This is a genomic window from Ruegeria sp. AH12 (genome assembly GCF_056541465.1).
The window spans coordinates 55,517-101,511 of record NZ_JBQFYL010000014.1 but is presented as its reverse complement, the minus strand read 5'-3'; the positions used below and the strand labels follow the sequence as shown (position 1 = coordinate 101,511).

The window sequence follows — 45,995 nt, the reverse complement described above, 5'->3', positions numbered from 1 at the left end:
CCCGGCATATTCAGGATCGATCTCAACGGCGCGCTCCAACAGGTCGCGAACCTTCTTGTGTTTTTTGGCCGTGGGTTCACGCCAGTATTCGGTGGCCAGTAACCTGCACTGATAGGCATCCAGCGTGTGCGTCTGTGCCCTGCGCTGCACTGCACCTGTTCGATGGATCACTCCGTGGGGTTCCGCGATTTCCGTGGCGATCCGGGCGGCGATGTCGTCCTGAATTTCAAACAGGCTGTCCGCGCTCAGGTCGCGGTCATAGGTGTCGGCGGAAACCTGTTGGCCGGTTTCCGCGTCAATCAGCTGGGCGGTCACGCGCAGCTTATTGCCCCAATGACGCACGCTGCCTTCAACCAGATACTGCACATCCAGTTCGCTTCCGACTGCGCGCGGATCGCGGCCGCGCCCGCGAAAGCGAAAGGTGACGTGCCGGGACAGCACGCTCACCTCGCGAAACCGGGCGATGGCCGAGATGATTTCCTCGGTAAACCCGTCGGCCAGATATTCCTGCGAGGGGTCTCCACTCAGGTTGTCAAAGGGCATCACCGCAACCGCAACCCGACCTGTTGCCACGTCGGGTGTTTCGGCATCGGTCCGGCGTTCGGGGTCAAATGCGATCTCAAAAACCGGGGCGTAGGAACCCTTGGGAATATGAATTCGAACTGGGTCTTCGCGCCCTTCCTGCGCGTAGTAAAGATCCAGCCGACTGCGCATTTTATTGGCCTGAACCCGGACAATCGTGTCGATGGTGGGGTCGAAATCCTCGGGTTTGTCGAATACGTCAATGCCGATTGCATAGCCTTTCAGCGTCTCGGACCGGCCGGCCAGCGCTTCGCCGACAATATGCGACAGAAAGCGGTTCAGGCGCGTGGTATCCGCAAAATGCGGACTGACGAGGATGCGCTTCAACTGTTCCTGAATGGCGCGCGGATCTATTGCAGAGCTTACTTCGGCAAGCATGTTTCCCTCCGTTGCTCAACTTTGTCCGATGACGGGCCGCGTCACAAGACAACCCGGCGGTTTAACCGTGACTCACTCGGACGCCGGCCGGGGATTTGCGAGGGTCCGGGTCATGGCGCTCAAACGGGCCCAGCAAACATATGACCCATGAAAGGACTGAACCATGACAACATTTTCTGAATTCGTACAGAAAGCCAAAGACGATTATGCCCGTGTCGAGGACGAGCTGAAATCGTTCGAACAGAAGGTCAAGGACGCAGGCGACGCGACCGACAAGTGGACCCAGGAACAGGTGACAAAGCTGCAATCCGACCTGCAGGAAGCAAAAGACAAGGTCACCGACCTTGCCGACCGCATCCAGAAAGAAGGTGAAGACGCCGTGACGGACGCGCATGATCAGGCGAAGAACCATTGGGAGGCTCTGCACGCAGCAGTTGCCGCCTATCGCGATCACCTCGACAAGTCGGTTGCCTGAGCCCTGATTCCGGAGGTCGAAATGACTGATTCAGTTACTGATACCGCACCGAAACCCACCCTGATGGAAGAGGCCGCCGGTTGGCAGCCGCGACCGGTCTGGCTGATCGTGCTTGGCGTGTCCATACTCTGCGTCGGGTTGTGCGCCATTGCCTTCCCGCTGATGTCCACGCTCGCTGTCGAGGCCTTTATCGGCGTGGCCCTGCTGGTTGGAGGCGTCGTCGCAGCGATTCAGGCATTTGCGGAAAGGGCGTGGAAAGGGTTCTTTTGGCTATTGGCCATCGGTGTTCTGAACGCGATCGCGGGTCTCGTCCTGTTGCTTGATCCGTTCGGCGGCGTTCTGGCACTGACCCTTGCGCTTGGCACGGTTTTTCTGGCCGAAGGCGTGTTGCGGATCGTGATCGCTATTCGGTCGCGTCAGGAACGGCCTATGGCGTTTATGATTGCGTCCGGCGCGCTGGCCATCCTGCTTGGCGGCCTGATCCTGACCGGTGTCGTCAACGGCTCGTCCCTGGTTATGCTGGGGGTTCTTGCCGGCCTGAATCTGGTATTCGCCGGTGTGTCCCTGATGTCATTAGGGTTTTCGCAACGGTCCTCGGTGCATGAGGGCCTACAAACTTAAGCGTGCCCTGGCGGACCCGGAATTGCAGGGGCATCTGATGCTCCTGCCTTCTGTTTTCACCTGGCTACGCCGCTATTTGCCTTGCCCTCCGCCCGGGTGTCTTCAAACAGCCAGACCATGCGGTCCAGAAACCACAGCTTGCCACCCATAACCAGCAGCAACCCCAGAAGCGTCGGCCAGATTTGAAGCTGCCAAAGCCCCCAGACCAAGGGGCCGATACCGACCGCGCTGACTGCGGCCAGAACAAGAGGCATCTGGCGGTGCCTTGCAGGGATCGGCGATTTCGCGCGCGCAAGCCAGATCCGTTCCCCAAGCACACCTTTGGACATCCAGTTATCCGGATTGCCCGTTTTGCGGAAGGCGCGCGGGTTCCACCATGTCCAGAAGACAACAACAACGATCGGAACAAGGCACCACCAGCCCAGCCAAACCCGGCTCCAGACGGCCAGAATGAACAGGGGCGGGATGCTCAGGCGGCTCCAGCCGCTCCACGGGTTGGTGTGCCGATCCCAGACGTCGTCGGACATCGTCATGAGCTGTTCCAGAATGCTGCGATCGGTCATCGAACCCTCTTCCGAAGCTGGATCGCAATTATGGCCGTTTCTGCCCGTGTCGGCCAGAGCGGCAGGCAACGCGCGCCGCCTTGGCCACAGGCTTCAAAGACCCGAGATATCCACATACACCCGGTAATCCGCGATCCTGTCCTCGCGAAAGTTGAACCGTGCAGCAAAGTGCACGTCGTGCGTGCTTTGGTCCTTGCGCGTGTAGTGAACGGTGCCGTCGCAGAACGCGGTATCGCCGCTGGACCAGATGCCGGTGATGGTATGTTGCATACCCTGGATCGTGGCAAAGAAATCCGCGTTCGCGGCTTGCACGGCTGTGCGCCCGTCAATCTGTTCGAAATTGCCAAGCTGGAATTGGACGTCTTCGGTGACATGCTCGACAACGCCGGCTTCGTCGAGCGCGTCAACCGCGGTATAAAGGGATGCGATCCGGGGCGCGTGGGCCGCTGTGGTGGGGGCCGTGATTTGCATGTTTTGGTTTCCTTTTCGGTTTGAAAGTTATCGGTGGGTCTAAGTCTGGTTAGCCTGTGACCGTCGGTGCAGGATCGGCGGGAGTTTCAGGTGGCCGTTGGTGACGGCTAGCCCAAGGAACAGGATTGCGAGGGACCCCAGCAGTCCGAGGCCAAGAGGCTCGCGAAAGACAATTGCCCCGATTGCGATGCCGGAAAGCGTGGCAAAATAGCCGACTTGCGCGAACCCAACGCCATCCGTGCGCCGCTGCACTTCGAAGGTCAGCGCATAGCTGAGCGCGGTGATGGATCCGATGCCGAAGATTGCGCCAAGCAGGGCAGGGGGCACCGAGACGTCGCTGATTGTGGTGCCGCGTCCCAGTAACAGAGCGGAAATCAGCAACAGCTGTGACAGAAGCGTTCCGGTCGCCAGCTCCAACGGATCGCCGCCGGGCGGGTAGGCATAGCTGCGAAAGACGTTGCCGCAAGCCAGAAACAAGGGCCCCAAAAGCGACAGGGCAATCCACGCCGGCTCGACACCCGACAGGTCAAATCCACCCATGGTGGCAAGGCTGACCCCTGCAAGGCCGATCAGAATACCAACCAGGCGGTGCAACAGCAGCATCCTGCGCGCGATCAGTGCCGTTATTGCAAAGGTAAACAGCGGTGACAGCGTGACGAGGGCGGAATAGAACCCAAGGCTCACGTGCTCCAGCACCAGAAACCCGATCACAGCGGGGCCGCTGACACCGAAAACTCCGGCACCGACATAATAGGGGATGTGCCGCGTGTTGAGCGCCACGCGCTTCTTCGGCAGCAAACACAACGCCAACAGCACGATGCTTGCCAGCAAAACCTGCCAGAACAAAGCGGTCAGAGCAGATATTCCCGCTATCGAGACGAATTTGGACAAAGTGAAACTGACCCCCACCAGGACACCGATGGCCATGATCAGCGCGGATACAGGGGATCTTCTAACAATATCAGGCATCACGCGGCTCCCATTTCCGGCATATCGGCTGTGCGCAGAGAAGCCGGGCCGATCGGGATAATTCCGCTGGGGTTGATGTGCCGATGGCTGAGGAAATAATGCTGACGGATATGGGCCATGTCCACAGTGTCGGCCACGCCCGGCAACCCCATGATGTCGACCAGATAGCGGGGCAGGGCGACATAGTCGCTGATGCGTTTGTAGTCGGTCTTGAAGTGGGTCACATAGACCGGGTCAAACCGCAGAAGTGTCGGAAACAGCTTCAGATCAACCTCTGTCAGCACGTCACCAGCCAGAAACCGGCGTTGGCCAAGCGTTTCTTCAATCGCGCCGAGACAGGCAAAGAGCGCCGTTGCGGCCTCGCCATATGCGATTTGGCTGGTTGCAAACCCGGCGCGATAGGCGCCTTCGCGGATCGGTGACTGAATTTGTTGGGCGATCCGGTCGATATCATCGCAAAGATGGGACGGGCGGAGATCGGGTCCTGCGGCATCGGGAAACGCCGTCTGAAGCATGCGCATGATCTCGGCCGATTCGGTGCTGACGATCCGGCCCGTAACCTTGTCCAGTAGCACAGGCACGCTGATCGGACCCGTGTAATCCGGCTTGGCGTGCTGATAGACTTCGTAAAGGAAGCGGGTGCGTTCTACACCGCTTTGATCGTTGAACAGCGTCTGGTCGATGACCCAGCCGTTTTCCGACATGACCGGGTCCATCCATGTGATGCTGAACGCATTGCGTAGGCCTTTCACAGCCAGAACCAGATCAACGCCATGGCACCAGGGGCAGGCTTTGGACAAGTACAGGTGGTACCGGCCGGGCGTGTTCGGATACAGGGCGTCCGGATACGCGCTGATGTGGCTCGTGAGTGGGCTTTGCAGGCGGTGAAAACGACCGTCCGAGGCGAGCGGTCTGTCACGCAGAACTCCGTTGATAAGCATCTTGGGCATGGCAGCCTCAGGCGTTAACAGGACATGCAGATAACTATTAGGCTTTCTATTTGATGATAATCGTGTGAATTTGAAACTTATAGGTGAGAATAATTCGCCCAAAGGATCGCAAAACATGACTGAAATTGGCGCAATCCCCGTCTTTGTTGCCGTGGCGGACCATGGCGGGTTCGCAGCCGCCGCGCGGCATCTGGGTCTTACAAAATCAGCGGTCAGCAAGCGGATCGGTGTACTGGAGGCACATCTGGGAACGCAGCTTTTTCATCGGTCGACGCGGTCCATTTCCCTTACCGAGGCGGGAGAAATCTATCTGGCCCACGCGGAGCAGGCGCTTGGCGCAGCGCAGGACGCCGAAGACGCAGTTGCGGCGTTGCAGGGGCAACCGGTTGGATTACTAAGGCTCAGTACACCCATGTCCTTTGGTCAACTGCATGTTGCGCCTCTGATTGCTGCATTCCTCAGGCAATATCCGGGGATTAGAATTGATCTGACAATGGATGACAAATTTGTCGATCTCGTCGAAGGGGGCATCGACGTGGCCTTACGCGCCGGAACGTTGCCGAACTCGGCTCTGATCGCACGCAAACTCGCCCCGATCCACAGCGTGATCGTCGCCTCGCCGGTCTATCTTGCGAAGTTCGGAACGCCAGAAACACCCGAGGATCTTCTGGCGCATTCCTGCCTTCACTACGCCTATTCGCGCGACCCTTCGGAATGGCGCTTAGCCGGGCCCGCGGGTGACGTGCGCGTTCAGACATCCGGTGTTCTGCGCGTGAACAACAGTGAAGCCCTGTGCACCGTGCTGCTTGACGGTCTTGGTATCGGTCGCCTGCCGACCTTTATTGCAGGAGCCCACTTGACCAGTGGCCGTCTGGTCAGGGTGCTGCCCGAATATCGCCTGCCTGAACAGGCGCTGTACGCAGTCTTCCCCGAACGAAAGCACATGCCAGCGAAAGTTCGCGCGTTTTTGGATTTCGTCGTGGAACGCATCGGGCACGACGCACCTTATTGGGATATGGATGCAGGTCCGCTTTAGGGACAAGGGCCGATGATACTCAAACACTAAACTTGGAACGACCAAGAACACCCAAAGTGCGGGGCAGTCCGGCAATGTCTTCTTCGGGGAATGGCTGTAGTGCAGCGTCGGACACGTTCGTGAACGGCTGGATCGGGCCGTGGCAAGCGGGGCAGGGTCAATTGCTGCGTCTGCTCCAAGGTCAGCGCTTGAGCCCAAAGTTACGCAACTCATTGAAGCCGCAAGGGCTCTGGTTTTCTGACGCTATGTTAGATAAACAAGACCAAGTTCACGAGATGAGTCGTTATGAAAATCGGTGAAATTGTTGAGAAATCTGGTTTGACGGAGCGAATGCTGCGCCATTATGAGAGTCTTGGGATCATTGCACCAACAAAGTCGGCGAAGGGTACGCGACTTTATAGCGATGCCGACTTGTCGGTTGCGCGCTTGATTCATCGGTTGCGACTGCTGGACATCGGTTTGGATAGCCTCTCGGAAATAGCACAAGAGCGCTTGAAACATCAGACAGGTGAAGAGTCTGCATCTTCTGTCGGGGAGTTGTTGGACAACCTTGCCGAATTGCTCTCGGAAAAAGCGCAACAGGCTTTGGAACTCAGGTCTGAAATTGTCGAAGCATCCAAGACCGTCGGTAAGTGTCAAGGTTGCAAGAACGTCCCGGCTCCAGAGACTTGCCCGGATTGCCCGATGAATGATGTGGTCCACCACAATTCGGTGGCCGCGATGGTCTGGAAATAGCTAATAGCGAAACACCTGACCAACAATGCGCCATCGGCATTCAAATTTTGTGTTTTCGTGCAAGCCCCAAGACGCAAGGCGTGGTTCTGGAAACTCGATGCCACACCTGGAGGCCGCCTGGACCGCAGACCATGATGCCATTTCGGTCTCAAAACCTTCTGGTGTAAACCATTTTGTGAGATGGAACTGAGGGATTTCTATGCGTAGACCCGGGAAACTGAATCCCTCATATCCACTGACAACCCAGTTTCGCTCAGTCTCCCAGAATGGGGAAACCGCCTCAAAAACAGGCGCATAGGCCTGATTGACCTGATCGGGCAACTCTGCTTCTCCCCAGGAAAAGATCCCGAAAACCCCGCCGGGCTGCAGGACCCTTTTCACCTCTTGACTATGCTTTTGAATATTAAAGTTGTGCGCAGCCTGCATGGAAAACAAAAGGTCTATACTGCTTGCTGAGAATGGTAACGCTTCCGCAAGGCAACGTTGTACGGGGAAGTATTGCTGCGATCTGGATGGTGGCGCAGCATCGGTGGCGATCACCTGGTTGAACACAGGCTGCAGGTAGGCGGCGAGTTCTGCGGTACCGGCGCCGCATTCCACACACAGGTCACGTTTGAATGGGAGAGCAGCAAGCCACCGCAAGAACTCTGCGGGGCCTCGCTGCATGGTATAATCCATATCTTAGCTGATCGTTGCGAGAAACTTTTGATGCTCGCCCTCATGCATCGCATGGCTTAGTTCAGGTTTGGGAAACTGCCCATTCGTCGCGGCGGCGAAGTAGGCGGCGTAGGCGCGCTGCATCTCGCCCCAAACATCACCAAAAACCTCGCGCTTGGGCGGGATGGGAAAGACCGAGCACCCGATGATATCGCTTGATACATGGAATATCCCGTGCGCATGGGGGCCAGACCCAAGACTGGCTACCGCCACTGGTAAGTTTTCATAGCACCACTTGGTAAGCTCTACAGATGTATGCTCAAAGAGGGCCGCAAAGATACCAGCGTCAATGGAAGCCTTCACCAGTTCGACAATCTTGGCTGCTTCTTCCGCAGTTCGTCCTGCTGGTGAATGGCCAGAGTTCATGACAGCGCGTTCACCCTGAACCCCGAAGTGACCGACAACAGGTATCCCCGCGTCTACGATTGCCCGAATGTGATCTACCGTACCAAGGGATGGTTCGATATGGACGCCATCTGCACCAAGCTTCACGACCTTTGCTGCATTGCGTACCGACTCTTCAATCGAGATACAGGCTGTGGTGTTTGGCATATTGCAGATGATGAACGGGGATGAAGCACCCCTTAGAACGCCTTCAAGCATGTAGAGTTGTTCTTCGAAGTCTACCGTTGCCATGGATGGATGGCCCATAAGCCCCATGGGTCCCGGACTGCCGCAGCACAGAAGGTCCATGCCCAGTTCTTCAGCCATGATCGCACTTGGAGTGTCATGACACTCCATGCCGACGATACGCTCGCCGTTTTGTACTTTCTCTGCTAGGTGCTTCAGTCGTGTTTTTCTGCGCATTGTCTTGGTTCCTCCCACTGCGTCTTCATAGCTGGTGGAGCCATTATCTGACATTAATGTTAGATTTGCAATCCTTGTTGAGACGACAGCTTTGTCAGCATCCTGTGAATTCGCAGACGTCGAGATTTTGCATTTGCAGCGAATGGCAGCAAAGCGGGCTGCACCTGCAGAGTTTCGATGCCGTGCTGAATGACCGGTATGGGCCGCCAATGAAAGCGACCCTGTTGGTTAGATTTCAATCGCTTCTGCGATAGCTAAAGCATCTTCGAGTTCGACCCCAAGATACCGTACCGTGCTGTCCATTTTGGTATGGCCAAGTAGGAGCTGAACTGCCCGCAGGTTACCTGTCTTCTTGTAGATTTGGGTCACCTTGGTTCGCCGCATCGAGTGAGTACCATACGCGCTCGCTTCAAGGCCGATAGAAATTACCCAGTCTCTCACGATACGCGCATATTGTCGGGTGGAAATGTGCAGGCGCTCATGGAAGCGTCCGGGCCATAGATACTCAGACCCGACCATAAGCTCGTCTTCCATCCATTTCTCGACTGAAGCACGCGTGCCTTCAGAAATCTCGAAGCGAACAGGTTTCTGGGTTTTGCTTTGCAGAACCGATGCCCGTTCTTTGATCTGACCAGATGCCATGACGTCGACGACTTTCATCTTTATGAGGTCACAGCCTCTCAGCTTGCTGTCTATTGCCATGTTGAACAGCGCCAGGTCGCGATGGTTCTCGGCCAGTTCGAGTCGGACTCGGATCGCCCAGACGTGTTTGGGCTTGAGCGGGCGTTTCTGGCCGACGATGCGGCCTTTGTTCCATGCAGGGCGTAGTGCTCGAATGGCTGGTAAGTTTGGTGTTTCCATGACTGATCCTCCAATCCGCCATGCCCGCCCACAACGACAACCCAGTGCTGTCCTGCAGAGCATATCATCTAAAACTAGGTGGGCTTCGATGGTACGGATAAACGAAGCTCTACACGGAAAAGGGAGAGCGGACTTTACGATGGAGCCTAGCCTTGGTGTTGCAGCAACATTCAGTTATCCAATAGCTGTATCGCGCTCATGTTGGCAGAGATTGACGCTTGGATACCTTGCGGTGAGTCTTCGATGACGAACGTTTTGTTGGGCGGTTGACCCAAGAGAAACGCTGCCCGTTCGAACATCTCGGGCGAAGGCTTTGGACGGACTTCGTCCGAAATGCTGACGATGTGATCAAATAGCGCTGTTGCTTGCACCGCCGACAATGAAGCATTCACCACGCGACGTTCAGCATTTGTCGCTACGGCCAGCGGGATGCCTAGTCGGCGCAAAGCACCCGCGAACGTTAAAACTGCCGGCATCGGTCTGATCAGCTCCGAAAATCCGTCGAAACGATCAATGCTGGTGGCGATGGCGCGTTCCACGTCAAAGCTGCACGTCACCATTTTCTGGAATTCGTTAAAGAGGGTTTGCCGGTCCAGGCCAGTGCGCGTGGCATACCAGTTCGGTGCCATTACCTGGCCCTGCTCCTGAGCTGCGGATTGCATCGCCTTTAAATGGGCTTGCTTGCTGTCGACCAGCGTTCCGTCGCAATCAAAAATCGCGGCGGTAAAGCCTTCGGCCTCAAAGAGCGTCAGCCAGTCTTCCGACAGACAGCGCCGTGTCTGTCCTTGATGGTGGAACACCGATTGCAAAATCTGATCAGGCAGAGACAAGGCGGGCCTGCTCTTCGATGATCCCGACAGACACGCTGTCCCCTTGCCCAAAGGGACTGGCTTGAACAGGTGTGATAATGAAGAGTGAGCCTACGGGGGTGTCGACCGTGTATTGCATTTCCTTGCCCAGATAGGCGGCATAGCTGATCTGGCCCTCCAGTCCCGGTGTTCCTGGTTCGGTGAGCCTCAGTGCATGTGGCCTAAGGACCATCTGTGCGGTTCCCTTCGGAATGCCGCTGTTTGGGACATTCAACTTTCGACCGTTCAAGATAGCGGTCGCCAGTCCGTCGGTGGACGCCTCCACCTCGCATGGCACAAGGTTTGCATCCCCGATAAAGTCTGCGATGAACGCCGACTTGGGGGCCTCATAAAGGTCACCCGGTGTGCCGATCTGGGCAATCTCGGCGTTGTTCATCACGATGATGTCGTCCGAGACAGCCATAGCTTCTTCCTGATCGTGGGTCACGTAGACGGCCGTCAGGCCAAGGCGTTGCTGGATTTGCCGGATTTCCTCGCGCACATGGCGGCGCAGCTTGGCGTCTAGGTTCGACAGGGGTTCGTCGAGCAACAAGACCTCCGGTTCAAGGACAATGGCCCGTGCCACAGCAACGCGTTGCTGCTGACCACCAGAAAGTTCGCTGGGCAGCCTGTCACCAAACCCTGCAAGGCCCACCAGTTCCAGCCCGTCATCGGCCTTTTGCGCGGCTTCGGCCTTTGGGATTGATTTGACCGTCAGGCCGTAAGCCACATTTTCGCGCACGGTCATATGCGGGAACAAAGCGTAGGATTGGAAGACCATCGAGACTTTGCGGTAGGTCGCCGTCAGGTGTGTGACGTCCTCGCCACCGATGTGAATGCTGCCTTCGGTTGCCATCTCTAACCCTGCGATCAGCCGCAGGGTTGTCGTCTTCCCGCAACCGCTTGGGCCAAGAAGGGTCACGAGTTTGCACGGCGCTATGGAGAGGTTGAGCTTCTTTAGTGCCGTGACCTCTCCATATTTTTTCACCACGCCTTCAAAGCGGACGGAGCCTGATTTCTGTGTCATGATTGTTTCCTTACGCCTGTTGGACGCGGTCAGAGCGGCGCAGGCGGCGCCTTCCGACCAAAAGTTGCAGAATGAGTATGGCGGCCAGCATCGTGATGATCAGGACCGCCGAGTATGCAATCGCGAGACCGAACTCACCGTTTTCAACCCGACCCACGATGAAGGATGTCGCCATGTTGTGCTTGGCGCTGACCAGGAAGATCACCGCGCTGACAGATGTGATCGCCCGCACGAAGCTGTAGGTGAGGGCGGCTAGAATGGCGGGACCCATCAGGGGCAGGATCACCCGGCGAACGGTCGTGAAACTGTTGGCGCCCAAGGTGATCGATGCCTCATCCAGGCTTTTATCGAGCTGGCTCATCGCGGCGATGCCACCACGCACGCCCACGGGCATGTTGCGGAAGACGAATACGATGATCAGGATGATCGATGTGCCGGTCAGCTCAATCGGGGGGAAGTTGAACGCCATGATGTAGCTGACGCCAATCACCGTCCCGGGGATCGCAAAGCTAAGCATGGTTGAGAACTCAAATGCGTCTTTCCCGACGAATTTCTGCCGAACCAGCAAATAGGCGGTCGACAGACCGACCAAAGCTGTCAGTGGGGCCGCCACAGACGAGATCGCAAGGGTAGTGAAGTAGCTATCCCAAGCGACCCCGGTCCAACGACCGGTTGTGAAGTCGATCCCGAAGGCGCGGATGTAGTGATCCAGCGTGAAACTGTGGTTGTAGCCCCAGAGCTTTACGAAGCTGCCAAAGATGATCATCGAATAGACCACCAGCGTCAGCGCGGCCCATGGCAAAGCGGTGCCGTAGCAGACCCATTTCAGGACGGGGTTAAGGCTTGCGTTTTGGCCGCTGTCCGCCTTGCCGGTGATCGTCGCATAAGACTTTTTGCCGAGCCACATGCGCTGCGCCATGAAGGCTGACAGCGTGAGCGTCAGCAGCGCAATCGCGAGGATCGCGGCTTTGGCAGGGTCAGCAACGGCGCCTACAATGGCAAAGTAGATGTCCGTCGACAGAACGTTGTAGCCACTGCCAAGAACCAGCGGATTGCCGAAATCCGCCAAGCTTTCGATGAAGCCCAGCAGGAAGGCATTGGCAAGGCCAGGGCGCATCAATGGCAAGGACACGAAGCGGAAGGTCTGCCAGCGGTCGGCGTCCAGGGTCTGACTGGCTTCCTCCATCGACGGGCTCACGCCTTGGACGACGCCAATCAGCACGAGGAACGCGATGGGGGTGAAGGACAACAGCTGTGCGAAATAGATGCCCCAAAAGCCATAGAGCCAACGGGTCGCCTCCCATCCCAGAAGGTCGGCGAAAAACTCAGTCACCGTTCCGGCCCGTCCGAACAAAAGGATCAGCGCGAGGCCAATGACAAAGGGCGGTGTTATGATGGGCAAGACGGTTAGAACACGAAGCACCTTCTTCGCCCGAAAATCGGTGCGTGTGAAAATCAGCGCGAAAGAGAGGCCAAGGAGCGTTGTTCCAGCCCCCGTCATCACCGCCAGAAACAGGGAGTTGATCCCAACACCACAAGACAGGTCGCTCATAAGACAGCCAAGCCCCCAGATGTCGCTGCTAAAGAACCGCGGGAAAAATTGGGTCAGGGCGTAGCCACCCTCGACCTCGAAGGCGCGGACAAGGATGTGGATGACCGGGAAAAAGACGAAAATCGCGACAAGAGCCACGATGAGACCAATGGTGCTGACAACAAACGCGTCGCCTTGCCCCTTGCCCGATTGAGAGATCGAGATCGTGGCAATGAACAGCAACGACAGCGCACAAACAGCAGCACCTGCACCCATGCCGGGTTGCCCGGCCAAAATGGTCTCAGATGTCAGCAGTGCCTCTAGGATACGCGGCCCTGCGCGGACGATGATCAAACCCTGGACGGCAAGCAGCGCCAATCCAAAGACCGACGTCCCCAGGGTCAGTCGCGCGCGGCGCACGGGGTCCGCGACGCTCAATTGAATGGCCAATGCGGCGAGTAACGCCAGGCCGACTGGGGCCAGCCACCATTGCCCCGCGAGGCTTGCAAACAGCCCGGTCGAGGCCATGCCGTCCGTCATCCACCCAGCGTCAAGAATACCGTCATCGGTCATATGCCAAGGCAGGCACACAAACCCGAACACCCCAAGGGCCAGCCAGAAAAGGACTGTCTTTTTCATCGTATTGTCCATGCAGATTGGGGATGCCCCGCCTTATCAGGCGGAGCATCCATCGTCCGTCCCGCAACGTGCGGGGCCGACTGGGAGGATTATTGCTCGGGGTTTGGGTCGCCCACTTCGGAGTCCCAGCGAGCCAGCAGGCGTTCGCGCGTATCTGACGAGCCGTAGGTCGCGAAGTCGTAGTCGATCAGCTTGATCGAGGCGAGGTCCGGGGATTGCGGTGCCACCGACGCATTGGAGTTTGAAGGTACCTGGAACGATCCGACTTCCGGCGCGCGGGATTGGATGTCTGCCCGCAACGCAAACTCGACCCAGGCCTGAGCACCTTCAAAATTGCGTGCGCCCTCGATGATCGAAACAGCGCCGACCTCATATCCGGTGCCTTCACACGGTGCGACGATCGCAAGGGGGAAGCCTATGGCTGCTTGGTTCACCATGTCGTGCATGAAGCCGATAGAGACACCCGTCTCGCCCCGTGCCGCAGCCTTTGTCGGAGCGGAGCCGGATTTGGTGTAAGAGTTCACGTTGGCCCCAATTGCGGCCAGCCGCTCCATTGCTTCGTCTTCCCCAAAAAGCTGCACGAAAGTTGCCAATTCGGTGTAAGCGGTGCCCGATGAATTCGGGTTCGCGACCTGAATTTCGCCCTCAAACCGTGGGTCGGCCAAATCGGCCCAGCACTCCGGTGGCGCAATGCCTTTATCCGCCAGAATTTCGGTGTTGTAGGCGATGCCCAAAGCACCTGCATAGATGCCCACGGTGCGGCCTTCGGAAATCTCGGCCATGTTCTGGGCCCAGCCCAGCAGCTCACTTGTATCCACGCCAGAGGCTTGCGTCAGCCCTTCCTCGGCCGCGATTAGATGCGGGTCACCGGTGCCACCCCACCAGACGTCGATCTTGGGGTTGCCTGCCTCAGCGCGGATCTGCGCCAGAGTTTCACCGGTCGATTTGCGCACCATCAATACGTCGGTGTCCGGATTTTCTGCTTCAAAGGCGGCGACCATCAGGTCACACCAATCTTGCTCGGCGCTGCACACCACACTTAGCTCATCCGACCAGGCCGTGGCACCAGATGCCATCAGCGCGGCCAGTGAGATCATTCCAAGTTTATTCATGTTTTCCTCCCATAGAGTTTTGCACGCCTCGCGCTCCTCCGCGCTTGGCTGCCAACAAGGGTTAGGATGTAGTTTCGCTCATTGATACGAAGGCTCTATGAACAAAGCTACAGGCAGGACCTCTTCCCGTTAACAATGTTACAGCGCCTGCCCCAAGCTGTAATAATCGAAACAATTAAGCCTGCGACGCATGCCCATCATTAGTGCTAGAAGGGGCCAAGGGAAGGAGACGCTAGGTGTCGCGACTGAAGATCGGTATCGTGGATGATGAGGCGTCAATGCGCGACGCGCTCATGGCTTTGCTGGCCGAAAATCAGTTCGATCCGGTGCCGATGGCAAACATTTCAGAGTACCGAGAGGCCGCGCGCGATGTCTCACTCGATCTGGTTCTGATTGACCTTCAGCTACGCGATGAAAGCGGCCTCGCGTTGGCCATGGATATTCGCAAGACCAGCGACCTGCCCATCGTCATGCTCACAGGCCGCGGCGATGAAACCGACAAGATTGTCGGGCTAGAGGTCGGCGCGGATGATTACCTGCTCAAGCCCTTTAACCCCCGCGAACTGGTGGCCCGAATCCGGGCTGTTCTGCGCCGCTATGGCAAGGCGGACGCTGTTATGACCGTCGGATCAGAGCTATCGCAGCGCGGGTTTGGGCGTCTGAAAGTCGATCAAAAGAGCCGCACTCTTTTCGATGACGCGGATACGGAAATCTCTCTGACAAATGCGGAATACCGGCTTTTGGAATATTTCATGGAACGGCCCAACCAAATCATCACCCGCGTGGAACTGCTGTCTGAACTAGGCAATGACCTGACGAAATATGTCGACCGAACGATTGATGTGCTCATCCTAAGACTGCGTCGCAAGATTGAGGAAAATCCTTCAAAACCGGTGCATCTGCAAACTCGGCGCGGGCAGGGGTATATCTTTGTTGCAGAGGTAACTTGATGCTGCCGCGAAGCGTGCGTGGCCGACTTTGGACAGCGCTTGGCCTGCTGTCTTTGGCGATTGTCTGCATCAGTGTGCTCACATGGGTTGCGTTGCAGCGCGTCGACGACCGTTTGCAAGACTTGCATCAACAGTCTCTCAGCCAGGTGGCGCGGGCGATTGACCTGTCAAAACGGTCCTCGGATTTGGCGACATCGGCGCCCTATCTGCTCAATCAAAGGTCCAATTTTCTGATCCAACAAGAAGGTGCGGCCCTTCTTGATGTGTTGGCAAGCGTGCGCGACGAATGGCCTGAGACGTCCGCATCAGATGATGAGCGAACGGCGCTGATCGCTCTTACCCATGCAATGGAAACTGGCGTACGCGATTTGGTTGAGGCGTCTCAAGCGCTTGACCAAGTGCAAACCCTCGTACGCGCGCGCATCGCAGACCTCAGTACATTGAGAGAAGAGGTCACGCTGCGGATCGAAAATCAACGTTCTGCAACCAATGAGCGCCTGACATGGTGGACGTTGCAAAGCATGAATGCGGATGCCCTGAATGCCGCCTATGCGGGCAATCTCATTGGCGTGGGTGAAGAACAACGCCATTATCAGCGCCAGGGCCAGCTGGTGCGCTCGGCCAATCGAACCAATGAACAGGCACAATATCTGGCGGGCCTCGACGCGCTGGTCTACGGCGATGTTGGTATTTTTGAAATGCGAAAAACCGAGTTGGGGCTTGGTCTGGATGCCCAAAACGCTCTGTTTCGCATTCGCCGAGACGCCAATGGCGTCAACGAATTGGCCTTGAACTTTGCCAAGCGCGCTGAGGGTCTGTTGACCGAAGAACGTTCCTCTTCGTCCAACACGATCCAATTCACCCGGTTTTTTGTTGCCATTGTCAGCCTTGCGGCCCTGGGTCTGGCGCTGCTCTCAGCACTCTATGTGTCGCGTTATGTCGCCTACAACGTCGGGCGTGTGTCGGAAGCCATGGTGCGGCTTGCCAATGGCGATCGCAGCAGTGTTTTGCCACGCAGGCTTGCGGGTAATGACGAGATTGCCGACCTGTTTCGGTCGTTCCGCAGTTTTCGCGCCAATGCCCTTCGTCTTGACCGCTCGAACCGCTTGCTGGACCGACGGAATGCCCTGTTCGAGAAGGTCTTTGCAAATATCACCGACGGGCTGGCGATTACGGATCACACGGGCAAGCTGACAGCCTCTAACCCCGCGTTTAGTCGGATTCTGTCAGTCAGTCACATCAAGGGGTCCCTCGTGGATTGGATTTATCAGTCCGATTTCGGTGCTTCCGCCAAGGACGCGGATTTGAGCGTCCGGCACCGTGGCCACATGCTGCTCACATCAACAGATGGTCAAATCCTCGAAGTGCGCGCAAGTCGTTTGCCAGAAGAGGGTCGGGTATGGCTCATATCGGATGTCACCGAGCAGCGTCAGATGGCCGACCGGGTTGAGCAAATTGACCGGATTGAGTTGTTGGGGAAACTTGCGGGCGATACCGCTCATGACTTTTCAAACATTCTGGCGACGATCAGAACCCATGCGCATCTCCTTGAAAAGCAAGTTACGGACAACGCCGACAACCTCTCGGCGATTGAGAATGCGCTGGAATATGGGACATCCCTGACAGAGCGGCTTTTGGCCTTCGCGCGCAAGCAACCGCTGTCACCGGAAATTGTTGATCTCAATGCGTTGATTGAAGGCATGGTAGACCTCGTGGAAATCAGCATGAAACCCGGCGTACGGCTGAAACTTTTTCTTTCTGACATGCCGTTGCGTGTGCGGGCTGATCCCGGCCAACTAGAATCTGCTGTTTTCAACCTTGTCCTCAACGCCAACAATGCGATTGCTGAAACAGGAGAAATTCGCATCAGCCTTACGGAACAGGACGATGGCTATGCTGAGGTCGCCATCACGGATACGGGATCCGGCATGACGGATAACGTCCGGCGCAAGGCCATTCAGCCGTTTTTCACGACGCGGGCAGGATTGGGTGGAACCGGCCTTGGCTTGTCGATTGTGTATGGGTTTATCAACCAAAGTGGTGGCAAGCTTGAGATCGACAGCCAGGTGGGCACAGGCACAAGGGTCTCCCTTACGATGCCGATTGCCATCGATCAGAGGGGCGCCGCGCCAACAATTGCCCGAAAATCAGCGTTACTGGTGGATGATTGTGAAACAGATCGTGCGGTGACTAGGAAAGTCTTGGAGACTTTGGGATACGATGCCCACACTTGCGCTGCCGCTGAAGAAGCCATTAAGGCCCTGCAAACGGGCAGATTTAATCTTGTCGTCAGCGACTTCGATCTGGGCGGAGCGTTGAGCGGCCTTGATGTTCTGGCGCGCGCACGCGGACTTGCGCCAGAGGCCGGGCGGATCCTTATCAGTGGAAAATCCTCCCTTCGCGACCTGCAGACCGAAGATGCCGTGTTCGTCGAGAAACCGGTGACCGATGCGAGCCTTTCTAACGCGGTTGGAACAAATCAAGTCTAATGCGCAGAGGCTAAGGCGAACGGCTGCTTCTGGATGGTGCAAGTGCAGCATACGATATGATAAACGAAGGTCCGCTATGGGCCGGTACGCGCGCCCTTAAGATGTCACTACCAATTTCGCCAACCAAGCCTCGTCGCCACAGCGATTGGCGCAGGGCAACCGATTTGAACACGACGTCGATAAGCTCGGACAGATAGACCATGTTGGATGCTATTTCTGATGCAGCCACCCCCTAGGCCGTCCCAAACGGCGCATACAACAGAGGTTTATCGTTCTTTAAGTGGCGCGAAACCAGCCGTGCCTGCTGCTTGCCTCGAGGGATCAGCCGTGCAGGGTCGGGGCTATGATCATGATCCGCCAGTTCCGGGAATATCTTAAATATTTCACGCCGCGCGGCGGTACTGAGCGATTTCAATGCCTCAGGCCCGGTGTACAGGCTCTCAGTCGGAGCGCCCTCGGCATAGATAATTTCGTGCTTGTCAAACAAAAGATGGAAATACTCCACCGACTGAACCTCGTGATCAACGAAGATACCTGGCAGTGAAGTCAGTTTGATCGCTGGAATAAGAACTTCGGGTGTCCCGAACATGCGCTGTGCAATTTTTGATTGAACCAGCATTCGGTGCTGTCGAGATACCAGCAGATCGCGGTTTGGCATTCCCTGCCCAAGAGCGCCTGCCAAGATACGCACAGGGCGTAGTTTGGGATCGCTATCGAGATGATCAGTCGTGAATGCCCGCCGCCCGGTCCAACGTACAGGCTGCGCCCCGTTACTAACCGTTCGAACCAGATCTCCGGACCGAACGTTCTGGATCTTACAAAGGCCCTGATCTGTTGCAATCAGTGTGTCATAGGTAAAACACGGGAATCCAGCAGCGCTTTCGAATGCTGAATAAGGCACTCGAAACCCCGATGACGGGAGCAAAAAGGTCCCGCCGTTCAGAGGATAAGTGACCCCGGCCTGAACGATAAAAGTACCCAAAAAATTATCATCTACAATGGTACCTTCGGGCAGGATCAAAGTGTCATTGCCGCCGCCGCCTACTACGGCTCCGTTGATCGTAGTGTTGCGTACAGTCAGTGTGTCGTCACCGCCCCCCAGTTGAATAGATTGGACGGTCGAGCCACTTACTTCGACCGTATCATCATCTGCACCACTGGCAATTCGGCCGCCGATGACACTGTTAGAGACGATGATGGTATCGTTTCCAGCATTGCCCACCACATTGCCAGTATTGCCCTGGCCAGTATTCGCGATGGTGCTATTTGTTACTACAATTTGATCATCACCAGCCCGGCCACGAACATTGTCGATCGGTGACCCAACTGGATTGCCGTTTAGCGTGCCGCTATCGTTTGTGACCTCAATGTCGTCACTACCTGCAGTTCCATTCAGCCTTGGCATGAAACCCTATACTCTTGAGTACAGCTATTTTTGCCGGTTTGAGTGATCTAACTATGACCGACGTTGTCGGATCGGAAGCGGTCGCTGAGTTTGGACGCACTCGACGCAAGCGGAACCCAAATAAGTCAACTGCCGCTAAGGCGAGTGCGCGTCTTGATCAATTCGCTGGGTGCTTCAGCATCCAGTGCAGTGTCACCAACAGTTCCGTGATGAATTCTAATGAAGGTAGTTTCATTGCCGCCTCCGCCAAAGTTGTTAGTCGGTTCACCCCCAACGCCCCCAACTCCGCCAGCTTCTCCTATGTCATATTCAGCGTTAGTTGAATTGTACAAGCTGCCAGCTGTTCCCATTCCAATGCCGGAATACTGTGTCGGCCTGCTAGATGAATCATCGTAGCTGATGTCGCTTTGCATATTGAAGTGTTGGCTATTGAAGCCTTGCGCTGTTCCCGCCGCGCTGTTCGCCGTATCAAAATCTAAAGAGGTTTTATCTCGCGGGGAAATCACCATTCTTGGGAAGTGTTCACTTTCGTAGCTCAAAGCAGACAATTCAACAGTCGCGCTCGATGTCGTAGGTGCAACGTCGAGCGTTAGCTCCTCGGTCTTTGTTGGGAGTGAGACGGAAGGGCTGAGTCTAACTGCCAGCTTTTCGGCGCATTCATGCGCTAGGCCAGTGGCGTCAGGGCAACGCATCCGACTCGAACCAATTGCAACTACAAAAAGCGCGCAAAACGAAAAAGATATATAACCCAAGAAGCCTCGATAACCGCAACGAGCAGGTACCCGGCACCTCTTTTTCCGCTCTATGTTGGAAACAATTGAGTGCAGCAATTCACCAGTTCTCTCTGCTCTACCTTGCTAGTAGCCAAATCACCAAAACTCGAGGCGATCAGCCTTGGGTCCATGACCGCAGAATTGCGATCACGCTGGAACTCAAAGTAGCAAGATCTGAGCGTGAGATCGTTGTCTGAGCGTATCAATCTTTTCCGTGCCGTAGATTTCTCGCTCTTCCTGTTGGTGTTAACCAAAGGGTTTCACGTTGCGTGCCGATCTTGTTTCAAAGGTGTAGCCCTTTGCGCCCAGCTTCTCTCTAGAGCTTCTGGGCATTCGCTTTTCTCAAACACTGTCGAGAAAAAAGCCGCCGCAGCTGGTGTAAGCTGCGGCGGAAGTTTAGCGAGCCAGGGATCGGAATGAAGGCCCGCTAAGGGTGCGTCAAAAAATGCGGGTCCACGCGCGTTGCGGTTGGGCGTTTCACATCAATGCAGGAGGGGAGAAGGCATAGATTGAAACGATAGCCTTACGGCATGAAGAACCTCATCTGCGTATTGATCGCCCCTATTCAGTTGCTGTTTAGGTTTGTTGTGGTGAGCAGGACTGACTAGCCAGTTTTCAGAACCTGAACTCGAAGCCGATGTTTCCGCCAAAGGCATAGTCGTCAGAGCTGCCGCCCAGTCCGGTTTCGGCGGTGATTTCGCCAAACAAGCGCGTTCGGCTCGACAGTTCGATATTGCCGCCAAGTGCCAGCGCGACGGTGTTTTGGCCACGATCTGTCAGAACCGTGTTCTGGCCGAAGGTTACCGAGGTTTCATCGTCGAATGCGTGATAATAGTCGATCTGACCATAGAGAACTGAGTTATCAGCGAAAGCGCGCTCTGCACGCAGCCCGAACCGTGCTGTTAGCGTATCACCATCTGCCAATGAGCCGGTTTGACCGCCGCCTGCCAGATCCGCAACATCGTCCATGTCGATATTGCTGTACATGAGCTGAAACTGCGGAACCAGCGTCAGCCCGTTTTGCATCGCAAATGGTTTACCGACCTCGACAGATATTCCGTACCCGCTGCTGTCGGTGTCCACAGACTCGCCCCCGTTGGGGCGCGTGGTGCTATCAAAATACCCATAGCGAAGCTGGCCATCGAAATAGAGCAGACTATCCGCAACCCAAAGTGCGCTGAGCGTTGCATCATAAGCATCGGTCGAGACATCGGCACTGGTCAAAGAAGTGCTTACATCGGTTGATAGGCTGCTTACACCAAACTCAAGCCCGCCAAAGACTTGCCCACCTGCAACTTCGCCCAATGGCAGGCCTGTGCCAAATCGCAAGCCGCCACTGTTGGTTGTTACATCCCGGCCACCGGTTTCGTAGTGGTCACGCTGTCCTTCGGCCTGAACCCAGACCAAAGGTCGTGTGGTCGATGTCAGCTTGTTAAGCGAGCGACTGAACGTAGTCGCTTCAGTGCCGCCGCTTTGTGTTGCAACCTGAACACGCTGCAATGCACTTGAAAAGGCCATGTGGTCACTGGCTTGCTGGGCGCTTGCAGCCAGAAAATCCCCACCAGGATTTCCGGTCACGCCCCCAGGCGTTCCCGGACGGGTAAATGGTGTCAGAACGAATGCTCCGGCCGCTGCGTCATATTCCAGAACGTAGGATACCGCGCCATCGCTGATCGCCTGCGCACCGGTGTTTGTGACGAAATCCGCACCAACCAGGCGAAAATCGGTTTCGGTGCTGGAACCTGACACTCGGACAAGCGTGAACTCCTGTAAGCGACCATTACCGCTGCCTATCTTTTGTACCCCTAAGCCCTGACTGGTCCCTGCGCTGTCACCGTCCACACGTACGAAATCGTTTGCGCCATTGATAAAATTCACATCCAGTTCAATTGTGCCGCTGCCTGACAGATTCTGATCAAAGATCAGCTCATCGCCGGCAATGGTGTCAGAAACCGAGATCAACCCGTTGTTTAAAACACTGCCCGCCAAAGCATACCGTGTTACATATCCTGCTTGTGCCCGTAGGTTGCCTGTTGCCTGGACAGTCAGATCACTCTCAATGACCGATCCGGGCAACACATTCATAATCGCACCACTGTCAATCTCAATCGTGTCAAACTGATTGGCGAAGGCTGAGTCTATCCCCAAATCGGAATCATTGCTTAGCGTCAGGTGTTCCCAGTTCATAAACGGATCGAAATCAAATCGGCCCGATACCCCCAACAAGGTCAGGTGATCTTCGGTGCCGTCGCCGCCATCAATGCCCGAGGGTGCGCTGATATCCGCAGCCCCTTCAATCGTCAGCTCGTCCCGGCCGCCGCCCAACAGAATATCGCCAAGAACGATAGATCCTTTCTCAACCGTCACCCGGCTGTCGCCTTCATTGTTCGTGATCGCCTGACCTGAGCGAGAAACAACCATCGCACCACTCAAAATGTCGATTGTGGTCAATTGTCCGGCTGAGGTATCAGCAGCTATTCCTGCCCCATTTTGGCTATCGATCGAACCCAGAACCGTGATCGCCAAGGTCCCGGTGCCATTGTGCTGTGCATCAATTCCAGTAAGCGCACTCTCAATTGTACCAGTTGCGGCAATCGACATGTCTGCCCCGTAGTGAGTGGCGGTTATTCCACGGCCGGCCCCAGATATTATGTTGGCTGCTGAAATCACTATTTCACCACCACCGCGATTTTCGGCCTCTATCCCGTTTCCTCCGGCACGAATTGTGCCATTGGCAACTATGGTCATATCCTTGGCGCCCGCGTTGCTTGCGGTCGCGCGTATCCCCCAACCAAAATTGTTGATACGGGTGTTAACATCCTGCACATCTATCGTGGTCGACCCAGTGCCATCATGAATTGCAGAGATACCTTCAACGGTACCCGTGATCACGCCTGTTGAACGGATGATTTGATCCTTTGAACTCTTGCTAGAGAGCTTTGAGGTGATCCCTGAAGAATTTAGTCCCACTACATCTTCTAAATTCAGGGATACTCCTCCGCTGCCGAGCTGAAACGCTGCGACACCGGCGGCGTCGCCACGGATTGTGCCGTTTGAATTCACCACTAGATCGCCTGTAGAGTTAGTCGCGGTCCCAACTATTAGGCCATTGTAGACCATCCCCGCGCCTGAGATAGTAGACCCATAGGTATCGGTGAAACTCACGCCATTACCTCTCAGGTCAATGCCCGTATTGTTTGTAACGCTGTGACCGAACCCAGGGCTGGTGGAAACCGTCAAAGGCCCGCCAGATACGATGCGGATAGTCCCGTCGTTTGATGGGTCTCCGGGACCGGAACAGACATAATTTCCAGCGGGTCCGGTGTCGATACAACTGCCGGCCGTTGCTAAGCCGCCTGAGCTGGCCAAAGCTGCCCCAAAAGCGACCGTTGCGACATGTCTGCCCAATCGCCCAAGGGTCGGTGCAAAACTGGCAACCTGTCCCTTGTGTTTTGTCATACGCCCGCCCCGCAGCAGATATGATGACTGATATGCGGGTGTGATATTTGTGATGATATTCTTCAAAGTTCCGATCCCTAACTACTTAATTTGCAACCAGGAATTGCCATGTCGCTAGAAATACACTCGGGGATTATCCCGAATTTATTTCCGGCAGTTTCAGGTGATACGGGCAGCCATTCTTTCAATTCCAACTGCGAATTCGCACTGCGTAGAATGCTGAATCAACGCAAACGCCTTCACCTGCCAAAACAATTGACAATTCAGTATTCGACTGACAAGTTTGCGGTTTTTAAGCCGCTGAAATCGTTAACAGAAAATAGTGTGCGCACTTATTTACACCTTGAGCGTGTAAAAATAATACGGCTCGAATGCGGCAGATCACTGTCTCCACGTCTCAATCTGATTCTTCATAAATCGGCTAAATCAAATGCCGCATCACTGTTGAGGAAACCGTGAAGCCTAGTCTCTGCTCAGGTTTGCGGCCGCATTTGTGGTGCAAATCCGCAGGACAAAGGCGATGCGGTCCCAAAGTGGGTCAATCAAATCTGATTGGAGCTGACGATTTAGGGGGTGCACCTAGAATACCTGATGGATTCAATCGAAACGGGTCCCGAAATGCACGATTGAAGTTCCCAGCGTCTTAGAACCCAAGTTTCTCAGACAGCTAGCGCGTTGCACCATGCCTTGCCCTGGTTCGTTTCTGCCCAGTATCAACTATACCAGATTGGTGACTTGGATCTCACCGGTGCCGAGAACTTCGGATGGCTTAAAGCCAAATTCGTTTTTGAAAGCACGTGTAAAGTTCCCGGCATCATAAAAGCCGAAGCTTTCCGATACCCGGCGTACGGCTCCGCGTTTGGATGCCGTGCGCTTGAGTGTCAACAAAGTGCGGTGCAAACGTCGCTTTATGATATAGGCCTCTACACCGCCGTCAGCCTCGAATAGGCGGTACAGGCTGGCGCGGGATACCGCGAATTGGCTTGAAAGCATGTTGGCGTTCAGCGTCGTGTCAAAGATGTGTTCGTCAATATAAGCGTCAATCGCCAGCCTACGGGCGCGTGAAACATTGCCCCGATTGACGTCTTTTCGATTGGCCAGAATAAGGTCGCGGACCAGATCTGTTACTTCTTCAATAGCGTCAGGCACGTCATTTGCAGGCATATAAGGCATGCGTTGGACTACATTCTGTAAGGCGGTTCCAACGAGCGCGCCTATTGATGTACCCAATGAATGAGACAGGTGCTCTGTGTGTTTAGAAGGATCAAACCCGACAGTTTCAATTGGGAGGTAGAGGCCCGCTGTAGTCGCATCTTCCAAGGTATCTCGATACTCACTACCCGAATGCATGTGGGTCGTCGAAGTTTTGAATTCTGATCGGTTGCCAGAAGTATTGCAGTGCTCGACCCCTGAATACAGGATCTCAATCGCGAAAACGTCATTCAGTGAATGCTTGTTTGGAATGCGAGCAAAGGCAAGGCCGTTCCACGTTCCGGCGGAAAGGGCAAAACTGTCTGCGAACCACATCTTTTGGTCGATACTCACTCGCTCGAGATCTGTTGCCAAATCAACATCAAATCCCTCGCGATTGGTGTCCAACGCGAAATCCATTTGTTCTTCCAGTGGGCACGAAGAAGTCATCGTTAACATTGGAAGTGGGTCATGGCCCTCTTGGGCAGGTTTTCCTGTGCTGGTCACTTGCTTACCAATGCTCCATCATAGCTAACCGATACAACAAAGCTCACTCTGCTCGGTGTTGAATTCGACATAAGCCAGCGTGTCTTTGTTTTGTGTCCCGGCGTCGGTGGCATGGTTTGGATCAATACTCCCGTGCCATTCCTCGATATCAGGACACAACCATAGGTCAGCACTTAAACTCAACATACACCTAAATGAGTATTTCTAGAGTTTGTTTCAAATATGGCGAAAACATAGACTGGATTGACATGTGTGTTTCTCGGGAACATGAGCGACAAATTGCAGGTGGATCCGTCCAGCTCCGTGCTCTGACCAAGGAGCTGTCTTGCATTCCGCGGGCTAAGTTGAGCTACAGCAGTTCTGTTGTAGTCCATATCGACGACCTGCCAGATGGCAGATCAAGGGTTGTCCAAACAACAAGATCCAGAAAACTACTGCCGCTTTTGACGTAATGATCGAGGCTATTTGCTCAGTTGAAGACTGAGACGCACTGACAATGAACGACCCGGATTGAATTGCTAGGTCTTGGATCAAACGGAGTGAACTGAAGTTCGCCCTGAACAAAAACAAACCGGGTACGTATAATGAAACCGATCTCTACGATTTCGCATGCTTTTGTCATGTCCGGAACATCCTCATCCTTGGTTGTGATGTTCACGGTTTTTGGTTGGTCGCAGGCGCTGGCAGATGAATGCTACTTCGAATCCGATGTGACCACCTGGCGGTGTCAAGGTGATCTCACTTCGTTCGCCGAGGAAGATACGGACGGATCCGATACGGCGGGCGGTGACTACTACGGTATTCATATGGATCAGCAGACGGATTTCCTGACCAATGAATCAGACAGTGTGAACTATGGCCTCTGGTTTACGTCCACAGGCAAAGAAGGTGAGAACCACTCTGACGACAGTACGAGCGGTCGCGAACTCGAGATCGTCGTTGACGGTCAAAACGGTGACGAGACGTACGGCATACAAGTGACCGGGAGCGTCGTCTACTCTACCAGCTCAGGTGGTAAAGGGCACAGCGGAAACGACAATGGCAGCGACACCTCGACCTCAAGTCATGAAGGGGGCGATGGGCGCGACGGTGGAGCCGGTGGCCCGGTTTTGTTGTATTGGGATTCTGGTCTCATGTCGGGCAATGACGTTACCCTTGGGACCTATGGCGGAGATGGTGGAGAAGGCGGTTCGGGAAAGTCTGATTTAGGTAACGGTCATGGCGGCGAGGGTGGAGCCGGGGGCAGTGCTGAATCGATAACGCTCAGCATTGGAGAAACAGCAGGCGTTGATGCCAATATTCTGCTTTTGTCGGTGACTGGCCAAGGTGGTGAAGGCGGCCATGGCGGTGAAGGCCTTAGCGGGATTAAGACCGCAACCGGCGGTAAGGGCGGCGTCGGTGGGGCCGGTGCCGACATCGATTTCACGCTCTACAATTACTTGAACAACCAGCAAGATGGTGAGCAGACCTTTGTGAACTTTTCGTCCATCGGCGGCGAGGGTGGTCATGGTGGCAATGCAAATGGTGATCTGGATGATAGCAAAGCCGGAAATGGTGGAACCGGTGGCGATGGCGGTGATATCAATTTCGATGCAAGCCAAGGGTATATCAAATGGAATGATCACGGTTCCGCTGATCCGACTTTTACATTTAAGTCGCAGGCCGGGCACGGTGGGTCTGGTGGCGATGGAAGCAATGGTTACAAGGCCAGCGGAGGCGACGGAGCCGAGGGCGGCGTCGGCGGAGATGTCATCGTTGATCTAAGCAATAGCGGCAACGTAGTTCAAAACTATCATCAACCAGTAATTGTATTGCAATCATTGGGTGGTAGTGGAGGCGATGGGGGCGATGGCAGCGGCGGATTGTCGAATGGGAAATCCGGCGGCGGCGGCGGCGGCGGCGGTGCCGGCAATGTCAGCCTGGCTTTCAACGGATTTCTAGGTGCTGGTTCCGAGAACAGCGACGTCTATGGTTTGGTCTTGCAATCTGTCGGCGGGCTTGGTGGGGTAGGCGGCTCAAGCTCTGGCCTAGACACTTATGGAGCCAGCGGGCAGGCAGGAGGGGCATCTGCGGGGGCGAGTTTGACCCTTTATGATGAGACCAACATTGGAACGAATTCTGACTATGGCGTTGCTGCTTATGTTCAGTCGGTTGGTGGCGGAGGTGGCATCGGCGGTTCTGCCGACGGGATTGTCGCGTTAGGTGGCGATGGATCAGCTGGCGGTGATGGTGGAACGGTGTCCTTCACCGGTCGTGGTGCCGTAAATACCAATGGTGACAATGCGGATGCGATTGTCCTGCAAAGCCAGGGCGGCTCTGGTGGGGCATCGGGATCTTCAACCGGACTTGTCGCCATTGGCGGCGATGCGGGTTCCGCCGGTGACGGCGGCGCGGTTACTATCGATCTTAACGGAACGATCGGCACCAAAGGTGAATATTCTGATGCTTTGCACGCCCAGACAATCGGCGGTGGCGGTGGTCGAGGCCATTCTACCAGCGGAATGACCTCAATTGGCGGTACCGGCGGCGACGGTGGCGATGGTGGTACCATTAATGCCACCCTAAACATGGCTGTGGGGTCATCCGGTGGAGCGACTATCTCTACCGAAGGCGAGGATTCCGACGGGATCTTTTTGCAGAGTGCCGGCGGTGGTGGCGGATCAGGGTCGAATTCGATCTCGGTCGGTGCTGAATTTTCCTCTGCGATTGGTGGCAATGGCGGAGCTGGAGGCGATGGCGGGGCCATCACCGTTGTCGGCACGGGAACGGGTGCGGTTGAAACCCAGGGTGACCACTCCACTGGGATTTACATGCAATCCATTGGCGGTGGCGGCGGAGATGGCGGATACGGTATTTCGGCCAGCGCAGGTGCAGTGATTGATATGTCCGTTGGTGCCGGCGGCGATGCCTCGGCCGGTGGTGACGGGGCTGCGGTGTCCTTTACCGGGGCGAATGGTGCGTCGGCCATGACAAGCGTGACAACTGCGGGAGATCATTCTGCAGGTATCCATGCCCAATCCGTCGGCGGTGGCGGCGGCACTGGTGGAATGTCCATTTCTTCTGCAAATTCCTCGAACATTGCGGCCAGTACGTCCATTGGCGGTGAAGGCGGAACCGGCGGTGACGCCAGCGCTGTGACGGTGAGTAGTGCCGGAAATGTGGCCACGTCCGGAGACAACTCCACTGGCATAAAGGCACAGTCGGTAGGCGGCGGTGGTGGGTCGTCCGGCATCTCGATTGATGCCAATGCCGTTTCGGACATTAGCCTCTCGGCTGCGGTTGGACGCGCCGCGGGTAGTGGTGGATCTGCTGACACGGTTTCTGTGGATATCACTGGAACAGCTGCAATTTCATCCACGGGCGACGCCTCGGACGGTGTTTTCGCACAAAGTGTTGGCGGCAATGGCGGCAATGCGGCGCTCGTTGTTGCAGCAACTGGCTCGTCGACAGCTGATGCAGATCTGTCCATCGGCGGAGCCGGTGGGGCCGGTGGCGATGCTGGCAGTGTTTCGGTTTCAATGGATGATACTACTGCGGTTAGCACAGAAGGAAGTTCTGCAATCGGGATCAACGCGCAATCAATCGGTGGCGGTGGCGGCCACGGTTCGATGACAATTGCAGGATCGTTGACAAGCTCGGGTGCAGTGAACCTTGCGGTTGGAGGAACAGGTGGCGGCAGTGGCGATGCTGCGGATGTGACTTTGGGAATAGCCAGCACAGTCTCTACAGCTGGAGACAACTCCATTGGAATCCTGGCTAAGTCGGTTGGCGGCAGCGGGGGCAGCGGCGGTATCTCGATCGCAGGAGACGGTACATCGACCGGCGCAGCCACAGTATCAGTCTCAGGAAATGGAGGCGGGGGCCACACGGCTGGAAGTGTCTCTGTCTCCACGGACAACCTCGTGCAGACTGCAGGAGATCATGCAACTGCTGTCAAGGCTATGAGCGTTGGCGGCGGCGGCGGTAGCGCTACTGCCGCGATCTCGGGCACGACATCCTCGATGGGACAGGCTCAGGTTACAGTTGGTGGTGAAGGTGGCGGCGGCGGAACCGGCGGCGACGTCTCGGTTGAACAGTCGGGCCAGGTGCTAACTTCAGGTGACTATGCGGATGCAATCATGGCTATGAGCCTTGGTGGCAGCGGTGGTCATGGTGCGTTTTCCGCCGCAGGTAGCCTGAGTGCGGGAGAATACTCAGCGCAAACCGGTGTTACTATTGGCGGCGCCGGTGGTGGCGGCGGTTCTTCAGGTACCGTGACGGTCGCAACTTCAACATCTACGGTAAACTCGTTGAACCAGATCAAGACCTACGGCTACGCCTCACGGGGTATTCTTGCCTCGAGTGTTGGTGGAAACGGTGGTTTTGGTGGCTCGTCCTATTCGGGTGCACTCACGCTTAGCTCTGATGCTGGAATGCAAGCCGATGTCACAGTTGGTGGGAACGGTGGATCAGGCGGCGTTGGCGATAATGTGAGCGTTGAAAACACGATCTCGATTGTCACCGCTGGCGCTTATTCTGACGGGATCATGGCAATGTCAATTGGTGGTGACGGCGGTTATGGCGGGAACGCTGTTGCCGCTGCGATCCAAATGGCCGAGAGCAGTAGCGCAAACTTTGAAGCCGCCGTAGGTGGGTCGGGTGCAGGTGGCGGAACAGCAGGTGACGTGTCTGTAACGAATTCGGCCGCCGTGACAACAAATGGTGTAGAGTCGCACGGCCTTTATGCCCAATCTGTCGGTGGCGGAGGCGGTCGCGCTGGAAACGCGGGGACAGCCATTTTCGACTATACATCCAGCCAACAAGGCACGACCGACAAGACGGGTAGTGTCAATGTTGGGATCTCGGTCGGTGGCAAAGGAGGAAGTGGCAACCATGGCGGTGATGTAACGGTCAACAATACCGGCAACATCAAAGTGGGTTACGAAGAGTATGACGATAACGGTAGCAAGGTGGCGGACCGCATTTCTTACGGTATTTTCGCGCAATCCGTTGGGGGTGGGGGCGGTGACGGAGGCTCCGTTTCGGGTTACAACCAAAGTGTTGTAGGGGCTTGTACCTTCGACAAGTTTTTCCTGCCAAGCTCGGTCACCTGTGCCTCCTCAACCGATGAGGACTCACCCAAAACAACCTATTCTGCATCAGCCAATGTCGAGATCGGTGGCAATGGATCCAATGGCGGCGATGGTGGTGCAGTTGTCGTAGACAACGCTGCAACAATCGAGACAGAGGGCACTGAAAGCTACGGCATCTTTGCACAGTCCATTGGCGGCGGTGGCGGTAATGGCGGCGGCGGTTCGCTGGGCCTTGAATATGTGCTGCCAGATGCTACGGCTGACGAAGTTCTGGGGTATATCTCGGCAGCAGCAGGTCAAGGCTTTAGCAACGTACGTTCTTTCAGATCCGTTTCCGCGATAGTTGGTGGCCAAGGGGAAAGCGGCGGTGATGGTGACGCCGTTACTGTCACCAATTCCGGTTCGATCTCGACCGCAGGATTTGCGGCAGACGCAATCCTTGCGCAATCCATCGGCGGAGGCGGCGGCAATGGCGGCACCGCGTCGACGGGTGCGGGTAGTATTGGTGAGTTCGCGGTTGGTGGAACCGGAGGAAATGGCGGAAATGGCCATAAGGTTAATGTAGAGTCGCCAGGTTACATCGCTACCACAGGAATTGATGCAATGGGCGTCTTTGCTCAGTCCGTAGGCGGCGGAGGCGGTCGCGCAGGCGCTGTTGCGCGTGCGTTGACCGGTGAATTTGGTGTTGATCTGAACGTTGGCATTGCGGTGGGGACAGCTTTGGTCGCGGGTGACGGTGGCAACGGCGGTGAAGTTGACGTTACAATCGGAAATGCAAGCGACGGGTCCGGGGGGATATCCACGACCGGCATTCGCGGACATGGCGTATGGGCTCAATCGATTGGCGGTGGTGGCGGTGCGTCAAGCTGGGGCGGCTTGATTACCGATGCTGAAAGCGAAGCCATATCTTGGGCCGGTGGTGGAGCAGACAATGGTGCAGGCGGTGATGTGAATGTCACGGTGAATGCACCCATCTCGGTCTCGGGTGCCGGTGCTGTGGGAGTTTTTGCTCAAAGTGTCAGCGGAGCGGATGTTGATGCCGGCTCCGCTGGTGGTCAGACTGCAGGTGATGTGGCCTTGATCGTGAACAGCGATATCACCGCGACCGGAGCGGATGGCCGAGGCGTATTTTTGCAAAGCGATGGCTATGATGGCGATGGTGCGATCTCGTTAACGGTCAACGAGGGGGGATCGATCACCGCCAGCGAAGACACGACAGAAGCCATTCTCTGGGGAATGGGGAACAGTGACAACAGTCTTGTCAACCACGGCACCATAAAGCGGTCAGAAGCATTTTCCTTAGAGGGCGTTACATACGGCTATGCCTTGAAAAACCATGATGGTGAAATGACTGTAGACAACTACGGCATCTGGGAGGGCTCAGTATCGCTGGTTGCAACCAAAGGAAACGGCTCGGCCACCGAGAATGCGTTTAACAACTATGAGGACGCATCGCTTGGTCTTGGAATTGTTTTTGACCTAGGGACAAGCACATCACAATTGACCAACGACGGCACTATGTCAGCCGGGTCAATCGGTAGCGTGGGAGGAACGCTGGGCGATGTGGCCACCACTCAGTTAACCGGTTCAATCACACAATCTGATACGGGATCTCTTTGGGTTGACTTCGACTTTGACAGCAACTCTGGCGATTTGATTTCGATCCAAGATGGCCCGGCGACCCTTGCAGGGACTGTCGTGGCCAACCCGGTTGATCATTTGCCTATCAATAGCGCGACAGGAAGCATTGAGATTGTCCATGGAGCAACTACAGTAGAAACAAGCGATCTGACCGTTTGGGACACCGCAATTGTCACGTATGGTTTGGCAAAGACTACCAGCAATGGGGAAGATATTCTGTCGCTAAATTATGATGTTAACTATGCGGCCTGGGAGTCTGAGCCGACAAGTTCTGGGGTGAATGATATCCGAGATACTACGAGTTCTCAGTCCAGCGTTTATGCCTCCAATCCAAACCTAAATTCCGTTGCAGGATACCTGGGTAGACTGGCAGACGCACGAAACACGGCTGTAGCGTCGGGCAGCGATGAGTTTTCAAATGTGGATGCATTCGTTTTCCCGTTGCTTGCGGTCGAAACAGTTGAAGAAGTGGTCGAGATTTACGAGCATGTCGCAAGTGCAGATATCTTACGTTTGTCGGACGCGTCATTGCGAAGCTCATACCGATTTTCAGAGCGTCTGATGTCTTGCCCAGAAGCAAATGAAGACGGGCAGATTTCCTATTCGCATGAGGGAACTTGTTCATGGTTTTCTTTCGGTGGCCTGACGCGAAATGCGGACGCAGACAATGGCGATCTTTCATTTGATGAAAACACTTGGAGTATCGCAGGGGGTGCTCAGATTGAGGTCTCGGATGGGTGGTTCTTGGGCGGTGCATTGTCCTACGAGGGCGTGAGCTACAGCACATCAATTTCTTCTGGCGATGGCGACAGATACAACGTTGGTGCGGTCCTCAAACGCGAAAACAAAAACCGTACCTATGCGCTTTCGCTGTCAGGTGGACGGGGTGACTATAGCCTGAGTCGAAATAGTCTGGACAGGTTCAGCGTGTCCCCGACTGAAAACGATATCTCCAATAGCTGGCTGGCGCTACATGGGCGTGTTTCGCAGCTCTTTGAACGGTCTGGTGGCTCTTTCATCGAACCTTACTTCGACCTTGGTGTGACGTGGGTAGGACAAGATGGGAGCGAAATCGGTGGATCGCTGCCGTTCAGTCTTGATGTTGGTTCTTCATCGACAACCAAGTACTCGATAAACCCAGGTGTCGAATTCGGATGGGATATTGAAACCAAAAACGGCCCGATGGATATGCGCTTTGGCGTTGGTTACCTGGGCATTTTTGGCGATGACTTTGAAAGCGACGTCTCGGCAGTTGATCACGCCGCAACTGCGGGGACCTTCAGGTCGACATCGAATTATGACGATCAGTTCCTTGAGCTAAAGGCACGCATTGCAGGCCGGATTGGCAAGCAGACAACTCTGAAACTCTCGGTTGGCGCGCTATTGGGTGAGAATGAACAAACCTATGGTGGTGACTTAAGGCTTTCATACCTGTTCTGACTTGCTGATGGAGTATTGCGCCTCTTTCAGTCTGGGTGGATTGGAAAGGTATAAGACGATCTTCGACCGTCTCGGCCATGAAGGGGTGCTACGAAAAGCACATGCTTACAATGAAAGCACTTGAATCAGTTATGCCTAAAGTTGAAGGATGAGAGCGATAGTTTTCATACTTTCCAAAGAGTATTGGTGCTTATGGTCGGATTGACTCAGCTCGCAGACACGCGCCCAGCGATTGTTGCATTCGTAGCCCAAGGTTTGTTGTGGGGGGCAATCGCGGCAATGGTACCCGGATTTGTCGAACTGACAGAACCTACGGACACCGAACTTGGGATCGCGTTTTTGATATCAGCCATTGGCGGTGTGGTTGGGATGCTGGCGGCACCTTTGGTCGATCAGAGGCTCAGGGCCTATTCCATGTCCATCACAACATGCTTGGCGGCATTGTTCTTACTTGTTCCCGGTCTACTAACCTCGATATGGTGGCTGGCTGCTACGTTTTTCTTCATATCATTTTGGATTGGCCAAAGTGATGTGCTGTCGAACGCGCGTGTTTCCGAAGTCGAAGCGTTTCGTGAACAACCACTTATGGCGATGACCTGGTCATTCTATTCCTTTTCGTACGCAGTCGCGGCCTTCATGTCTGGTCTGGCGCGGGAAGCAGGGTATTCGACTTTTTCCATCTTGTTCGGGATTTGCGTTCTCATGTTGGCATTGTCCTTTTGGATGCGGGCAGAACCTGCGAAAAAGAGCACGGATCGTGTGATTGGCCGTTCAAGGTTGGGACTTGTGTTCGCCATGGTGTCAGCGATCATCTTTATTGAATACCTTGCCGGACAACCCCTTAGCGACTGGTCAGCATTGTTTATCGAGCGAGATCTGGGTGGCGATCCCGGCGAAGGATCTTATGCTCCAGCGCTGGCTGCTTTGGCCAACGGTATTGTACTTCTTACCGGGAATTGGCTAGCGCAACGAATAAAGTCGATCATCGTACTTGCTACCGCGGCGACTGCGGCGGCAATAGGCCTCGCGATCGCAGCAACCGCCTCTGTACCCATTCAAGCCTATGTTGGTTTTACAATGGCGTCACTTTCTCTTGCATTGATTTCACCGTTTGCACTTACCACCCTCGGGCAATACGTGTCTGACAATCACCGCGTCTTCGCGATTACCCGAACTTCTGCAATGGGGAACATAGCCTATGTTGTTGGCCCAATACTCATTGGCTTCACATCTGACAGCATCAATCTAGCCTCAGCATTCTTGGGCATTGCAGGGCTGGTCATGCTCATTCCCTGCATCTTGGTTCCCTGCATAGCGCTTGGCGCAAAGACATCATCGCGGCAAGTATAGTTTTGACGATTTGCAGGCTGGAATGTGATGTTGAACTGCGGTCAAGATGTAGTCTCTGGCAACTCAAAACAGTTTTTTTCGGAATTGATAAAGGCAACAGCCTCGTCAATCATCGCTTGTGCGTGCTCGGCACTCTTTGGCTCTACAATCAAAGCCCCTGAAATGTACTCTGCAAGCCGCGCCTCTAGTTGATCTATCAGATCAGCCGCCAGCCAAATTGGATAGGCCTTAGGATCAGCTAAATCCAGGACGCCCAAGTTGTGCAACTCAACCGCGTGTTGCCGCAACCAATAGGTTGTTTCAGGCATTCATGGTTCTCCTACTTATGCACAATCGGCTGCGGCTACGGTTGTGCAGTGTCTCCGGGCTTCTTCAAGCTTCTATTTTCACTGATTAACAAACGCACCGACCATCAAGCTTTTCACCCGGAGACAAAAAACATGTAGTGTGGTGCTATCGTGAGTTCTTTTGAATCCTGGTCAATTTCTTTGCTTCTTTTTTCAGATTGCTCGATTGCAACAGGAGAGCTCCAATTCCACGCGTTGATGATTTGAGTGGTTTGCGCTGGACTACGAACTTCCGTGATACAAAGAACAACCTGGTCAATATACGGTAAGTCCGTTCCGGCCCGAGTTCATTGTCATCGGGTCTCAATTTTCGCAAGTTCAAGATCCGGATGCCTCGTTTTAACGTGTTACTCCTCGACTATTGTCTCCAGTCGAAACAAGGATGGAAGCGAGTTTGCCAAGCAACGGCAACCGAAGCGGGAATGAAAAAGCAGCTTATGTGCTTCTAAAAAGACAGGCAGCACCATAGGTGGATTTTTAGCGTTATGAGGTTTCTAGTCTAGAAATGGTAACATTCCGACTTGATCAAGTGCCTAGCTTTGGTGTGATCAGTATCGCAAAGAGCCTTCACAAAAGAAAAAACGTCCCGCTGTCGTAGAGCAGCTTCATGGCGGTTAGCGCCAGAAAGCCATAGACGATATTCACAAAGACCCTCTGATCCACGACTGTGTGAAGCCGAAAGCCTAGGAAGACACCAAGCAAAAGCATGGGCGACAGAAAGGCACTGATCTGCAAGCTCGTCACTGAAAGTGTTCCAAACGCCCCATAGGCAATGGTCTTCAGGAAGTTTAGCGCGAAGAAAAAGACTGTGTTGGTTCCCACAAACCAAGACTTCTCGAGTCGCTGTCGAAGCAGGTAGCCCTTCACCGGCGGGCCGCCCGCATGAGCGATGAAGCTGGCAAAGCCTGAGAGCGCCCCTAGCGCAAAAGCAACCGGTTGGGACGTTCTTTGGTGTGAAAGCTCCCCAGGACGCGCAACCATGAATTGCACCACGAAGAACGCCGCCAAGAGCCCCACCAGGAACCTCACCATATTCGCGTCCATGTAATGAAACGATATGCTTCCCAGACCCAGACCGACAAAGGCCGCTGGCAGTAAACCTAGGATGACCCGACTATCCCAGGTAGCTCGGTAGCGCCAGACAACCAACAGGTCCATAGCCAGCAAGATGGGCATCATGACCGCAGCTGCGAACTGAGGTGTCACAAAGAGCGACATCAACGGAACGGCCATAACACCCAGACCGCCGCCAAAACCGCTTTTCGACACACCCGTCAAAACAATAGCCACGACCGCAACGACATAAAACGCAATTGATTGATCCATTTGGAGATACCCTCGGTTTTCGGGTCCACGGATATCGAAGCAAATGAAATCTATGAAACAGTCATATTTGAATATAAAAATCTTGCATGGAGATTTTACCCGACCTTAAAGAACTGCGCACCTTCGTCATGTTGACGGACGAACTCAGTTTCACCCAGGTGGCAGAACGACTAAATACCGTCCAATCCGCAGTGAGTGCGCAGATCAACAAACTCGAAGCTGGCCTTGGGCAAAAACTCGTATCTCGAGGGCGAGGCAGGAAAGTCGCGCTCACACCAGATGGAGAGGTTTTTCTGGTCTACGCCAAACGTATCCTTTCTCTCACTGAGGAAGCGGTGGAGGCGGTACAAACAGTCAACGCTCGACAGGTCTTGAGGTTGGGAACCACAGTGACACTCGCCATGTCAATTGTAGCAGAAACCTTGAACGCCTTCGCTAAATTGCGGCCTGACATTCAAATTCAAATCCAATGCGACCGCAGTGACCGGCTGCTGCAGCGCCTTGAGGACGGAGATATCGACGTTGCTTTCATGATGGATCAGGGTCGCCACAGCTTTCGCGCATTCGTACAGTCTGTGGAATTGGCCTGGGCTGCGTCGCCTGCATTTGAAATGCCGGATGAAGGCTCAATCCCATTGGCATTTCTGACGGATGGTCGAGACCTGAGGCGCTATGCATTGCGCGCTTTGGATGCCGCAGGACTGAAGGGGCGCGTATCCCACCTCAGCCCGCATCCTGTGGGGGTCAGAACGCTGGTTCAAGCCGGTCTAGCGCTTTCCGTGATGCCGTCGCAAACGATTGTATCGCCCTTGGTTCCTGCCAATCCGTCCTTGGGCCTACCACAACTCGCGTCCGTCGCTTTGGCCGCGTACAAAGGACCGCATGACCCCAGCAGTTGCCAGGAATTATTAATTGAACAACTCGCTTTCGCATCGAGAAAGACCTAGAGGCGGCCATTTGTGTACCCGCAGCGAAAGCTCACTTCGTCCGCAATCGGTGAGTTCGAAGCAGACCAGATTTTGCTCATGCAGCGAATGGCTGGTTCGACGGGCCGCGCCGCAGCATTGCTAGGCATCGGCCAACGGCAGGTTTGGGCCGTGATTGTTTTGTTCGCAACCGAAAATGTGCGCGCTGGCTGTCGTGAGGCGATCATATTGCGTAGGGGTCAAGGTCCGAAAGTGAGAACATGCCGCTAAGATCGACTTTCACGCTTACCTCGCCCCTGTGAATTTTGGCGCCATCTTGGTGTTGGAACGAATAAAGATCCTTTGCAATCCGCCCCAAGTTAGCAATGTCGAAAACATAGCTGTTCATTACAACACCAGCGCCTTTCTTACCTTCCATGTGACCAATACCAGCACCCACATCCGAGCCATTAATGATGACTTTGCCCAAGGGTCGAAAACCGCACTCAAGCAGACTATCAACGGGAGATTGGTTTCCGTCGATCACATGGGCAATGAACTCGCCCGTAGTGTCACCCTGGTTCACTTTGTCCAATTCACGGAACATCACAGCCTTGGTTAGCAGCGTGTTAAGTCCAAAATGGCGAGCAGTGGGATGGATCATCATTCCGCCAACTTCGAACCGCTCCCCTTGCACTCTTGGTGTCTTCTGGACAATGCACGTGCCGACAAGCGTTTCAGTTCGCTGGTTTACTATCTCGAAAAGGCGATGCGCATGAGCAGCATCGCGAAAGGCGCTGGCAGGTCGATCAAAAAGGACACCGTCATTCAAAGCTTCGATGAAAGTAAACGGTACGAGATAGTCTGCCTCAGTTGCACCAAGCCTACTGCGGGCAAGAGAACATGAACCCACAAGAGTTCTGCAATTGCTGCGCTGCACGCTTGCTGATCACGACCTGCCGCGCGCCATTCGTGACTACCGCGTGCTTGAGCCTCTGGTATGGCTCAAAGGCAAGAAAATCGAAGTTCCTACATGTGGCGAAGACAGCCCGGTCAGTCAGGTCCGCCGCATCATAGATGTAGATCTAAGCCACCCGTGGCGCGCCGCCGAAGTGGCCTCTGCACTTGCCATGAGCGAGGCATCCATGCGGCGGTGGCTTGCACCGACCGGTCAAGGATTTGCCCGAATACTTCAGCATTCCCGCCTCGAACGCGGTCTGACGCGTCTTCAAACTTCGCAGGCTCAGATATCGGAAATCGCGCTCGAATGCGGCTTCAAAACCCCTTCCCATTTTGCCGACGCTTTTCGTCAAAGGTTCGGGATTAAGCCAAAGGATATTCGCTCCGCCGCAAATTTGATCGAAATCCGATAGTTATTGCGCGCCAGCCGGAAGTCGCAAACGTCGCTTGCGCCTAACTGAAGCCTATCGAAACACACATCGAAAGGACTTTGAAATGATCCGCACACTTCTTGCTTCTACACTCGCCGTTGCGGCACTTTCAGGGGCAGCATTGGCCGAAGGCCTCACTCTCAGCAGCCCCGACATTGCCGAAGGTCAGCCGCTCGCATCGGACTTCGTCTTCCAAGGATTTGGTTGTGAAGGCGGTAATGTAGCCCCGACTCTTTCCTGGTCAGGTGCGCCTGAAGGCACCGAGAGCTTTGCGGTGACGGTCTACGACCCCGACGCGCCCACCGGTTCTGGTTGGTGGCACTGGTTTGCCTTCAACATCCCAAGTGATGTGATGTCGCTTCCGGGTGGTGAGGCGATGCCTTCTGGCTCTATCGAGTTGACCAATGACTACGGCGCGACTGGATTTGGTGGCGCATGTCCTCCTCCAGGTGAAGTGCATCGCTACATGTTCACAGTGCACGCTTTAGGCACGACCCTCGAAATCGACGACTCAGTTAGCAACGCCTTGGCCGGATTCATGGTCAACGCCAACAGCCTAGAGAGCTCAACAATCACAGCGGTGTTCACGCGCTAGTGTTTCCATAGCTTTGAAGACCGCACGCGGGCGAAGAGCGAGAGGAATTAGTTGCGCTCTTCGCTCTTGGCAGAACTTAGGGGTTCGCTATCTGACATCGGCGAGACCCGCGGGGCGCGTAAAGCGTTTGTTCATAGTAGACACATCAACCGCAGCTTTGTCTTCTTTCGCGAGTTCTGGCAGGCTTTGATTTTGCGCTCGCAGCGAACGGCGGCTCTAACGGGCCGCACTGCAGCGACGCGATCAACGATTGGAGGTCGGCTTTGGGCCGGCTCTACCCTCGTTTCGCTTCCATCTATCAAAATGCTGCGCGCGATCGAAGGTCGGCACAGAGCCCATACCTCCCAAATGCTGCACACTGCCCGAATAGCTGCAATAGTTGCTAGAGCCGACATTGGTCTATTGGAAGCCGGCCCTGAGCGCTTTCTTTTGTTGCTGCAATCGCAGCCCACTTTCCGGACATTCACCACAAGTCTATTTTGGAACCAGATCTCGAGTCTGCGTTTTCATCTTCGGGCAACTCGCCAAGCCCAAATAGTGGAATGCTTTTGGCACTTAAAACAGTCTGGTACAGCCTCAAAGGCAGTGAATGGGAATTGGGCGCGTCACTCCTCTCAGCGCTTCATCACCCAGCCAACGCCAGTTTTTGGACGAAGCAGACACGAAATCAGAAGTGGCGAGGAGCGGCTTTCCAAAGGTGCTACACAATCCAGCGACCCTGCTGGCAATATTCACTGAAGGACCAATCACTGTGAAGTCCAAGCGGTTTCCTCCTCCAATGTTACCGTAGAAAACGGTCCCAGTATGCAGACCGATGCCAAAAGTATAATCTTTGCATTCGTATTCTGCGTCGAGCGCCAAGGCAGCAGCTGCTTCAGCATCTGAGACGGCTTCTCTCGGGTCGACATCGTACGGAAAGATCGCCAGAATTGCGTCTCCTATGAATTTCAGCACTTCACCTGAATGGCTCTCTATGGCGTCCGTCAAATGTCCGAAATAGTGATTTAGGAGCTTCAACATTTCGGCTTCTGTCCGGCGTTCGGCCAAAGATGTAAAACCCCTTAAATCCGAAAACCAGATCACAGCGTCTATGTGGCTTCCGTCTCCGCGCGAAATTTCGCCATCCAGTACGCGCAAGCCAGCTCTTTTTCCAACATAGGTCTCCATAAGAACCTTTGCACTGTTTCGCGAGATCAAATTTTCGAAAACCAGAGTGAGTGCGGGAGCTGATTGCTCCACTATAGAAATCTCGCTATGTCCGAAGCCACTTGGAGCTCGGGTCGCCAAAGTCAGAACTTTATATGTTCCATCTGAGAACTGCAGAGGCAATGCTTCGTACTGGTAGTATCCTTGCTTCCATAGGTCCTCTCCAACTGGATAGATGGCTCGCTCTTCCGGCCTGTTCAAATGGATGGATGAGGGTTCGCCACTTGTGTAAATCGGGTAAATTGGACTTTCCTTTAGAGATTCTAGGAGTTCTGGCGTGTACTCAAACCACTTTTGACTGGATCCATTTTCTATATCCCAAAATGCGTAAGAAGATTGAGCGATTGGATGAAGAATCGGAGCGCCCAAAGACGATCGGTCAACTTGAATTCCGCATTGCCTGAGAAACAAACTGTAGTTGCTAAGCAGGCTTGCGGGCGTTTCTTGCTTGGCGCCTTCAGTTAACAGCCAATTTGTAAGCTCATTGACACCCAGCAAAATTCTTCCATCCTTTTGTCTAGCACACGATGAAGTTGAGGCCCTCGCTGCGTCATTTCGGCGTACTTTTTGAGTTGTTCAATACCGACCGCCGCGAATTGTCGAACGAAGTTGAGTCAGCGCCGCGCCTCTGTTCGAAACTCGAGTGGTGGCGGCTTGCCACCCGATTTGGTAGGTGAGACACAAAACCGAGAGACTTACTTGCGCAGCCAGGACCTCAGCCTTCTTGTGATTTTTGACGCCATCATGACTGAAGGCTCGATCACGCGTGCCGCTGAGAGGTTGAATATCACACAGCCAGCTGTGTCTAACGCCGTTGGACGCATGCGTTCGATTTGGAACGACGATCTCTTCATCAAAGATGGGCGCAGTATTCGGCCCACGATCTTTGCTCAAAACCTCTGGGAACAAGTGCAAAGCCCGTTGGAGGAGATCGAAGATGCGATCAACCCGAGAGGATTTGATCCGAAAACCTCTCGTCGCGTGTTCCGAATTGCCGCAACAGATCTGATGGTGGACATGGTTTGGGCTGATCTGCGCCAAAGATTGGAAACAGAAGCGCCAGAAGTCGCCTTGCAAACGCTGCCATATACCATCGCCAATGGAGAGAGCCTGCTTGCCAGTGCAACAGTAGATATCCTTATCGGCGCGAACAATCTCATGCCTCCGCTGTCGACGAGCGAGTTCTTGATCGAGTTGGAATATGTGTGCGCCATGCGTCCGGATCATCCGCTTGCGACTGGAAAAATGACACTTGAGCGTTTCGTAGGTGCGGATCATCTTTTGGTCTCGTTGTCGGGCGATATGCGTGGGTATACCGACACCGTTCTTGCGGAACATGGCCACAAACGCAAAGTCGCGATGACAATCAATAACTTTGCAAACGCGGCTAAGATACTGGAAAATAGCAACCTGATCTGCGTTTTGCCCTCAGTAACCGTCAAATCAAGTGTCGAGGCAGGGTTGCTTGTATCGCGCCCAACGCCAATTCTCGTTCCAGCCCCAACACTGAGCATGTTCTGGCACAAACGGGTTGATCGGGATCCGGGTGGCATATGGCTAAGGCGATTGCTCAAGGATCTGATCACATCGCCATAGTCGAACAGTATCTAGGGCAGCGGTCCTTTATCACTATGTAGGTGGCGGTTGCCGGTATGGAACTCACGGTTGCTAGGGGCAACTGCTGCAAGTCTGTTTGGATTTCGTGAGCCGAGCCGAAACAGATTACGTCGCCTCGACCACGAGTGTGCAGACGATCTTTTTGACAGCAGGCGTGACGACCATGATCGCAGGTAGCGCCGCGAGGAAGCCTACGACCCATGCACTCAACCACGCATCAATCAAGCCGGATATCATGCCAATGTTGATCACCGTCACAACAAAGGACATCAAACCGGACATCAGCAAAGCCATGAAAAAGTAGAAAGTGAAAAGGCTGTATTTTGCAGGTACGAAGTGCATCGATTTTCTCCATTCCAAGAAACTTAAGGGGTCGTTGATTGGCGTAGGTGCGTTTCGTGAGATCAACTGCTTGGAAAATCCGCGCTGTTGGTCAGCTCAGCGTGTTCTCTGAATTGAGACAGCGCGGCCTCATACGTGCCAACGGCCTCCTCCAATGCGGCAGAGCCGAGAAGGAGTTGCCGTGGCGGGTCCTCCATGTCCACAACCGCCAGCATGGCTTGGGCTGCGCGGACGGGATCACCGTTCTGGTTTCCATTTAGATCGTCGATCCAATTACGTGGCGTGTTGTGGTCGTAGGCCTCAATGGCCTTTGAAGAACGCTTGAGGGAACGTCCGGCCCAATCCGTGCGGAAAGCGCTTGGCTCAACGGCCGTGACTTTGACACCAAAGGCTGCGGCCTCCTTTGCCAGCCCAGCACTGAGACCTTCGAGTGCGAACTTAGTCCCATTGTAGATGCCCCAGCCGGGGTAGCCGACCAATCCGCCAATGGACGTTATGTTCAGCACATGCCCGCCCATCTGAGCCCGGAAATGCGGCATTGCCGCCCGCATCACATGCAAGGGACCAAAGACATTGGTGGCAAACTGCTGTTCGACCTCGGCCGCTGACGTCTCTTCGATCGCTCCCATCAGACCATAGCCTGCGTTGTTCACGACCACGTCGATGCTCCCGAAACAAGACACGGTACGGTCAACGGCATTGCGAACGGCACTATCATCAGTAACGTCCAAGACCTCTGCCTGAGCGCGCATTGGCACCGTAGCTTCGATTTCTTCCGCTTGGCGCGCGTCGCGGACGGTCCCCAAGACACTATCGCCTCGATCAAGGGCCGCCTTCATCAGCTCGCGTCCAAAGCCTGTGCTGACACCTGTGATGAACCAGGATTTTTGCTTCTTGGTGGTCATTGTCTTTTCCAAATCGCTTGATGTGTTTGATGGCGTGGGCTGATAGGGCAGGGTCCCCTGGCAATGCCAGAAGACCTGCCGCAATCCCCTTCAGGTCCGTCCGTGGACGTAAATGGTTTCGCCGTTCTTTGCGCCTTCCGCACTTTTGCGGAACGCTTTGGCGGCCACTGCGGCAGGTACGGGTTCAAAGCCTGCAAACGCGGCTCCAAAGAGGTGAACCGACTCTTCCAAGATCGTTGGGCTGACCACGTTCACACGGATACCCCGCGGTAGTTCGAGGGCGGCGGCGGCGGCAAACCCCTCCAAGGCGGCACAGACAGTTGTGGCCGCGGCGCCGTAACGGATTGGGTCCTGGCTGATGATCCCAGCAGTCAGCGTGAACGATCCTCCATCCGTGATGCGTTTCGCACCCTCCATCACGAGATTGATCTGACCCATCAACTTGTTATCGAGGCCAAGTTGCCACTCATCCTGTGTGATGTCGCCTAGAGGACCGAAATGCACCGCCCCTGTCGTTGACACGAGAGCATCGAACGAGCCGACCTTCTCATACATGGATTTGATTGAGTCGATGTCGGCAATATCAACTTGCATGTCGCCGCCCTCGAAACCCACCTTCACGACCTCGTGGTCTTTTTCCAGCTCGGAAGTTACGGCAGATCCGAGGGTTCCGGTTGCACCTACGATGATGATCTTCATGTTCTGTCTCCAACTTGCGTGTCATTGCGAACCAGTGCGATTCCGCTGAGACAGGTATGGCGGCGGCTTCACATAAACAAAAATAATTCATAGATATAAAATACATTCACATAGGTGATGATTTTTCCGCATGATCTCAGCCCCACAACGACTGGTGAACCTCCAGCACGCACATCCGGAAATCGAAAATCCTGCAACCAGTCCAACCCCGCAACTGTCAGGCCCGACAAGTCAATCAACGACGAATGTCTGCTTCGGCGGCGAGAAGTATGCCGCTTGGCAAACGCAGCGAACCACGGATTTCCGCCGGACGTGCTTTTCGCTACGGTCGCGAACTGCACAAACCGGCCATTCGACTTCGAAAATCGAACGGTGGGATTGTCTGCACATCGTGAGTTCACCTTTGCCCTGGCTTTGCGGCCGCAGCGAATGGCAGGTTCGGTGGGCCGCACCGCAGCGTCGTAGGTGACGGCTATTTGTCTCCTATGGGCCGCGAGCCGGCACTGCTTAGAGTTGTATTGAACGTCGGCAGTGAGTCCAAAATTTCCGGGTGCTGCAGGGCGCATCACTGGCAGCGGTGTTTAGAAAGCTGCCTTTGCAAGCTTTAGCGGGCGGCCCAGAGCTAACTTGAAGCGCCTGGGCATACATCCGTAGTCGGAGCCTGTTTTCCAGGCGTTCGCAGTGGCGCGAAACGTTCTTCTAAACACAGGATTGGGAAACAAGTATGTGGCTAGGCAGTTAGCTATCGACTTTATGATGGATAGGAATGCGCGGGATCGTCAGCTTACAAAGTTGTAAATTTCGTCGCATCTTCCAGCAAAGCGCGGCTCCCATGTTGATCTCATCGGAAGGTAACAAAGCCTTCAAACAACAAACTATGGAGAGAAAACATGGACAAGAGAAACGTAGCGCTCGGCGCACTAGCAGGTCTGGTTCTGACAGGAGCCGTCGTCAGTTCGGTTTCGGCACAAAGCACCGCAGAGGCGACGGGACTCACTATGCAGCAGGCCATTGAAATCGCGCTTCAGGAAGTGTCCGGTGAAGTCCAGGAAGCGGAACTCGAAAATGAAGACGGGATGATAATTTACGAGGTCGGAGTCCTGGATGCCAACGGTCAAGAGTTCGAAGTCGAGATTGCCGCCGACACTGGTGTAGTGATTGAGGTTGAGGCTGAAGATGAAGACGACGATGACGACAAAGATGAAGATGAGACATAGGTCGCGGCCAAGCAGCGAATGATTGGCCAATTCGGAGGTCGCTCACTAGAGTGGCCTCTGAATGCGTGAGGGTAAGGGTTCACATGCGAATTTTGTTTCTGGAAGACGACAGCCAACTCGGGTCTTGGGTCACCAACGGCTTGCGCGAAGAAGGTCATGTCGTCGACTATTATCAGGATGGCAAAGACGCATTGATGGCGGCTATGACTCAGGAGTTCGATCTTCTAATTTTGGACCGCATGGTCCCTGGTCTCGATGGGTTGGCGGTTTTAAAGTCCTTGCGTGCGTCGAAGAATACAACCCCCGCGCTTTTTCTGACGGCTTTGGGTGAGGTCGACGCCCGGGTTGAAGGCTTTGATGCTGGCGGGGATGATTATCTTACGAAACCTTTCGCCTTTGCCGAACTCTCCGCCCGCGTGGGCGCTTTGGGCCGCCGCCGTGAAGGTTTGGAGGCAAGACAGGCAGAAGCCACGGTCTTGCGCCATGGAGATCTGAGCCTCGACCTTCTTACGCGAACCTGCAAACGCCAGGATCAGCAGATTGAGCTGTTGGCCAAGGAGTTTAAACTTCTGGAATACTTGATGCGAAGACCGGGACGATTGGTGACACGTACGATGCTGCTGGAACAGGTCTGGGATATGAGTTTTGACCCGACCACAAGTGTCGTAGAGACCCATATCAGCCGGCTACGTACCAAAATTGACAAGCCGTTTGATACACCGCTGATCCGAACCCGTCGTGGGGAAGGCTATGTCTTTGGTCGGTAATCTGACCTGGCTTCGCCGCTCCTCGACCTTGCGGCTGGCGCTGATATTGTCAGCCATCTTCGCGCTTTGCATGGCTACC

At 54.8% G+C, this 45,995-nt stretch carries 38 protein-coding genes and 1 pseudogene (1 of these 39 cut by a window edge); 15 read left to right on the top strand and 24 right to left on the bottom strand.

Annotated elements, in window-relative coordinates; genetic code table 11:
- Nucleotides 1–960 (bottom strand): annotated as a pseudogene (locus ACR0EL_RS17640) (hypothetical protein); the annotation flags it as partial.
- 163 nt (nt 961–1,123) lie between these two features.
- Between ACR0EL_RS17640 and ACR0EL_RS17635 the strand changes: the two are divergent.
- Together ACR0EL_RS17635 and ACR0EL_RS17630 are read left to right on the top strand one after the other, a co-directional pair.
- Nucleotides 1,124–1,435, top strand: coding sequence for a hypothetical protein (locus ACR0EL_RS17635; protein ID WP_170347612.1), 312 nt, complete (start codon nt 1,124–1,126; stop codon nt 1,433–1,435).
- Nucleotides 1,436–1,456: 21 nt separating this feature from the next.
- On the top strand, nt 1,457–2,056 hold the full coding sequence (locus ACR0EL_RS17630; RefSeq protein WP_480501376.1) for an HdeD family acid-resistance protein: 600 nt from the start codon (nt 1,457–1,459) through the stop codon (nt 2,054–2,056).
- A gap of 56 nt (nt 2,057–2,112) precedes the next feature.
- On the opposite strand, the gene ACR0EL_RS17625 is transcribed toward ACR0EL_RS17630, so the two are convergent.
- The 4 genes from ACR0EL_RS17625 to ACR0EL_RS17610 form a co-directional block, all read right to left on the bottom strand.
- Nucleotides 2,113–2,619 carry a DUF6653 family protein gene (locus ACR0EL_RS17625; RefSeq protein WP_480501375.1) on the bottom strand — a complete coding sequence of 169 codons (507 nt, stop codon included), beginning with the start codon at nt 2,617–2,619 and terminating at the stop codon, nt 2,113–2,115.
- Between the two features lie 93 nt (nt 2,620–2,712).
- Nucleotides 2,713–3,090, bottom strand: a complete 378-nt coding sequence (locus ACR0EL_RS17620; RefSeq protein WP_480501374.1) for a nuclear transport factor 2 family protein — start codon at nt 3,088–3,090, stop codon at nt 2,713–2,715.
- Nucleotides 3,091–3,129: 39 nt separating this feature from the next.
- Nucleotides 3,130–4,059, bottom strand: a complete 930-nt coding sequence (locus ACR0EL_RS17615; protein ID WP_480501373.1) for a DMT family transporter — start codon at nt 4,057–4,059, stop codon at nt 3,130–3,132.
- Nucleotides 4,059–5,009, bottom strand: a complete 951-nt coding sequence (locus ACR0EL_RS17610; protein ID WP_480501372.1) for a glutathione S-transferase family protein — start codon at nt 5,007–5,009, stop codon at nt 4,059–4,061. The genes ACR0EL_RS17615 and ACR0EL_RS17610 overlap by 1 nt, the downstream gene beginning before the upstream one ends.
- A 115-nt stretch (nt 5,010–5,124) precedes the next feature.
- On the opposite strand from ACR0EL_RS17610, the gene ACR0EL_RS17605 reads away from it, so the two are divergent.
- Together ACR0EL_RS17605 and ACR0EL_RS17600 are read left to right on the top strand one after the other, a co-directional pair.
- Nucleotides 5,125–6,045, top strand: coding sequence for a LysR family transcriptional regulator (locus ACR0EL_RS17605; RefSeq protein WP_480501371.1), 921 nt, complete (start codon nt 5,125–5,127; stop codon nt 6,043–6,045).
- A 285-nt stretch (nt 6,046–6,330) separates the two neighbouring features.
- Nucleotides 6,331–6,780, top strand: coding sequence for a MerR family transcriptional regulator (locus ACR0EL_RS17600; protein ID WP_480501370.1), 450 nt, complete (start codon nt 6,331–6,333; stop codon nt 6,778–6,780).
- Here the strand turns inward: ACR0EL_RS17600 and ACR0EL_RS17595 are convergent, their stop codons facing one another.
- The 7 genes from ACR0EL_RS17595 to ACR0EL_RS17565 form a co-directional block, all read right to left on the bottom strand.
- Nucleotides 6,781–7,458, bottom strand: coding sequence for a class I SAM-dependent methyltransferase (locus ACR0EL_RS17595; protein ID WP_480501369.1), 678 nt, complete (start codon nt 7,456–7,458; stop codon nt 6,781–6,783).
- Between the two features lie 3 nt (nt 7,459–7,461).
- Nucleotides 7,462–8,304, bottom strand: a complete 843-nt coding sequence (locus ACR0EL_RS17590; protein ID WP_480501368.1) for a 3-methyl-2-oxobutanoate hydroxymethyltransferase — start codon at nt 8,302–8,304, stop codon at nt 7,462–7,464.
- Nucleotides 8,305–8,532: 228 nt separating this feature from the next.
- A complete protein-coding gene (locus ACR0EL_RS17585) occupies nt 8,533–9,165 on the bottom strand; it encodes a tyrosine-type recombinase/integrase (RefSeq protein WP_480501367.1) in 633 nt (210 codons plus the stop codon).
- A 170-nt stretch (nt 9,166–9,335) separates the two neighbouring features.
- A complete protein-coding gene (locus ACR0EL_RS17580; RefSeq protein ID WP_480501378.1) occupies nt 9,336–9,965 on the bottom strand; it encodes an HAD family hydrolase in 630 nt (209 codons plus the stop codon).
- A gap of 16 nt (nt 9,966–9,981) precedes the next feature.
- On the bottom strand, nt 9,982–11,040 hold the full coding sequence (locus tag ACR0EL_RS17575; RefSeq protein WP_480501366.1) for an ABC transporter ATP-binding protein: 1,059 nt from the start codon (nt 11,038–11,040) through the stop codon (nt 9,982–9,984).
- A gap of 10 nt (nt 11,041–11,050) precedes the next feature.
- Entirely contained in the window at nt 11,051–13,210 is a 2,160-nt protein-coding gene (locus tag ACR0EL_RS17570; RefSeq protein WP_480501365.1) for an ABC transporter permease, read from the bottom strand.
- Between the two features lie 89 nt (nt 13,211–13,299).
- Nucleotides 13,300–14,322 carry an ABC transporter substrate-binding protein gene (locus tag ACR0EL_RS17565; RefSeq protein ID WP_480501364.1) on the bottom strand — a complete coding sequence of 341 codons (1,023 nt, stop codon included), beginning with the start codon at nt 14,320–14,322 and terminating at the stop codon, nt 13,300–13,302.
- Nucleotides 14,323–14,558: 236 nt separating this feature from the next.
- Between ACR0EL_RS17565 and ACR0EL_RS17560 the strand changes: the two genes are divergently transcribed.
- Nucleotides 14,559–15,272, top strand: a complete 714-nt coding sequence (locus tag ACR0EL_RS17560) for a response regulator (protein ID WP_480501363.1) — start codon at nt 14,559–14,561, stop codon at nt 15,270–15,272.
- 305 nt (nt 15,273–15,577) lie between these two features.
- On the opposite strand, the gene ACR0EL_RS17555 is transcribed toward ACR0EL_RS17560, so the two are convergent.
- Nucleotides 15,578–16,009, bottom strand: coding sequence for a hypothetical protein (locus ACR0EL_RS17555; RefSeq protein ID WP_480501362.1), 432 nt, complete (start codon nt 16,007–16,009; stop codon nt 15,578–15,580).
- A gap of 81 nt (nt 16,010–16,090) precedes the next feature.
- Here ACR0EL_RS17555 and ACR0EL_RS17550 point away from each other — a divergent pair, with 81 nt between their 5' ends.
- On the top strand, nt 16,091–17,761 hold the full coding sequence (locus ACR0EL_RS17550) for a sensor histidine kinase (protein ID WP_480501361.1): 1,671 nt from the start codon (nt 16,091–16,093) through the stop codon (nt 17,759–17,761).
- 232 nt (nt 17,762–17,993) lie between these two features.
- On the opposite strand, the gene ACR0EL_RS17545 is transcribed toward ACR0EL_RS17550, so the two are convergent.
- The 4 genes from ACR0EL_RS17545 to ACR0EL_RS17530 form a co-directional block, all read right to left on the bottom strand.
- On the bottom strand, nt 17,994–19,166 hold the full coding sequence (locus ACR0EL_RS17545; protein WP_480501360.1) for a Hint domain-containing protein: 1,173 nt from the start codon (nt 19,164–19,166) through the stop codon (nt 17,994–17,996).
- 125 nt (nt 19,167–19,291) lie between these two features.
- Nucleotides 19,292–19,705, bottom strand: coding sequence for a hypothetical protein (locus ACR0EL_RS17540; protein ID WP_480501359.1), 414 nt, complete (start codon nt 19,703–19,705; stop codon nt 19,292–19,294).
- An 849-nt stretch (nt 19,706–20,554) separates the two neighbouring features.
- Nucleotides 20,555–23,104, bottom strand: a complete 2,550-nt coding sequence (locus tag ACR0EL_RS17535) for an autotransporter outer membrane beta-barrel domain-containing protein (protein WP_480501358.1) — start codon at nt 23,102–23,104, stop codon at nt 20,555–20,557.
- Between the two features lie 1,011 nt (nt 23,105–24,115).
- Nucleotides 24,116–25,009, bottom strand: coding sequence for a helix-turn-helix domain-containing protein (locus ACR0EL_RS17530; RefSeq protein WP_480501357.1), 894 nt, complete (start codon nt 25,007–25,009; stop codon nt 24,116–24,118).
- Between the two features lie 671 nt (nt 25,010–25,680).
- On the opposite strand from ACR0EL_RS17530, the gene ACR0EL_RS17525 reads away from it, so the two are divergent.
- Together ACR0EL_RS17525 and ACR0EL_RS17520 are read left to right on the top strand one after the other, a co-directional pair.
- The gene (locus tag ACR0EL_RS17525; RefSeq protein ID WP_480501356.1) at nt 25,681–33,249 is read left to right on the top strand and encodes a hypothetical protein; all 7,569 of its coding nucleotides are present in this window, start codon (nt 25,681–25,683) and stop codon (nt 33,247–33,249) included.
- Between the two features lie 192 nt (nt 33,250–33,441).
- On the top strand, nt 33,442–34,599 hold the full coding sequence (locus tag ACR0EL_RS17520; RefSeq protein WP_480501377.1) for an MFS transporter: 1,158 nt from the start codon (nt 33,442–33,444) through the stop codon (nt 34,597–34,599).
- A 41-nt stretch (nt 34,600–34,640) separates the two neighbouring features.
- Here the strand turns inward: ACR0EL_RS17520 and ACR0EL_RS17515 are convergent, their stop codons facing one another.
- Together ACR0EL_RS17515 and ACR0EL_RS17510 are read right to left on the bottom strand one after the other, a co-directional pair.
- Nucleotides 34,641–34,907 (bottom strand): hypothetical protein, encoded by a 267-nt coding sequence (locus ACR0EL_RS17515; protein WP_480501355.1) that lies wholly within the window; start codon nt 34,905–34,907, stop codon nt 34,641–34,643.
- A gap of 606 nt (nt 34,908–35,513) precedes the next feature.
- Complete coding sequence (locus tag ACR0EL_RS17510; RefSeq protein ID WP_480501354.1) at nt 35,514–36,272, bottom strand: sulfite exporter TauE/SafE family protein; 759 nt, start codon at nt 36,270–36,272, stop codon at nt 35,514–35,516.
- Nucleotides 36,273–36,358: 86 nt separating this feature from the next.
- Here ACR0EL_RS17510 and ACR0EL_RS17505 point away from each other — a divergent pair, with 86 nt between their 5' ends.
- Entirely contained in the window at nt 36,359–37,219 is an 861-nt protein-coding gene (locus ACR0EL_RS17505; RefSeq protein ID WP_480501353.1) for a LysR family transcriptional regulator, read from the top strand.
- 202 nt (nt 37,220–37,421) lie between these two features.
- Here ACR0EL_RS17505 and ACR0EL_RS17500 read toward each other — a convergent pair whose 3' ends face one another.
- On the bottom strand, nt 37,422–38,117 hold the full coding sequence (locus ACR0EL_RS17500) for a hypothetical protein (RefSeq protein WP_480501352.1): 696 nt from the start codon (nt 38,115–38,117) through the stop codon (nt 37,422–37,424).
- Between ACR0EL_RS17500 and ACR0EL_RS17495 the strand changes: the two genes are divergently transcribed.
- Nucleotides 38,104–38,550, top strand: coding sequence for a helix-turn-helix transcriptional regulator (locus tag ACR0EL_RS17495; protein ID WP_480501351.1), 447 nt, complete (start codon nt 38,104–38,106; stop codon nt 38,548–38,550). The genes ACR0EL_RS17500 and ACR0EL_RS17495 overlap by 14 nt on opposite strands.
- Before the next feature lie 82 nt (nt 38,551–38,632).
- Nucleotides 38,633–39,163 (top strand): YbhB/YbcL family Raf kinase inhibitor-like protein, encoded by a 531-nt coding sequence (locus ACR0EL_RS17490; RefSeq protein WP_480501350.1) that lies wholly within the window; start codon nt 38,633–38,635, stop codon nt 39,161–39,163.
- Nucleotides 39,164–39,739: 576 nt separating this feature from the next.
- Here ACR0EL_RS17490 and ACR0EL_RS17485 read toward each other — a convergent pair.
- Nucleotides 39,740–40,867 (bottom strand): adenylate/guanylate cyclase domain-containing protein, encoded by a 1,128-nt coding sequence (locus tag ACR0EL_RS17485; RefSeq protein WP_480501349.1) that lies wholly within the window; start codon nt 40,865–40,867, stop codon nt 39,740–39,742.
- Between the two features lie 201 nt (nt 40,868–41,068).
- Between ACR0EL_RS17485 and ACR0EL_RS17480 the strand changes: the two genes are divergently transcribed.
- Nucleotides 41,069–41,965, top strand: coding sequence for a LysR family transcriptional regulator (locus ACR0EL_RS17480; RefSeq protein ID WP_480501348.1), 897 nt, complete (start codon nt 41,069–41,071; stop codon nt 41,963–41,965).
- 126 nt (nt 41,966–42,091) lie between these two features.
- On the opposite strand, the gene ACR0EL_RS17475 is transcribed toward ACR0EL_RS17480, so the two are convergent.
- The 3 genes from ACR0EL_RS17475 to ACR0EL_RS17465 all read right to left on the bottom strand — a co-directional run bounded on the left by ACR0EL_RS17475 (nt 42,092) and on the right by ACR0EL_RS17465 (nt 43,932).
- On the bottom strand, nt 42,092–42,328 hold the full coding sequence (locus ACR0EL_RS17475) for a DUF2798 domain-containing protein (protein WP_480501347.1): 237 nt from the start codon (nt 42,326–42,328) through the stop codon (nt 42,092–42,094).
- Between the two features lie 62 nt (nt 42,329–42,390).
- Nucleotides 42,391–43,233 (bottom strand): oxidoreductase, encoded by an 843-nt coding sequence (locus tag ACR0EL_RS17470; protein WP_480501346.1) that lies wholly within the window; start codon nt 43,231–43,233, stop codon nt 42,391–42,393.
- 90 nt (nt 43,234–43,323) lie between these two features.
- Entirely contained in the window at nt 43,324–43,932 is a 609-nt protein-coding gene (locus ACR0EL_RS17465) for a short chain dehydrogenase (protein ID WP_480501345.1), read from the bottom strand.
- A gap of 890 nt (nt 43,933–44,822) precedes the next feature.
- On the opposite strand from ACR0EL_RS17465, the gene ACR0EL_RS17460 reads away from it, so the two are divergent.
- From ACR0EL_RS17460 to ACR0EL_RS17450, 3 genes are all read left to right on the top strand, one after another.
- Nucleotides 44,823–45,149 (top strand): PepSY domain-containing protein, encoded by a 327-nt coding sequence (locus ACR0EL_RS17460; protein ID WP_480501344.1) that lies wholly within the window; start codon nt 44,823–44,825, stop codon nt 45,147–45,149.
- Nucleotides 45,150–45,232: 83 nt separating this feature from the next.
- Entirely contained in the window at nt 45,233–45,916 is a 684-nt protein-coding gene (locus tag ACR0EL_RS17455) for a winged helix-turn-helix domain-containing protein (protein ID WP_480501343.1), read from the top strand.
- Nucleotides 45,900–45,995, top strand: the 5' portion of a protein-coding gene (locus ACR0EL_RS17450) for a sensor histidine kinase (RefSeq protein WP_480501342.1). The gene runs 1,176 nt beyond the window's last position; the window shows 96 of its 1,272 coding nt (coding positions 1–96); the start codon lies at nt 45,900–45,902; its stop codon lies off the right edge, out of view. The genes ACR0EL_RS17455 and ACR0EL_RS17450 overlap by 17 nt, the downstream gene beginning before the upstream one ends.

What these genes read in the sequence shown, in the direction of transcription:
- ACR0EL_RS17565 (WP_480501364.1), bottom strand. Translation starts at nt 14,322, where the DNA reads ATGAATAAACTTGGAATGATCTCACTGGCCGCGCTGATGGCATCTGGT.
- ACR0EL_RS17635 (WP_170347612.1), top strand. Translation starts at nt 1,124, where the DNA reads ATGACAACATTTTCTGAATTCGTACAGAAAGCCAAAGACGATTATGCC.
- ACR0EL_RS17475 (WP_480501347.1), bottom strand. Translation starts at nt 42,328, where the DNA reads ATGCACTTCGTACCTGCAAAATACAGCCTTTTCACTTTCTACTTTTTC.
- ACR0EL_RS17515 (WP_480501355.1), bottom strand. Translation starts at nt 34,907, where the DNA reads ATGCCTGAAACAACCTATTGGTTGCGGCAACACGCGGTTGAGTTGCAC.
- ACR0EL_RS17570 (WP_480501365.1), bottom strand. Translation starts at nt 13,210, where the DNA reads ATGAAAAAGACAGTCCTTTTCTGGCTGGCCCTTGGGGTGTTCGGGTTT.
- ACR0EL_RS17470 (WP_480501346.1), bottom strand. Translation starts at nt 43,233, where the DNA reads ATGACCACCAAGAAGCAAAAATCCTGGTTCATCACAGGTGTCAGCACA.
- ACR0EL_RS17465 (WP_480501345.1), bottom strand. Translation starts at nt 43,932, where the DNA reads ATGAAGATCATCATCGTAGGTGCAACCGGAACCCTCGGATCTGCCGTA.
- ACR0EL_RS17520 (WP_480501377.1), top strand. Translation starts at nt 33,442, where the DNA reads ATGGTCGGATTGACTCAGCTCGCAGACACGCGCCCAGCGATTGTTGCA.
- ACR0EL_RS17630 (WP_480501376.1), top strand. Translation starts at nt 1,457, where the DNA reads ATGACTGATTCAGTTACTGATACCGCACCGAAACCCACCCTGATGGAA.
- ACR0EL_RS17600 (WP_480501370.1), top strand. Translation starts at nt 6,331, where the DNA reads ATGAAAATCGGTGAAATTGTTGAGAAATCTGGTTTGACGGAGCGAATG.
- ACR0EL_RS17590 (WP_480501368.1), bottom strand. Translation starts at nt 8,304, where the DNA reads ATGCGCAGAAAAACACGACTGAAGCACCTAGCAGAGAAAGTACAAAAC.
- ACR0EL_RS17505 (WP_480501353.1), top strand. Translation starts at nt 36,359, where the DNA reads ATGGAGATTTTACCCGACCTTAAAGAACTGCGCACCTTCGTCATGTTG.
- ACR0EL_RS17575 (WP_480501366.1), bottom strand. Translation starts at nt 11,040, where the DNA reads ATGACACAGAAATCAGGCTCCGTCCGCTTTGAAGGCGTGGTGAAAAAA.
- ACR0EL_RS17525 (WP_480501356.1), top strand. Translation starts at nt 25,681, where the DNA reads ATGAAACCGATCTCTACGATTTCGCATGCTTTTGTCATGTCCGGAACA.
- ACR0EL_RS17460 (WP_480501344.1), top strand. Translation starts at nt 44,823, where the DNA reads ATGGACAAGAGAAACGTAGCGCTCGGCGCACTAGCAGGTCTGGTTCTG.
- ACR0EL_RS17510 (WP_480501354.1), bottom strand. Translation starts at nt 36,272, where the DNA reads ATGGATCAATCAATTGCGTTTTATGTCGTTGCGGTCGTGGCTATTGTT.
- ACR0EL_RS17585 (WP_480501367.1), bottom strand. Translation starts at nt 9,165, where the DNA reads ATGGAAACACCAAACTTACCAGCCATTCGAGCACTACGCCCTGCATGG.
- ACR0EL_RS17625 (WP_480501375.1), bottom strand. Translation starts at nt 2,619, where the DNA reads ATGACCGATCGCAGCATTCTGGAACAGCTCATGACGATGTCCGACGAC.
- ACR0EL_RS17605 (WP_480501371.1), top strand. Translation starts at nt 5,125, where the DNA reads ATGACTGAAATTGGCGCAATCCCCGTCTTTGTTGCCGTGGCGGACCAT.
- ACR0EL_RS17620 (WP_480501374.1), bottom strand. Translation starts at nt 3,090, where the DNA reads ATGCAAATCACGGCCCCCACCACAGCGGCCCACGCGCCCCGGATCGCA.
- ACR0EL_RS17530 (WP_480501357.1), bottom strand. Translation starts at nt 25,009, where the DNA reads ATGGATTTCGCGTTGGACACCAATCGCGAGGGATTTGATGTTGATTTG.
- ACR0EL_RS17545 (WP_480501360.1), bottom strand. Translation starts at nt 19,166, where the DNA reads ATGCCAAGGCTGAATGGAACTGCAGGTAGTGACGACATTGAGGTCACA.
- ACR0EL_RS17490 (WP_480501350.1), top strand. Translation starts at nt 38,633, where the DNA reads ATGATCCGCACACTTCTTGCTTCTACACTCGCCGTTGCGGCACTTTCA.
- ACR0EL_RS17610 (WP_480501372.1), bottom strand. Translation starts at nt 5,009, where the DNA reads ATGCCCAAGATGCTTATCAACGGAGTTCTGCGTGACAGACCGCTCGCC.
- ACR0EL_RS17455 (WP_480501343.1), top strand. Translation starts at nt 45,233, where the DNA reads ATGCGAATTTTGTTTCTGGAAGACGACAGCCAACTCGGGTCTTGGGTC.
- ACR0EL_RS17615 (WP_480501373.1), bottom strand. Translation starts at nt 4,059, where the DNA reads ATGCCTGATATTGTTAGAAGATCCCCTGTATCCGCGCTGATCATGGCC.
- ACR0EL_RS17595 (WP_480501369.1), bottom strand. Translation starts at nt 7,458, where the DNA reads ATGGATTATACCATGCAGCGAGGCCCCGCAGAGTTCTTGCGGTGGCTT.